The 40731-nt window shown below is 68.9% G+C and carries 38 protein-coding genes and 1 tRNA gene; 15 read left to right on the top strand and 24 right to left on the bottom strand.

Going from position 1 to position 40731, the window contains the following annotated elements; genetic code table 11:
• The 13 genes from AX669_RS05750 to AX669_RS05690 form a co-directional block, all read right to left on the bottom strand.
• Window positions 1–709, bottom strand: a 709-nt coding sequence (locus tag AX669_RS05750; RefSeq protein ID WP_062257155.1) for a hypothetical protein, incomplete at its 3' end; no start/stop codon positions are given.
• A gap of 239 nt (window positions 710–948) precedes the next feature.
• Window positions 949–2400: a peptide chain release factor N(5)-glutamine methyltransferase gene (prmC, locus tag AX669_RS14195; RefSeq protein ID WP_197418857.1), complete on the bottom strand. Its 1452-nt coding sequence runs from the start codon at window positions 2398–2400 to the stop codon at window positions 949–951.
• Window positions 2397–3485 carry a peptide chain release factor 1 gene (gene prfA, locus AX669_RS05740; protein WP_062257153.1) on the bottom strand — a complete coding sequence of 363 codons (1089 nt, stop codon included), beginning with the start codon at window positions 3483–3485 and terminating at the stop codon, window positions 2397–2399. The genes prmC and prfA overlap by 4 nt, the downstream gene beginning before the upstream one ends.
• 111 nt (window positions 3486–3596) lie before the next feature.
• Complete coding sequence (gene rpmE / locus AX669_RS05735; RefSeq protein ID WP_006945964.1) at window positions 3597–3812, bottom strand: 50S ribosomal protein L31; 216 nt, start codon at window positions 3810–3812, stop codon at window positions 3597–3599.
• 229 nt (window positions 3813–4041) lie between these two features.
• A complete protein-coding gene (gene rho / locus AX669_RS05730) occupies window positions 4042–6138 on the bottom strand; it encodes a transcription termination factor Rho (RefSeq protein ID WP_062257151.1) in 2097 nt (698 codons plus the stop codon).
• Between the two features lie 337 nt (window positions 6139–6475).
• Entirely contained in the window at window positions 6476–7369 is an 894-nt protein-coding gene (locus AX669_RS05725; protein WP_062257167.1) for a homoserine kinase, read from the bottom strand.
• A 77-nt stretch (window positions 7370–7446) separates the two neighbouring features.
• The gene (gene thrC / locus AX669_RS05720) at window positions 7447–8550 is read right to left on the bottom strand and encodes a threonine synthase (RefSeq protein ID WP_062257149.1); all 1104 of its coding nucleotides are present in this window, start codon (window positions 8548–8550) and stop codon (window positions 7447–7449) included.
• Window position 8551: 1 nt separating this feature from the next.
• Window positions 8552–9904 (bottom strand): homoserine dehydrogenase, encoded by a 1353-nt coding sequence (locus AX669_RS05715; protein ID WP_062257147.1) that lies wholly within the window; start codon window positions 9902–9904, stop codon window positions 8552–8554.
• Window position 9905: 1 nt separating this feature from the next.
• Window positions 9906–11273 (bottom strand): diaminopimelate decarboxylase, encoded by a 1368-nt coding sequence (gene lysA, locus AX669_RS05710; RefSeq protein WP_062257145.1) that lies wholly within the window; start codon window positions 11271–11273, stop codon window positions 9906–9908.
• Window positions 11274–11406: 133 nt separating this feature from the next.
• Window positions 11407–12135 carry a hypothetical protein gene (locus AX669_RS05705; protein ID WP_136788686.1) on the bottom strand — a complete coding sequence of 243 codons (729 nt, stop codon included), beginning with the start codon at window positions 12133–12135 and terminating at the stop codon, window positions 11407–11409.
• 375 nt (window positions 12136–12510) lie between these two features.
• A tRNA-Arg gene (locus AX669_RS05700) sits at window positions 12511–12582 on the bottom strand.
• A 60-nt stretch (window positions 12583–12642) separates the two neighbouring features.
• The gene (locus tag AX669_RS05695; RefSeq protein WP_006945979.1) at window positions 12643–13749 is read right to left on the bottom strand and encodes a hemolysin family protein; all 1107 of its coding nucleotides are present in this window, start codon (window positions 13747–13749) and stop codon (window positions 12643–12645) included.
• Window positions 13746–15098, bottom strand: coding sequence for a hemolysin family protein (locus AX669_RS05690; RefSeq protein ID WP_006946029.1), 1353 nt, complete (start codon window positions 15096–15098; stop codon window positions 13746–13748). The genes AX669_RS05695 and AX669_RS05690 overlap by 4 nt, the downstream gene beginning before the upstream one ends.
• A gap of 298 nt (window positions 15099–15396) precedes the next feature.
• Here AX669_RS05690 and AX669_RS05685 point away from each other — a divergent pair, with 298 nt between their 5' ends.
• From AX669_RS05685 to AX669_RS05675, 3 genes are all read left to right on the top strand, one after another.
• On the top strand, window positions 15397–19233 hold the full coding sequence (locus AX669_RS05685; RefSeq protein WP_062257141.1) for a multifunctional oxoglutarate decarboxylase/oxoglutarate dehydrogenase thiamine pyrophosphate-binding subunit/dihydrolipoyllysine-residue succinyltransferase subunit: 3837 nt from the start codon (window positions 15397–15399) through the stop codon (window positions 19231–19233).
• 136 nt (window positions 19234–19369) lie between these two features.
• Window positions 19370–19549: a DUF6104 family protein gene (locus AX669_RS05680; RefSeq protein WP_006946035.1), complete on the top strand. Its 180-nt coding sequence runs from the start codon at window positions 19370–19372 to the stop codon at window positions 19547–19549.
• Window positions 19550–19566: 17 nt separating this feature from the next.
• Entirely contained in the window at window positions 19567–20220 is a 654-nt protein-coding gene (locus AX669_RS05675) for a GDSL-type esterase/lipase family protein (protein WP_006945919.1), read from the top strand.
• Between the two features lie 115 nt (window positions 20221–20335).
• Here the strand turns inward: AX669_RS05675 and AX669_RS05670 are convergent, their stop codons facing one another.
• From AX669_RS05670 to rfbB, 3 genes are all read right to left on the bottom strand, one after another.
• Window positions 20336–21808: a sugar transferase gene (locus AX669_RS05670; RefSeq protein WP_082740619.1), complete on the bottom strand. Its 1473-nt coding sequence runs from the start codon at window positions 21806–21808 to the stop codon at window positions 20336–20338.
• A 115-nt stretch (window positions 21809–21923) separates the two neighbouring features.
• On the bottom strand, window positions 21924–22793 hold the full coding sequence (rfbD, locus tag AX669_RS05665) for a dTDP-4-dehydrorhamnose reductase (RefSeq protein WP_062257165.1): 870 nt from the start codon (window positions 22791–22793) through the stop codon (window positions 21924–21926).
• A 2-nt stretch (window positions 22794–22795) separates the two neighbouring features.
• Window positions 22796–23830 (bottom strand): dTDP-glucose 4,6-dehydratase, encoded by a 1035-nt coding sequence (gene rfbB, locus AX669_RS05660; protein ID WP_062257137.1) that lies wholly within the window; start codon window positions 23828–23830, stop codon window positions 22796–22798.
• A gap of 22 nt (window positions 23831–23852) precedes the next feature.
• Between rfbB and rfbA the strand changes: the two genes are divergently transcribed.
• From rfbA to sodN, 7 genes are all read left to right on the top strand, one after another.
• Window positions 23853–24749: a glucose-1-phosphate thymidylyltransferase RfbA gene (rfbA, locus tag AX669_RS05655; RefSeq protein ID WP_006945868.1), complete on the top strand. Its 897-nt coding sequence runs from the start codon at window positions 23853–23855 to the stop codon at window positions 24747–24749.
• Window positions 24749–25351, top strand: coding sequence for a dTDP-4-dehydrorhamnose 3,5-epimerase family protein (locus tag AX669_RS05650; protein ID WP_082740618.1), 603 nt, complete (start codon window positions 24749–24751; stop codon window positions 25349–25351). Before rfbA ends, AX669_RS05650 begins: the two co-directional genes overlap by 1 nt.
• Window positions 25352–25568: 217 nt before the next feature.
• On the top strand, window positions 25569–26495 hold the full coding sequence (locus AX669_RS05645; RefSeq protein WP_062257135.1) for an ABC transporter substrate-binding protein: 927 nt from the start codon (window positions 25569–25571) through the stop codon (window positions 26493–26495).
• An 11-nt stretch (window positions 26496–26506) separates the two neighbouring features.
• Window positions 26507–27436 (top strand): amino acid ABC transporter permease, encoded by a 930-nt coding sequence (locus tag AX669_RS05640; protein ID WP_062257133.1) that lies wholly within the window; start codon window positions 26507–26509, stop codon window positions 27434–27436.
• A gap of 107 nt (window positions 27437–27543) precedes the next feature.
• Complete coding sequence (locus AX669_RS05635; RefSeq protein ID WP_156444936.1) at window positions 27544–28320, top strand: amino acid ABC transporter ATP-binding protein; 777 nt, start codon at window positions 27544–27546, stop codon at window positions 28318–28320.
• Between the two features lie 34 nt (window positions 28321–28354).
• Complete coding sequence (locus AX669_RS05630; RefSeq protein WP_062257129.1) at window positions 28355–28735, top strand: S24/S26 family peptidase; 381 nt, start codon at window positions 28355–28357, stop codon at window positions 28733–28735.
• 54 nt (window positions 28736–28789) lie between these two features.
• Window positions 28790–29194, top strand: coding sequence for a superoxide dismutase, Ni (gene sodN / locus AX669_RS05625; protein ID WP_006945950.1), 405 nt, complete (start codon window positions 28790–28792; stop codon window positions 29192–29194).
• Between the two features lie 160 nt (window positions 29195–29354).
• Here sodN and AX669_RS05620 read toward each other — a convergent pair whose 3' ends face one another.
• Window positions 29355–29735 (bottom strand): DedA family protein, encoded by a 381-nt coding sequence (locus AX669_RS05620; protein ID WP_062257127.1) that lies wholly within the window; start codon window positions 29733–29735, stop codon window positions 29355–29357.
• 4 nt (window positions 29736–29739) lie between these two features.
• Window positions 29740–30411 (bottom strand): heme oxygenase (biliverdin-producing), encoded by a 672-nt coding sequence (locus AX669_RS05615; protein WP_062257125.1) that lies wholly within the window; start codon window positions 30409–30411, stop codon window positions 29740–29742.
• Window positions 30412–30640: 229 nt separating this feature from the next.
• On the opposite strand from AX669_RS05615, the gene AX669_RS14190 reads away from it, so the two are divergent.
• The gene (locus tag AX669_RS14190) at window positions 30641–30715 is read left to right on the top strand and encodes a 50S ribosomal protein bL37 (protein WP_369798754.1); all 75 of its coding nucleotides are present in this window, start codon (window positions 30641–30643) and stop codon (window positions 30713–30715) included.
• A 74-nt stretch (window positions 30716–30789) separates the two neighbouring features.
• Here AX669_RS14190 and rsrA read toward each other — a convergent pair whose 3' ends face one another.
• The 5 genes from rsrA to AX669_RS05590 form a co-directional block, all read right to left on the bottom strand.
• A complete protein-coding gene (rsrA, locus tag AX669_RS05610) occupies window positions 30790–31044 on the bottom strand; it encodes a mycothiol system anti-sigma-R factor (RefSeq protein WP_062257123.1) in 255 nt (84 codons plus the stop codon).
• On the bottom strand, window positions 31041–31859 hold the full coding sequence (locus tag AX669_RS05605; RefSeq protein WP_207623455.1) for a sigma-70 family RNA polymerase sigma factor: 819 nt from the start codon (window positions 31857–31859) through the stop codon (window positions 31041–31043). Before AX669_RS05605 ends, rsrA begins: the two co-directional genes overlap by 4 nt.
• A gap of 104 nt (window positions 31860–31963) precedes the next feature.
• A complete protein-coding gene (locus tag AX669_RS05600; protein WP_062257120.1) occupies window positions 31964–32734 on the bottom strand; it encodes an alpha/beta family hydrolase in 771 nt (256 codons plus the stop codon).
• On the bottom strand, window positions 32731–33576 hold the full coding sequence (locus AX669_RS05595) for an SOS response-associated peptidase (RefSeq protein ID WP_062257118.1): 846 nt from the start codon (window positions 33574–33576) through the stop codon (window positions 32731–32733). The genes AX669_RS05600 and AX669_RS05595 overlap by 4 nt, the downstream gene beginning before the upstream one ends.
• A gap of 160 nt (window positions 33577–33736) precedes the next feature.
• On the bottom strand, window positions 33737–34729 hold the full coding sequence (locus tag AX669_RS05590) for a hypothetical protein (protein ID WP_156444935.1): 993 nt from the start codon (window positions 34727–34729) through the stop codon (window positions 33737–33739).
• Window positions 34730–35171: 442 nt separating this feature from the next.
• Here AX669_RS05590 and AX669_RS05585 point away from each other — a divergent pair, with 442 nt between their 5' ends.
• The 4 genes from AX669_RS05585 (at window position 35172) to hisN (ending at window position 39160) form a co-directional block, all read left to right on the top strand.
• Window positions 35172–35696, top strand: a complete 525-nt coding sequence (locus tag AX669_RS05585; protein WP_062257114.1) for a DoxX family membrane protein — start codon at window positions 35172–35174, stop codon at window positions 35694–35696.
• Window positions 35693–37153, top strand: a complete 1461-nt coding sequence (aroA, locus tag AX669_RS05580) for a 3-phosphoshikimate 1-carboxyvinyltransferase (protein WP_231729431.1) — start codon at window positions 35693–35695, stop codon at window positions 37151–37153. Before AX669_RS05585 ends, aroA begins: the two co-directional genes overlap by 4 nt.
• 1 nt (window position 37154) lies before the next feature.
• Window positions 37155–38234 carry a ribosome small subunit-dependent GTPase A gene (rsgA, locus tag AX669_RS05575; protein ID WP_006945866.1) on the top strand — a complete coding sequence of 360 codons (1080 nt, stop codon included), beginning with the start codon at window positions 37155–37157 and terminating at the stop codon, window positions 38232–38234.
• Between the two features lie 89 nt (window positions 38235–38323).
• Window positions 38324–39160, top strand: a complete 837-nt coding sequence (hisN, locus tag AX669_RS05570; RefSeq protein ID WP_040014769.1) for a histidinol-phosphatase — start codon at window positions 38324–38326, stop codon at window positions 39158–39160.
• A gap of 67 nt (window positions 39161–39227) precedes the next feature.
• On the opposite strand, the gene AX669_RS05565 is transcribed toward hisN, so the two are convergent.
• Window positions 39228–40685, bottom strand: a complete 1458-nt coding sequence (locus tag AX669_RS05565) for an NAD(P)/FAD-dependent oxidoreductase (RefSeq protein WP_062257112.1) — start codon at window positions 40683–40685, stop codon at window positions 39228–39230.
• Between the last annotated feature and the right edge of the window lie 46 nt (window positions 40686–40731).

Genomic DNA, 40731 nt, shown 5'->3' with positions numbered 1-40731 from the left:
CGAACCCGCCGAAGTCGCTGCCCCCGGCGAAGTCCTGGCCGCCGTCGAATCCGCCACCGTCGGCAACGTCGTTTCCGCCGCCGTCGCCCCCACCGTCCTGGTAGCCATCCTGATATGCGTCCTGCATGTCGTGGGAATCGAACTCGTTGCCCCAGTCGTCGAACATCGCATCGGCGATGGCGGTGCCGACGAAGGCGCCGGCGACGCTCGTGAGCAGCATCGAGCCCATGCCGCCCATCCCCATCCCCATGCCGCCACGACCGAAGCCGCCGCCCATGCCGTAACCACCGAACGAGCTCTGGAGGAACCCGGGCTGACGCATCTCGGCCCGAGTCGCAGCCCGCGCCAGCGCCTGCGGGTCTGCGCTCTGCGGAGCATCCTGCGGGCTGTCGGTCGCGAGACGCGTGAGCACCTGCTGACGCTGCTCCGGCGTCAACTTGGCGAACGCCTCGGCGTGCGCCTTCTCGATCTCCTCCGGCGGGGCCGTCTTGAGCATGTACTCGTAGCGGGCGATGGCGCGCTCGTCCTCGCTCATCGACGCGCCCGGCGTCTGTCGAGGCGCGCTCGACGCCTGACGCGGGTAGCCCTGCTGGGCATACCCCTGCTGCTGGTTGCCCTGCGCCGGATACGCGGGCTGCCCGTATCCCTGCTGCTGACCGAAGCCCGGCTGGGCTCCCCCACGACCGAAGAGACGATCGAAGATCCCCATGGTGCGTTCCTCACGTCCGAGGCCGCCCAGCACGCTGCAGGCGGCGCGATTCGGCTCCCACTCTAAGCCCGGGTCCGTGGCGGGCACACGTCCTCGCCGCCGGTCGGCGAGGCCGCACCAGCGCGCTGACGCGGCGTCCTCGGCCAACATCGTGACGGTGGCCGAGACGCAGGGCGGGGCGGTGCGAGACCGACATCAGAAGAGGCGCAGGCCCTGACGCCGACCTCGCGGTGTGTGCCTCAGCGGTGGCCGAGGGCGACGGGGACGGTCGACTCCTCGACGTCGTCGAGTGCGACGGTTTCGTCGGGCTGCAGTTCGTCGACAGACGTGGCGCTACCCGCTGTCGCGTCCGGCGTCGCCCGGGCGCTGACGAGGGCCGCGAGCTCGCGCGGCCACACTCGTTCGCTCGTCGTCTCGAGGTCGCGAACCGACCACCAGCGCCAGCGCTGCATCGTCACCTGCTCCTCGGGCGTGAGTGCCCCCGGGTCGGGCTCGAAGCGTGTCGTGCGCACGGCGTAGAACACGTCGTCCTGACGCACGACCGAATCGGAATACCCGTGGACGACGCGGCGCCGCGCGATCGGCCCGACGAAGGCATCGGCCTCGACCTGCAAACCGGTCTCCTCGAACAACTCACGCACCGCGGCGTCGCGTTCGCTCTCTCCGGGGTCGATGCCGCCACCCGGGGTCGACCACCACGTCGCGGGCGGCGTGAGGCCCTGGTCGGAATCCTCGTAGAGGAGCACGTCGCCGGCGTGGTCGAGCACGAGCAGCCTGACGGTCGCGCGGCGCCTCACCGGGCGTTCTGCGGGGCTTGTGGGCACCTCGAAGCGCGAACCGCCCTCACGGCGGGCCAGCGTCATGCGGGGCTTGCCGGCGAGGTCGGCCTCGTCCCGCGCCCACTCGAAACCACGCCGATCGAGCAGCGCCTCGGGCAGGGATTCGCCCTGGGCGTCTGCATGCTCCATGACGAGCAGACCGCCGGGCTTCAGCAGGTGCGCGGCGCGTTCGGCGATCTCGAGCGGAAAGCGAAGGCCGTCCTCGCTACCGCCGTACAGCGCGATCTCAGGGTCGTGCTCGGCAACCTCGGGGTCGATCGGCACCATGCCGGTGGGCACGTACGGCGGGTTGCTCACGACGACGTCGAAACTACCCTCGAGCTCAGGTAGAGCCTGGCGCGCATCCTCAACGCTCAAGTTGACAGTGAGGCCAATCTGCTTGCAGTTCAACGCTGCCCACGCCGCCGCTTCTTCGGAGAGTTCGACGGCGTAGACCTCGAGGTCGGGACGCTCAGCCTTGATCGCCAGGGCGATGGCGCCCGATCCGGTACACAGATCGACGATGCGCCCCCCGTACGGGGCCGCCTCGAGGGCGGCATCGACGAGCATCTCCGTCTCGGGGCGCGGCACGAACACGCCAGGGCCGACACGCAACTCCAGGCTGCGGAAAGGCGCCCGACCCGTCAGGTGCTGCAGCGGAACACGCCGTGCGCGCTCGTCGACGAGCGCCTCGAAGCGGGCCATGTCCCCGTCGCTGAGCTCGTGGCCGAGCACCTCGCGACGGCGCACCTCGCCCAGCTCGCACCCGAGAACATGGGCGAGCAGCAGCGCCGCATCACGATCCGCGGATTCGATGCCGGCATCCGCGAGCCGCGCCGCAGCACGACGCAGCTTCGCGCGCAACGCCGTCACGCCCCCGACTCCCCCACTGCTGCGAGACGCGCCGCCTCGTCGGCGTCGAGCGCCGACTGGACGACAGCGTCGAGATCGCCGTCGAGCACCGCGTCGAGGTTGTACGACTTGTAGCCCGTGCGGTGATCTGCGATCCGGTTCTCGGGGAAGTTGTACGTGCGGATGCGCTCACTGCGGTCGACCGTGCGCACCTGCGACTTGCGCGCGGCCGAGGCCTCCGCTTCCTTGCGCTCGATCTCCATCTGACGCAGCCGCGCCTTGAGCACGCGCAGCGCGGACTCCTTGTTCTGCAGCTGCGACTTCTCGTTCTGGCAGCTGACGACGACACCCGTCGGCAGGTGGGTGATGCGCACGGCCGAGTCGGTCGTGTTGACACTCTGCCCACCCGGGCCGGAGCTGCGATAGACGTCGATCTTGAGGTCGTTCGGGCCGAACTCGATCTCGTCGTCGTCCTCGTCGAGATCCGGCATGACGAGGACGCCCGCCGCGCTCGTGTGGATGCGGCCCTGACTCTCGGTGACGGGCACGCGCTGCACGCGGTGCACGCCGCCTTCGTACTTGAGGCGCGCCCACGGGGCCTCGCCCGGTTCGGGCAGCCCCTTCGCGCGGACCGTGATGCGGGCGTCCTTGTACCCGCCGAGATCGGCGTCGGTCGCGTCGGCAATCTCGGCCTTCCAACCGCGGCGTTCCGCGTAACGCAGGTACATGCGGACGAGGTCGCCGGCGAACAGCGCCGACTCGGCGCCGCCCTCGCCGGCCTTGACCTCGAGGACGACATCGCGCTCATCGTCCTCGTCGCGCGGCAGCAGGAGCGTGCGCAGTTTGTCGGCGCTCGCCTCCAGATGGGTCTGCAACGCCGGCAGCTCCGCGGCGAACGCGGCGTCCTCGTCGGCCAGCTCTTCTGCCGCACCGAGGTCGTCCTGCGCGATCTTCCAGGCGTGATAAGCGGCGACGGTCGGTGCGAGGGCCGCGTAACGCTTGTTGAGGCGGCGCATCAGCGTCGGGTCCGCATGCGTCGCCGGTTCGGCCAGCTGCTTCTCGAGATCGTCGTACTCGGCGACGATCGTGGCGGCGGAATCAAGCATGACGCTCCTCGCGGACTGAAGTGATGGGGGCGCAGCGCCGGCAGGCGGCGTCCACGGGAATGCAAAACGCCGACCCCGCCCTGATGGGCTGGGGTCGGCGTGGTGCGAAGACTACTTGGCGTCCTTCTTGCCGTAGCGAGCCTGGAAGCGGGCGACACGACCACCCGTGTCCATGAGCTTCTGCTTGCCGGTGTAGAAGGGGTGGCAGTTGGAGCACACTTCGACGTTCATCTTGTCGCTCTTCGACGTGCTGCGCGTCTCGAACGTGTTGCCGCAGGTGCAGGACACCGTCGTGGCGGTGTACTCGGGGTGAAGGTTCTTCTTCACGGGGTTCTCCTAGCTGTTGAGGATGCCGCCGGGTCGTCATCACCGGGATGGTGGACGTGAACCGGAAGCCAACAAACAATCTTGCCAGATCGCCTGACATGGTTCAAAACATCGAGGTGGGACGAATCATTCCCGCCGCCACCCCGCCCGACACGATCGCGCCCGTGACCACTCGCCGCAGGGGCGTCGGGTCTCGGGGGCGTCGTCAGGTGACGTCGTCAGGCGTGGATCAGTTGTCCTCGTCGTCGAGCTTGATGTTCGACGTCTGCTGCACCTGCATGAGGAACTCGACGTTGCTCTTCGTCTTCTTGAGGCGGTCGATGAGCAGTTCGACAGCCTGCTGCTGGTCGAGGGCGGCGAGCACGCGACGCAGCTTCCACATGATCTTGAGCTCTTCGCCCGACAGCAGGATCTCCTCGCGACGCGTCGACGAGTTGTTGACGTCGACGGCCGGGAAGATGCGGCGGTTCGCGAGCTGACGGTCGAGCTTGAGCTCCATGTTGCCGGTGCCCTTGAACTCCTCGAAGATGACCTCGTCCATCTTCGAACCCGTCTCGACGAGAGCCGTCGCGAGGATCGTCAACGAGCCGCCGTTCTCGATGTTGCGCGCCGCACCGAAGAACTTCTTCGGCGGGTACAGCGCGGCCGAGTCGACACCACCGGACAGGATGCGACCGCTCGCCGGCGCGGCGAGGTTGTAGGCACGCCCGAGCTTCGTGATCGAGTCGAGCAGCACGACGACGTCATGGCCCATCTCGACGAGGCGCTTGGCACGCTCGATGGCGAGCTCCGCGACCGTCGTGTGGTCCGTCGCCGGACGGTCGAAGGTGGAGGCGATGACCTCACCCTTGACCGCGCGCTGCATGTCTGTGACCTCTTCGGGACGCTCGTCGACGAGGACGACCATGAGGTGGCACTCGGGGTTGTTCGTCGTGATCGCGTTGGCGATCGACTGCATGACCATCGTCTTGCCCGCCTTCGCCGGGGCGACGATGAGGCCACGCTGGCCCTTGCCGACAGGCGAGACGAGGTCGATCATGCGAGTCGTCAGCACGTTCGGGGTCGTCTCGAGACGCAGGCGCTCCTGCGGGTACAGCGGCGTCAGCTTGCCGAACTCGACACGCTTCTTCGCCTGCTCCACCGTCATGCCGTTGACGGAGTCGAGACGCACGAGCGCGTTGAACTTCTGACGCGCCGGCAACTGCTCACCCTCGCGCAGCGCACGCACCGCGCCGGTGACGGCGTCACCCTTGCGCAGCCCGTTCTTCTTCACGATGTTCATCGGGACGTAGACGTCCGTCGGGCCGGCGAGGTAACCGGTCGTGCGCACGAAGGCGTAGTTGTCGAGGACGTCGACGATGCCCGCGACGGGGATGAGGACGTCGTCCTCGCGCACCTCGGGAGCGTCGTCGTCGTAGTCGCGGTTGCGCCCGCGACGGTTGTTGCCGCGCTCGCCCCGGTCGCGGTCGCGGTCGCGGCCGCGCTGACGGCGACGACGGCCACCGCGCTCGTCGTCATCGTTGTTGTGGTTGCGCTCGTTGTTGCGCTCGCGACGGTTGGAGCCGCCGTTGCCGCTGTTGTTGCCGGAGTCGCGGTTGTCGCGCTTGTCGCGGCCGTTCTCGCCCGAGGCGCTGTCGCTGTTGTCGCGACGCTCGCGGCGAGCGTCGCCGTCGGAGTTCTTGTCACCGGAGGGCTCGTTCGAGCCGTTCTCGCGGCGCTGACGACGCTCGTCGCGTTCGCCGTCACGACGGCCACGGCTCTCGCCGTTCGAGGCGTCGTCCTTGGCGTCGACGTTCTTGCCATCGACGGTCTTGCCATCGACGGTCTTGCCATCGGCGTCGTTCTCGGAGCCGGTGTCCTGCGCGGCACCTTCACGCTGAGCGTCGCCCTGGTCGGAACCTGAGTTCTCGGAGGCGCGCTTGCGCTCCTCGCCACCGCGGCGGCCACGACGGGTGCGCTGCTCGCGCGGCTGCTCCTGTTCGTCGCGCGTGGAACGCTCACCCTCGCGGGAGGCAGCGTCGCCTTCGCGGGCGCCGGCGTCACGAGTGGCGCGGCGGGGCTCGTCATCCTGCGGCGCCGGAGCGTCGCCCTGCTCACGGCGGGGCGCCTCGGTGGCGGACGGCGCAGCCTCGGCCTGCTCGCTCGTGGCGCGACGGGCCGTCGGAGCGGTCGAGGTGACGCCCGCGGCCTTGGCGCGGCTGCCGCCGACACCGTTGGCCTCGGCGCGCGCGGCGCGGATCGCCGTCACGAGGTCGACCTTGCGCATCTTGGAGATGCCGGGAATGCCCATGCTCTGCGCGAGCTGCTTGAGTTCGTCGAGACGCATCGCGGAGAGCGCTCCGCGCGGGCTGCTCTGGGCCGGGGCGGGCGCAGACGGTTGTTCTGACACGAAGGTTCCTTCCCCCTCGTTCGGCCCGCGACGAAGAGCGCGGGCGGGATGAAGTTCAGGGGCCGTTCAGATCAGACCCCTGGTTCCCGCCGTCGGAATGACAGCACAGACGGGAACAGCGCACCTGGAAGCGAATGATGACCTGCAGCGAGGCTGAGGCGAGAACGGTGACCCAGAGGTCACGGGCCTGGCGCGACGACAGCGTCGCGTCGTGTGGCATGGTCGAACTCGAGCACCACCCGGGTGCACCAAAACGGTACACCCCGGCGGCGGATCAGCGCGACATGGGGGTGATTCCGCGCGTCGGAACGCTCAGTTCGAGCACCTCGCCGCCCCCAGCGACATCGTGCACCGCGCTCAGGGCGAAACGTGATGCCAGCGCGAGCACCGTCGGACCCGCGCCCGAGATGACGGCGGGGACGCCGGCGTCACGCAGCGCGTCGACGAGCGCCATCGAATCCGGGTAGGCCGAACGGCGCTGCTCCTGGTGCAGGGCATCGAGCGTCGCGGGCATGAGTAGCGACGGCTCGGTGGTGATCGCGTGAGCCAGCAGCGCTGCGCGCCCCGAATTGCGCGCTGCCACGGCGAGCGGGACGCTCTCGGGCAACGCGGCGCGAGCCGTCGCCGTCGACAGGCGCTGCGCCGGGACGATGACGACGGGCACGACATCGGGGTGCGGGCGCAGGACGGCGGTGTGCCAGTCGCGCGGCGCGTCGGGGCCCTCGAGCACGTCGGCCCAGCTCACCGTCACGCTGCCGTAGACGGAGGCCGACGCGTTGTCGGGGTGGCCCTCGATGCTCGAGGCGACGTCATTGACGAACGCGAGCGTCGCGGCGTCGTCGAGATCATGCCCGGCGAGCGCCGTCGCGAGCGCGACGCCCGCGACGATCGCCGTCGCCGAACTGCCCAGGCCGCGCGAGTGCGGCACGGCGCCTGTGTACCTCAGCTCCAGCCCTGCGGGCGGCGCGACGTCGAGCGCTTCCCATGCCGCCCCCATCGAGCGCACGACAAGGTGCGAGCCGTCGAGCGGCACCTCACCGGCGCCGCTGCCGCGCGCGTCGACGACGAGGCCGCCGTCCGTCACCTCGGCGCGCGCGTCGTCCCAGACGTCGAGGGCCATGCCGATCGAGTCGAAACCCGGCCCGAGGTTCGCCGTGCTCGCGGGCACGCGAACGTGCGCCGTCGACCCGACCTGAGGCGTGCGGCTCGGCCGGAGGCGGGAGGCGCTGAGCGAACGGGCCATCGTCAGGCGTCGAGGCCGAGCGCGCGCGCCACGGAGTAGGCGTCGGCGGAGACGCGCTCGGGCTGGATGTCGTCGCCGTCGGCGCCGCGCAGGGCCCACTGCGGATCCTTCAGGCCGTGCCCGGTGACGGTGCAGACGATGGTCGCGCCCGCGGGCACGCGGCCCGCGTCACTCATCTTGAGCAGCCCGGCGATCGAGGCGGCCGACGCCGGTTCGACGAAGATGCCCTCCTCGCTCGACAGGATGCGGTGCGCGGCGAGGATCTCGTCGTCGCTGACGGCGTCGATGACGCCGCCCGAGTCGTCGCGGGCCTGCTCGGCCTGCCTCCACGATGCGGGGTTGCCGATGCGGATGGCCGTTGCGATCGTCTCCGGCTCGTCGAACGGGTGGCCCGCGACGAGCGGCGCGGCGCCCTCGGCCTGGAAGCCCCACATCGCCGGGGTCTTCGTCGCGACGGCGGCGAGCTCGCGGCCGTCGGCGGTCGTGAACGGCGCCGCGTACTCGCGGTAGCCCTTCCAATAACCCGTGATGTTGCCGGCGTTGCCGACGGGCAGGACATGGATGTCGGGCGCGTCGCCGAGCGCGTCGACGATCTCGAAGCTGGCCGTCTTCTGGCCCTCGATGCGGGCCGGGTTGACGGAGTTGACGAGCTCTACGGGGTAGCTCTCGGCAAGCTTGCGCGCGACGTCGAGGCAGTTGTCGAAGTTGCCGTCGACCTGCAGCAGCTGCGCGCCGTGCGCGATGGCCTGGCTGAGCTTGCCCATCGCGATCTTGCCGTCGGGCACGAGGACGGCGCACGTCATGCCGGCCTTCGTCGCGTAGGCCGCGGCGGAGGCGGACGTGTTGCCCGTCGAGGCACAGATGACGGCCTTCGCGCCGTTCTTCGCGGCCATCGACATCGCCGTCGTCATGCCGCGGTCCTTGAACGAACCGGTCGGGTTGAGGCCCTCGTACTTGACGAACACGCGCGCACCGACCCGCTCGCTCAGCTTCTCCGCCGGGATGAGCGGAGTGCCGCCCTCCCCGAGCGTGACGACGGGAGCACCGTCGAGCATCGGAAGTCGTTCGGCGTACTCGGTGATGACGCCGCGCCACAGGTGAGCCATGTCAGTTTCCTTCTGCGCGAAGCACGGACGAGACGCAGTCGACGTCCGCGAGCTTCTTGATCGAGTCGACCGTGGCCGCGAGCGCGGCCTCCGGTGCCTGGTGGGTCATGAAGGTGAGGGAGGCGAGGCCATCCTCGGAGCGGCGCACGCCCTGGCGCATGCTCTCGATGGAGACGCCGTGCTCGCCGAACGCGCTCGTCACGCGCCCGAGAACGCCCGGTTCGTCGGCGACCTCGACGCGCACGACGTAACGCGTCAGGGATTCGCCGATCGGCAGGATCGGCAGGTCGGCGTAGGCCGATTCCCCCGAACCGCGCCCGCCGGTGACGCGGTGGTGCGCGGCCTGGACGATGTCGCCGAGGACGGCTGACGCCGTCGGGTCGCCGCCCGCCCCGCGGCCGTAGAACATCAGCTCCCCGGCGAGCTTCGTCTCGACGAAGACCGCGTTGAAAGCTTCATGCACGCTCGCGAGCGGGTGCGAGCGCGACAGCAGGACGGGGTGGACGCGGACGTTGACGCCCGCTCCCCCGTCTGCCTCGCCGCGTTCGACCTTCTCGGCGATCGCGAGCAGCTTGATGACGCAGCCCGCGCGGCGTGCGGCGGTGATGTCCTCCGCCGTGATGTTCATGATGCCCTCGACGTGCACGTCACTCGTGCGCACGCGCGTGTGGAACGCGAGGGAGGCGAGGATGGCGGCCTTCGCCTGCGCGTCGTAACCCTCGACGTCGGCCGTCGGGTCGGCCTCGGCGTAACCGAGCTCCTGCGCCTCGGCGAGCACGTCCTGCAGGTCGGCGCCGGTGCGGTGCATCTTGTCGAGGATGAAGTTCGTCGTGCCGTTGACGATGCCGAGCACCTTCGTCACCCCATCGCCCGCGAGCGACTCGCGCAACGGACGGATGAGCGGGATGGCGCCCGCGACGGCGGCCTCGTAGGACAGGTCGACGCCGTGATCCATCGCGAGCTGGTACAGCTCCGGGCCATCGCTGCCGAGCAGGGCCTTGTTGGCCGTGACGACGCTCGAGCCGTTGCTCAGGGCGCGCGTGATGAGGCTCTTGGCGGGCTCGTCACCACCCATGAGCTCGACGACGATGTCGGCACCGTCGACGAGCGCCTGCGCGTCCGTCGTGAAGGCGTCGGCCGGCAGGCCCGTCTCCGAGCGGTCCTTGCGCGTGTTGCGCACCGCGACGCCGACGATCTGCAGCGGCGCACCGATACGGGCCTCGAAATCGGCGGCGTTCTGGGTCAGCTCGCGGGCGACGGACGTGCCGACGACGCCGCTGCCGAGCAGCGCGATCGTGATCGGCTCGCGCGGGGTCGTCGAGTCGGACGGCATGGCGGATGCGGTGGTGGTCATGTCATTCCCCTTCGAGGGCGAGCAGGTCGTCGATCGTCTCGCGGCGCAGCAGCACGCGAGCGTCGCCGTCCGCGACGGCGATGACGGGCGGGCGCGGGACGTGGTTGTACTGCGAGGCCAGCGCACGACAGTAGGCGCCGGTCGCGGCGACGACGACGAGGTCGCCGTCACGGGTGTCGGACGGGAAGTCGATGTCGCGCACGACGACGTCGCCGCTCTCACAGTGCTTGCCGACGACGCGGGTCGGCGTCAGCTCGTCGCTGCCGCCGCGGTTCGCGAGCGCCGCGTGATAGTCGGCCTGGTAGAGCGCGGGGCGCGCGTTGTCGCTCATGCCACCGTCGACGCTGACGTACGTGCGCACGAGGTCGTCGCTCGCCTGAACGAGCTTCACCGTGCCGACGCGGTAGAGCGTCACGCCGCCGGGGCCGACGATGCTGCGGCCCGGCTCGATCGAGACGCGCGGCACCGGGACGTCGGCGTTCTGGCACGCCTCGCGCACGATGTTGGCGAGCTGCGTCGCCATCTCGGCGGGGTCGAGCGGTGCGTCGCTGGGCAGGTAGGCGATGCCGAAACCGCCGCCGAGGTCGAGCTCCGGCAGTTCGACGCCGTGCTCCTTCGCGACCTGCAACTGCAGGGCGATGAGGCGCGTCGCGGCCTCCTTGAAGCCGGCGGACTCGAAGATCTGGCTGCCGATGTGGCTGTGGAAGCCGAGCAGGTGAAGCTCCGGGCGGGCGAGGACGCGGGCGACGGCGTCACCGATCTGGCCGTCGGCGGCGGAGAAACCGAACTTCTGGTCCTCGTGCGCCGTCGCGATGAACTCGTGAGTGTGCGCTTCGACGCCGAGCTTGACGCGGATCATGACAGGCGCCGTGATGTGGTGGCGCGCAGCGGCGTCGGCGACGCGGTCGATCTCCTCGAACGAGTCGACGACGATGCGCCCGACGCCGTACGCGAGGGCGTCGTCGATCTCGGCGACGCCCTTGTTGTTGCCGTGCATGCCGATGTTCTCGCCCGGCACGCCCGCCTTCTTCGCGATCGCGAGCTCACCCCCCGAGCAGACGTCGAGGCGCAGCCCCTCCTCGGTGACCCACTGCGCGACGTGCGACGACAGGAACGCCTTGCCCGCGTAGTACACGTCCGCCTGGGTGCCGATGGCCGCGAACGCACGCGCGAACGCCTCACGGTAGGCACGGGCGCGGCTGCGGACGTCGGCCTCGTCGATGACGTACGCCGGCGTGCCGAAGCGTTCGGCGATCTCGTCGAGGCCGATGCCGGCGATCTCGACGACGCCGTCATCACGGCGGCGCGCGGTGCGCGGCCACACGATCTGCTCGAGGGCGCCCGTGGGGGCGGCCGACCTGACGCTCACGTGGTCTCCTTGCTGCCTTCTCGCGAGGGGGACGGCGCTGCGCCGAAACGGCCCGGCAGCCCCCGCTGCGCGCGGATCGGACCCGCAGCGATCGCACGCCCACCGCCGCCGGCCGCATCGAGGATCGACGCGTTCAGTACGGCACGGGCGCTGCGACGCAGGCAGCGTCCAGGGTTTCTCGCACGATGCTACGGGCCGCGCTCAGCGCGGGCACATCCGTCCGCGTGACGGGCGCAGCCTCGACGTGACGCAGCATCGCCACCGCCAGATCGTCGATCGCGAGCAACGCAGGACGGGTGCGGCCGGTGCGCGCCGCGTCGTGAAACGCCCGGGAGGTGAGGAGAACAGCCACCCGCAACGGTGCGGGGGTGACGTGGTCCCCACCGTCCGGCGAACGAAAGAGAGCGGCAGAACCGCCGACGGCGAGGTCGTCGCGGGCCGGGGTGTCGGCGCCGTCTCCGTAGGCCAGGGGCTCTACGTCGAAGGTGTCGGCGTCAAGGGCGCCGCTGTCGAGCAGTCCGGTCGCGGCCTCGAGCCGTAACATCGCGGCTGCCTGAGCACGGCGGGCACGAGCGAGGGGGTTCGCGTCGCGGCGGCTCGACAGGTCGTCGAGGCGCTGCCCCAACGTCAGCGGTGGCGTCTTGGACGCACTGAGCAGCGACGCCCACACGAGCGCGTCGAGGCCGACGTCCTGTGCGACGGCGTCCCAGGTGAGGCTCTGGCCGAAGGAGCGCAGCGGCGGGCGGACGCGGCGGACGTCTGCGGCCGCGCCGGCGATGATGCCCGTCTCGGCCCCGCAGCGACCGAGCCACCCGTCCGACGACAGGTCGACCTCGACGTTTCCGCCAGAGGGTCGAGCCACAGCCGATAGCCCCAGGTGCGCGGTGATGAGTGCGGCGATCCGCTGAGCCCTGCCCAAGTCATCTCGATCGGTGGCGGAGCGCTCACGCGACGCCGCGACACGCGGCGCAGGGGTGACGACCCGCCCGTCGGCATCCACGGAAAAAAAGACAGACACCCCGACGTCGCGATCCAGCGCTACCCAAGGATCTGCCGACATCACCGGGCCAGGGTATGCCACGCCGGCTTGATCGCAGGCCGCGACAACGCCCCCTGCAGGACCCGCCCTCCTCGCTACGCTCGTCGTCCTCCCGAATCCTTCGAGCTTGATACAAGACGAACGGAGGCCCGATCCGGCCGCGCGAAGCGCGGCCGGATCGGGCCTCCGTTCGTCTTGTGCCCCCTGCAGGATTCGAACCTGCGCTCCCGCCTCCGGAGGGCGGTGCTCTATCCCCTGAGCTAAGGGGGCATGCGCTCCAGGAGCGCGAGACGAAACCTTACCAGCAGTTCCCGGCGACGGCGGGCATCATCACGCGCGCGGGCGCGCCTGGTCAGCCCGGACGACCGACGCCGACTCGGCCCGCGACGCTCCGGCCAACGCGCGCGCGTCGAAGCGCTGCGTCGCGTCCGCGACCTCGCCGACGAGTTCCTCGAGCACGTCCTCGAGGAACACGACACCGCTCGTGCGCCCGTCGTCACCGACGACGCGCGCGAGGTGCGCGCCCGAGTTCTGCATCGTGACGAGCACGTCCTCGACCTCGTCCCCGGGACGCACCGTCGCGAGCAGCCGGATGCGGCGCGGCGGAACAGGCTCGGTGTACGCCTCGTCCTGCGCGTATAGCACGTCCTTGAGGTGGATGTAACCGCGCAGCTCCCCCGACGTCGTCATGACCGGGAAGCGCGAGAACCCGTGCTTGGCGACCATCGCGTCGACATCGGCGGGCGTCGCGCCCAACGAGAGCGTGACGAGCGAGTCGAGCGGCACGGCCACGTCGCTCGCGACCTTGTCGGTGAACTCGAGGGCCTCACGCACGCGGCGCTCCTGCCCCGACTCGAGCAGACCCTCTCGGTGCGACTCCTCGACGATCATCTCGACCTCCTCGGTCGAGAACGTCGAGGCCGCCTCGTCCTGCGGTTCGATGCCCATGCGTCGCACGATGGCCTTGCTGACGTTCTCGAGCACCGTGACGAGCGGGCGGATCGCCTTCGTCACCCACAGCAGTGCGGGCGCGAGCAGCAACGCTGCCCGGTCGGGCCCGGCGATGGCGAGGTTCTTCGGCACCATCTCACCGAGCACGACGTGGAAGTACGCGACGATGAGCAGCGCGAGCAGCAGGCTGACGACGTGCGTCAGCCCGTCCGGCATGCCCGTCGCCTCGAGGGGGCCGGCGATGAGGTGGTGCACCGCGTCCTCGGCGACGGCACCCAGCAGCACCGAGCAGACCGTGATGCCGAGCTGCGCGCAGGCGAGCAGCGAGGCGACGTTCTCGAGGGCCTCCAACGCCGCAGAGGCGCGCTTCGAGCCCTCCGCGGCCATCGGTTCGAGCTGCGAGCGCCGCGCTGCCATGACGGCGAACTCGGCGCCCACGAAGAACGCGTTGCCGAGCAGCAGCAGGAGCGAGATCCAGAGCATCATCGGGCCTCACCGGCCCGGGTTGCGCCGCCGATGACATCGTCCATCGACTGCCCCTGCACCGCCGGGGTGAACCGGACGCGGTTGACGCGCCGGCCGTCCATCGACACGACGCGCAGGCGCCATCCCGGCAGCATGAGTTCGTCCCCGACCTCGGGAATGCGGCCGACCTGTTGCATGACGTAACCACCGAGCGTCTCGTAGGCGCGATCGTCGGGCACGGGCGCGCCGATGCGATCGACGACCTCGTCGGGGCGCCACAGCCCGGGCACCGTCCAGGACCCGTCGGGCAGGTGACGGCTCGCGTCGTGCAGCTTGTCGTGCTCGTCGCTGACCTCACCGACGATCTCTTCGATGACGTCCTCGAGCGACACCAGGCCCGAGGTTCCGGAGTACTCATCGATGACGATGGCGAGCTGCAGCCCCGCGCCACGCAGGAGCACGAGCAGCGGTTCGAGCGTGATCGTCTCGGGCACGAAAGTCGGCTTGACCATGAGAGCGGTGACGGGCACATCGCCGCGGCGTTCGACGGGCACGGCGATGGCCTTCTTGACGTGGACGACACCGTGGACGTCGTCCCAGTCCTCCCCCAGCACCGGGAAGCGCGAGTGGCCCGTCGACCTCGCTAGCCGGACGACGTCATCCGCCGTCGCGTCGCGATCGACGGCCTCGCAGCGCACGCGCGGGCTCATGACGTCGGACGCGGTGCGCTCACCGAAGTTGAGCGAGCGCGTCAGCAGGTGCGCGGTGCCCTCCTCGATCGTGCCGGCCTCGGCGCTGCGACGCACCATGGAGCTCAGCTCCTGCGGCGTGCGGGCGGCGGACAGTTCCTCCTGCGGTTCGATGCCCATGGAGCGCAGCAGCAGGTTCGCCGATCCGTTGAGCACGACGATGAGCGGCTTGAAGAGGGCGGCGAACACCTGTACGGGCCGCGCGACGATCTTGGCGACGCGAAGAGGCGCGGAGATACCAAGGAACTGCGGGACGAGTTCACCGAAGATCATCGAGAAGGCGGAGGCGAGAACCATCGCGAGGACGGTCGAGGTCGCCGAGGCCGCGCCGCCGGTGACGCCGATGGCCGCCAACGGGGTGCGCAGCAACGCACCGACGCTGGGTTCGACGATGAAGCCGAGGATCAGCGTCGTGAGGGTGATGCCGACCTGCGCGGCCGACAGCTGCGTCGACAGCCCGCGCAGCGAGGCGAGGACGGGGCGGGCGCGTTCGTCGCCGTCGTCGATGGCGCGCTGGACGGAGTGACGATCCAGCGCGACGAGAGAGAACTCGGTGGCGACGAACAGTGCCGTTCCGAGCGTGAGGACAACTCCGAGGAGGATCAATATCCACTGCGTCATGACGCAGTGAAATTACCACGGGCGCAGCCGTTCACCGGGCTCGTTCCACCTCCCGGGCTGGCCTCGACCGGCGAGGCCCGCGCAGTCTCGCGCCGGGGTGGGCCACCTCACCACCGACCGCCTCTCGCGGCGGCGGCGCGGGAGCGATAGGGTGGCAACGTATGCCGTGTACCACACGGCAGTGGAGTGGTTCACCTCGCTCCTGCCTGACACGGCCACGCGCCGCGTCATGGCGGGGGCAACGGGACGCCTCCCGCACGTGTACGTGAATCGACGCGAATGAAAGAGGCGCATCTGCGTGTCATCCCAGTCCCCCAGCTCTGAGCACGACGACTTCGGCGCGAACGAGTGGCTCGTCGAGGAACTCTTCGAGCAGTACAGCAAGGACAAGAACTCCGTGGATGCCGCATGGCAGGAGTTCTTCGCGACCTATCAGCCGGGCTCGTCGAACTCCTCGGCGCCGGCCTCCACGTCCACGTCGGGCTCGGGCGCGAAGGCCGCTCCCCGAACCGAGAAGCCGATGGCCGCCGAGGCACCGCGCGACCAGCAGGAGGCGCCTGCACAGCAGGCCGCCGAGCCGACGCGCACCGCCGAGAGCGAGCCGCAGAAGCTCGACCCGAAGCAGGCCGAGGGCCACACACCGCTGCCGACGCCGCGCGACCAGGGCGACGGCGCCCTCGGTGACGTGCCGGCGGCGGACGACAAGGACACCCCGCTCAAGGGCATCGCCGCCAAGATCGTGCAGAACATGGAGGCCTCGATCGAGGTCCCGACCGCGACGTCGGTCCGCGCCGTCCCTGCGAAGGCGCTGATCGACAACCGCATCGTCATCAACTCGAACCTCGCCCGCGGCCGCGGCGGCAAGGTGAGCTTCACCCACATCATCGGCTACGCCATCATCAAGGCGCTGCGCGTCATGCCGGAGATGAACGCTTCCCTCTCGGTCGACGAGAAGGGCAAGCCCGTCCTGCACCAGCCGGGGCACATCAACTTCGGCCTCGCCATCGACCTGCAGAAGCCCGACGGTTCGCGCACGCTCGTCGTGCCGTCGATCAAGGGCGCCGAGGCGATGACGTTCGCGCAGTTCTGGGCCGCGTACGAAGAGATGGTCAAGAAGGCGCGCAACAACAAGCTGACGCTCGAGGACTACGCGGGCACGACGATCTCGCTGACCAACCCCGGGGGCATCGGCACGGTGCACTCGGTGCCGCGTCTGATGAAGGGCGCGGGCGCCATCATCGGTGTCGGCGCGCTCGACTACCCCGCCGAGTGGCAGGGCGCGAGCGAGGAGACGCTCAACCGTAACGCCGTCAGCAAGATCCTGACGATCACCTCGACCTACGACCACCGCATCATCCAAGGTGCGACGTCCGGGGAGTTCCTGCGTCAGATCCACCAGCTGCTGCTCGGTGAGAACAACTTCTACGACGAGATCTTCGAGTCGCTGCGCATCCCCTACGAGCCGGTGCGCTGGGTGCAGGACATCTCCGCCAACCACGACGACGACATCAACAAGGTCGCGCGCGTGCAGGAGCTCATCCACGCCTACCGCGTGCGCGGTCACCTCATGGCCGACACCGACCCGCTCGAGTACAAGCAGCGTCGTCACCCCGACCTCGACGTCACGAGCCACGGCCTGACGCTGTGGGATCTCGACCGCACGTTCGCCACGGGCGGTTTCGGCGGCGCCAACTTCCTCAAGCTGCGCAAGATCCTCGGCATCCTGCGTGACTCGTACTGCCGCACGGTCGGCGTCGAGTACATGCACATCCAGAACCCCGAGGAGCGGGCCTGGATGCAGAACAAGCTGGAGAAGACGTACTCGAAGCCGACGTCGGACGAGCAGGAGCGCATCCTGCGCAAGCTCAACCAGGCCGAGGCGTTCGAGACGTTCCTGCAGACGAAGTTCGTCGGCCAGAAGCGCTTCAGCCTCGAAGGCGGCGAGTCCGTCATCGCGATCCTCGACCGCATCCTGTCGGAGGCCGCGGACGCCGGCCTCGAAGAGGCCGCGATCGGCATGCCGCACCGTGGCCGTCTCAACGTGCTCGCCAACATCGCGGGCAAGTCGTACGGCCAGATCTTCCGCGAGTTCGAGGGCACCGCCGCTCCCAACTCGGTGCAGGGCTCCGGTGACGTCAAGTACCACCTCGGCACCGAGGGCGAGTTCGTCTCCGATGAGGGCAACCACACGAAGGTCTACCTCGCCGCCAACCCGAGCCACCTCGAGGCCGTCGACCCGGTGCTCGAGGGCATCGCCCGTGCCAAGCAGGACCGCATCAACCTCGCCGGCACGGCGTTCACGGTGCTGCCGATCCTGCTCCACGGCGACGCCGCGTTCGCGGGCCAGGGCATCGTCGCCGAGACGTTGAACCTGTCGCAGCTGCGCGGCTACCGAACCGGCGGCACGATCCACGTCGTCATCAACAACCAGGTCGGTTTCACGACCGCGCCGAGCTCGTCGCGTTCATCGACGTACTCGACGGACGTCGCGCGCATGGTGCAGGCGCCGATCTTCCACGTCAACGGTGACGACCCGGAGGCCTGCGTCCGCGTCGCGGAACTCGCGTTCGAGTACCGCCAGACGTTCAACAAGGACGTCGTCATCGACATGGTGTGCTACCGCCGCCGCGGTCACAACGAGGGCGACGACCCGTCGATGACGCAGCCGCTCATGTACAAGCTGATCGAGGCGAAGAAGTCCGTGCGTCGCCTGTACGCCGAGGCCCTCGTCGGCCGCGGCGACATGGACCAGGAGCGTGCCGACGAACTGCTCAAGGACTACCAGCAGCAGCTCGAGCGCGTCTTCGTCGAGACGAAGGAGGCGACGAAGAAGGCCGCTGCCGACAGCGCCGCGCAGAGCGCTTCGTCCGATTCCAGCCAGGGCACCGACGCCGAGGGCCACGGCGGCCTCGAGCGCCCGTCCGCTCAGCTCGAGGACGACGCGAAGAGTGCCTACTCCTCGGGCCGCTCCTCCGCGATCACCGAGGCCGCTCTCGAGCGCATCGGCGCGGTGTGGACGAACCCGCCGGAGGGCTTCACGCTGCACCCGAAGCTCAAGCAGCTGCTCGAGCGTCGCACGGCGATGGTCAAGGACGGCGGCATCGACTGGGCCATGGGCGAGCTCATCGCGTTCGGTTCGCTACTCATGGACGGCACGCCGGTGCGTCTGTCCGGTCAGGACACCCGACGCGGCACGTTCGTGCAGCGTCACGCCGTCCTCATCGACAAGGCGAACGGCAACGAGTGGACGCCGTTGCGTTACCTCACGGATGACCAGGCGTGGCTGTGGATCTACGACTCGCTGCTCAGCGAGTACGCCGCGATGGGCTTCGAGTATGGCTACTCGGTCGAGCGTCCCGACGCGCTCGTGCTGTGGGAGGCGCAGTTCGGTGACTTCGTCGACGGTGCGCAGACCATCATCGACGAATTCATCTCGAGCTCGGAGCAGAAGTGGGCGCAGCGCAGCTCCGTCGTGCTGCTGCTGCCGCACGGCTACGAGGGTCAGGGTCCGGACCACAGCTCGGCGCGCATCGAGCGCTTCCTGCAGCTGTTTGCCGAGGACAACATGACGATCGCTTACCCGTCGACGCCGGCGTCGTACTTCCACCTGCTGCGTCGCCAGGCGTACGCGCGACCGCGCAAGCCGCTCATCGTCTTCACGCCGAAGCAGCTGCTGCGCGTGAAGGCCGCGACGAGCTCGCCGGCCGACTTCACCTCGGGCCAGTTCGAGCCGGTGCTGAAGGACCAGAAGCAGCTCGACGGTTCGAAGGTCGAGCGGGTGCTGCTCGCCTCGAGCCGCGTGGTCTACGACCTCGAGGCGGAGCGTGAGAAGCGCGGCGACGACACGACCGCCATCGTGCGCGTCGAGCAGCTCGCGCCGATCCCGGCCAAGGAGATCGCCGAGGCCCTCTCGGCGTACCCGAACGCCGAGATCGTGTGGGTGCAGGACGAGCCGAAGAACCAGGGCGCCTGGCCGTTCATGTACTTCAACCTGCCCGACCTGCTCGAGAGCCACGGCGAGACGCGACGTCTGCGCGTCGTGTCGCGTCCGGCGTCCGCGTCGCCCGCGACCGGCAACAACAAGCGTCACGCCGCGCAGAACGCGGAGCTCATGGAGCAGGCGTTCGCGCGCTGAGGTTCGCGTGAGCAGCCGCTGATGGCGCGTTCCTGACGAAGCGGTGCCCTCCCCCACGCGGGGTGGGCACCGCTTCGTCGTGGGCGCGCGACGCCTGCGGGGTGGGCACCGAGCTGACGGACGATAAGCTGGGCGTGTGTATTTCACGGATCGGGGTATCGAGGAGCTCGCGGCGCGCCGCGGCGAAGAAGACGTGACGTTCGAGTGGCTCGCGGAGCAGCTGCGTCATTTCGTCGACCTCAACCCGGAGTTCGAGATCCCCGTCGAACGCCTCGCCACGTGGTTGGCGCGGCTCGACGACGACGATGACGAGTGAGTGAAGGCGGTCGTAGCGTGTCCTACCCCACCGAAGGCAGCGAGCCCGAGTTCCGGCCGAGCGCCGATTTCCACGTCGCCGAGGGTGAGCGCCGTGTCGGCCTCGTCTTCGTCGGCGACAGCTTCGTCAACGGCTACGGCGACCCGAAGGCCCTGGGGTGGGTCTCGCGGGTCGTCGCGCGTACGCCGCACGAGGGCGTCAGGCTGACGACGTACAACCTCGGCGTGCGCGGCGACAGTTCCTCGGACGTCCTCGCGCGCTGGCGGGGTGAGGCGGCGCTGCGGTGGAAGAACTGCAACGAGCGCCGACTCGTCATCGGCTTCGGCACGAACGACGCCGCGCAGGGTCTGACGACGGCACGTTCGCGCCTCAACCTCGCGAACATCCTCGACGATGCGTCGACGAACGGCATCGCGACGTTCGTCGTCGGCCCGCCGCCCACGAGCGACCCGGAGATGAACGCGAAGCTCGAGGTGCTCGTCGACGCGCACGCAGACGTCTGCGCGCGTCGTGGCGTGACGTATGTCGACTGCTTCCGCCCGCTGCTCGGGCACGATCAGTGGCAGTCGGATCTTGCCGCCAGCGACGGCTACCACCCCGGCCAGGCGGGCTACGGCCTCATGGCGTGGCTCGTGCTTCACGCCGGTTGGCAGGACTGGCTCTCCGTCTGACGGCCCTCATCGCACCTTCGAGCGCCTCACGTCGTCGACGTGGGGCGCTCGTCGTCCCGACAACCACGTTCTGACCCCCCTTCGGGGGCCGGCCGGAAGGCGAGACAAGGGAATGTCAGTACGCGCCGTCGCGTGCCAGGACGGCGCGGAGGGTCTTGAACATGATGACGAGGTCGCCGGACAGGGACCAGTTCTCGACGTAGTAGAGATCCTTGCGCACGGATTCTTGCCAGGAGAGGTTCGAGCGTCCGCCGACCTGCCAGGGTCCAGTGATGCCTGGTTTGACGTTGAGGCGGCGGTGGACGTGGTGGTCATAGGCTTCGACCTCGCGGGGCAGTGGGGGGCGTGGTCCGACGAGTGACATGCTGCCGGCGATGACGTCGAACAGTTGCGGCAGTTCGTCGAGGCTGTAGCGGCGGATGAAGGCGCCGACGCGGGTGGTGCGGGGGTCGTCTTTCATCTTGAACAGTAGGCCGGAGCCGTCGTTCTGTCGTTCGAGTCCGGCGAGGCGCGCTTCGGCGTCGACGGCCATCGAGCGGAACTTGGTCATCTTGAACAGCGTTCCGTTGACGCCTACTCGGGTCTGGCGGAAGAAGATGGGCCCGGGGCTGTCGAGGCGGACGGCGATGGCGATGGCGAACAGGATCGGGGCGACGAGGACGACCATCCCGGTGGCGATGACGAGGTCGAAGGCCCGTTTGAGGGAGTACTTGACGCCGCTGTAGCGGGGCATCTCGACGCTCATGAGCGGCAACCCTTCGATGGGGTGCCAATGGATGCGGGGGCCTGCGACGTCCGTCATGCGGCTGGCGAGGGCGAGGCGGATGGTGGTGTCCTCGAGCTGCCAGCCGAGTTCGCGCAGCTGCTTGCGGTTGATGCGGTTATGGCCGGCGACGATGATCGTGCTGGCCTCGTAGCGGTGCACGGCGTCGACGACGTCGGCGATCGCGCCGGCCTGGGGCACGACCACTCCGTTGGCGAGCTCGAACGTCGGAGCATCGGTCGTGTCCGTCGCGACGGCGCGCACGACTAGGCCCGCAGCCGGGTTGCGGGCTATGCCTTCGGCGACGTAGCGCACCTCATGCGGTGAGCCGACGACGACGACGCCGTCGACGAGCATCGCGCGGCGGCGTCGCGCGAGCACCCAGCGGCGGACCAGGAGACGTTCGATGAGAAGCAGGACGAGCCCGAGTGGGAGGGCGACGGCCAGGAAGCCGCGCGCTACCTGCCAGCGCAGCAGGACGAGGACGATCGCGAGCGCGCCGAACGTGAAGAACGTGGCGCGCACGACACGACGATATTCGTCGGTGCCGATCGCGATGATCTCCATGTTGTACGCCTGATTGAGAAGCAGCGAGGCCTGCCATCCGAGGATGAGGGCGGGCACGACGACGAGGTAGAGGTTGCCCTGCGAGCGAACGGTGTCGAGCGACGCCTCCGCCATTGCGAAGCGCGCGAAGAACCCGGCAGCCACGGCGAGTGTGATGACGCCCAGGTCGAGGACGAACAGCAGCAGGAACAGGTTGCGCCGCCAGTCGCCACGCATCCTGGCGAGCAGGTCGCGCCTACCTCTCGCCCCGTCAGTCATGCTCGCCGGCGCCTTTCCCCACAAAACCCTGTTTCCCCTTCGTCGGACGCGTCCGAATTCCCCTCGTTCCCGTTCGGCTGCGTTCCCCGCACCGCGGTCGTCTCGAGCCTGCGCCTCAGGCCCGCGCGCGCTCTGCAGCGCGCTCCTGCTGAACGACGCCGGATGCGGCGAGTCGTGCACGCCAGTCACCGATGCTCGGCCCGCGCGGTGAGCGTGCGAGCACGCTGTAGGCGGGCCTCGGCGCGGGCCGCTGGAACGCCTCCGTCGTCGTCGGGCGCACGCGCTCAGGATCCAGGCCTGCGAGGATGAATGCCTCTCGTGCGAGGTCGAACCATGACCCGCTGCCCGAACTCGTCCCATGGTAGAACCCGCCCGAGCATTCCTGCTCGATCAGCCCGACGATGGTGTCCGCCAGGTCGCCCGCCCACGTCGGCTGTCCGACCTGGTCGGCCACGACGTCGAGGGTGTCACGGTTCTGGGCGAGCTTCAGCATCGTCGCGACGAAGTTGCTTCCGTGCGCTCCGTAGAGCCATGCCGTGCGCACGATGAGCGCGTCGGGGTGCGTGGCACGAACGGCCCATTCTCCGGCCGCCTTGGTGCGTCCGTAGGCCGACTGCGGGGCCTGCGGGTGCTCGACATCGTACGGTTCCTCGGCGCGGCCGTCGAAGACGTAGTCGGTCGAGACGTGGACGAGCTGGGCATCCGCGGCCTGCGCGGTTCGAGCGACGTTGAACGCACCCGTCCCATTGAGTGCGAACGCCGCGGCCTCGTCGCTCTCAGCGGCATCGACGGCCGTGTACGCAGCACAGTTGACGACGACGTCCGGCGCGTGATCGCCGATGACGCGCTGCACCGTCTCCAGCTCGGTGACGTCGCATCCGGCGGAGCCGAGCGAGACGACGCTCTCACCGCGGCTGCGCAGCAGCGCGTCGAGATCCTGACCGAGCATGCCCGTGCCTCCGAGGACGAGCCAGCGACGCGCCATCGTCATGCCCCTTGACCGGTGGCGGTGTCAGCAGGCGCCGCGACGACCTGCTGGCTTGCGTACTTGGCCTCGGTGGCGTCCTTGAACGGACGCCACCACGACTCGTTCTCTCGGTACCAGGCGATCGTGGCGGCGAGGCCGTCGTCGAAGGAGGTGTAGCGCGGACTCCAGCCGAGTTCCTCGCGCAGCTTCGTCGAGTCGATCGCGTAGCGGCGGTCGTGGCCGGGCCGATCGGTGACGTGGTCGAAGTCGTCGGCGTCACGCCCCATCCCGGTGAGGATGGCCTGCACGACGGTCTTGTTGTCGAGCTCACCGTCGGCGCCGATGAGGTAGGTCTCCCCGATGCGCCCGCGCTCGATGATGGCCCAGACGGCCGCGTTGTGGTCGTCGACGTGGATCCAGTCGCGCACGTTGAGCCCGTCACCGTAGAGCTTGGGGCGCACGCCGTCGATGAGGTTAGTGATCTGGCGCGGGATGAACTTCTCGATGTGCTGGCGCGGACCGTAGTTGTTCGAGCAGTTCGAGATCGTCGCCCTGACGCCGAAGCTGCGCACCCAGGCACGCACGAGCATGTCGCTGCCGGCCTTGGTTGAGCTGTACGGGCTCGACGGGTTGTACGCCGTCGCCTCGGTGAAACGCTCCGGGTCATCGAGCTCGAGGTCGCCATACACCTCGTCGGTGGAGATGTGGTGGTACCGGACGTCGTGCTTGCGCGCCGCCTCGAGCAGCGTGTAGGTGCCGACGATGTTGGTCTGGACGAACGGCCACGGCTCGGCGAGGGAGTTGTCGTTGTGCGACTCGGCGGCGAAGTGGACGACGAGGTCGGACGCGGCGACGAGACGGTCGACGAGCGCGGCGTCGGCGATGTCGCCGCGCACCAGCTCGACGTGCTCCCCCAGCCCGTCGAGAGATCCCTCGTTGCCCGCATACGTCATGGCGTCGAGAACGACGATGCGCGCCTCTGGGCGCTCCTTCACCGTCAGGTGGACGAAGTTGCCGCCGATGAAGCCGGCTCCGCCGGTGACCAGGATCTGCACCCTGCCAGCATAAGGTAGGCCTATGAAGGGAATCATTCTCGCGGGGGGATCGGGAACGCGACTTCACCCGATCACACGGGGCATCAGCAAGCAGCTCATGCCGGTGTACGACAAGCCGATGATCTACTACCCGATCTCGACGCTCATGATGGCCGGAGTCCGCGAGATCCTCATCATCACGACGCCGCACGACAGCAAGCAGTTCCAGCGGCTGCTGGGCGAGGGATCCGACTGGGGTGTCGAGATCAGCTACGCCGTGCAGCCCTCGCCCGACGGCCTCGCGCAGGCGTTCATCATCGGCGAGGAGTTCATCGGCGACGACTCGGTCGCCCTCGTCCTCGGCGACAACATCTTCCACGGCGCCGGCATGGGGACGGCGCTGCAGGGCCACGCTGAGCTCACCGGTGGCCACGTCTTCGCTCATCACGTGACGAACCCGAGCGCCTACGGCGTCGTCGAGTTCGACGCGGACGGCAACGTCGTCTCGATCGAGGAGAAGCCGGAGCAGCCGAAGTCGCGTTACGCCGTGCCCGGCCTGTACTTCTACGACAACGACGTCGTCGACATCGCGAAGAACCTCGAGCCCTCCCCGCGTGGCGAGCTGGAGATCACGGGCGTCAACGACGAGTACCTGCGCCGCGGCAACCTCACGGTGACGGTGCTGCCGCGCGGCACCGCGTGGTTCGACACGGGCACCTTCAAGGGCCTCATGGACGCCTCGCAGTTCGTCCACGTCCTCGAGGAGCAGCAGGATCTGAAGGTCGGCTGCGTCGAGGAGATCGCGTGGCGTCAGGGCTGGATCGACGACGCGCAGTTCTCCGCCCTCGCCGACTCCCTCGTCAAGTCCGGTTACGGCGCCTACATGCACCGCGTCCTCGCCGAAGGCCACATCACCCCCGCCGTCCGCAAGGCCCTGTGATGGACATCCAGCCGCTGAAGATCGACGGCGCCTACGTCGTCACGCCCCGCCAGTTCCCCGACGGGCGCGGCGTGTTCATGGAGGGCTTCCGCGGCGACAAGCTCGCCGAGCACCTCGGCCACCGCATGGACGTCGTCCAGTCGAACATCTCGGTCAGCAGCCGCGGCACGGTGCGCGGCATCCACTTCGCCGACGTGCCACCGAGCCAGGCGAAGTACATCACCGTCCTGTCGGGCTCGATCATCGACTTCATCGTCGACATCCGCGTCGGGTCGCCGACGTTCGGGCAGTGGGAATCGGTCGTGCTCGACACGAGCGAACGCAAGGCGGTCTACCTCGCCGAGGGGCTCGGCCACGCGTTCTGCGCCCTCGAGGACGATTCGACGGCGATGTACCTGTGCAGCGCGCCCTACACCCCCTTGCGCGAGCACGGCATCAACCCCCTCGACACGACGGTGGGGCTGACCCTGCCCGACGACATCGAACCGCTGCTGTCCCCCAAGGACGAGGCTGCGCCGTCGCTGGCGCAGGCCGAGGCGTCGGGTCTGCTGCCGCGATACGACGACTGCGTGCGCTTCTACGACTCGTTGCGCTCGGCCTGATCGCAGCGGCCCGCGTCCTGCATGATCACGCGTGACGCACGTCTCACGAGGCGGCTCCAAGGTCGCTGCACGGGCACGGTGTCGCGCGCACGAGGCGGGCCGTAGGTCACGATCCCGCATACTTATGTCGTGTCGCTCGCCTGGGGCGAGGCGCGGTGGCATGCTGTGGCCATCGTCTCCGACGGCTCGCGTCGTCCCCATGCCGAAAGGCCCGCCCATGCGTCGTACCACCGCCCCCGCCCTCGCCGGCCTGAGTGCCACCGCTCTGTTGCTGTCGGGTTGTGGCTCCGACTCCCTCGACGGCTCCAAGAGCTCGGCCTCCTCGGGCGCTGCGGGCGCATCGAGCAAGGCCGCCGAGGTGACGAAGGACGACTCGCTCGCCAAGCTCGTCCCCGCCGCCATCGCCAAGGAGGGCACCCTGACGATCGGTTCGGACGCCTCATACGCCCCGAACGAGTTCACGGCTGCCGACGGCAAGACGATCCAGGGCATGGACATCGACCTGCTCAACGCCGTCGCCGCGAAGCTCGGTCTCAAGATCACCTTCCAGAACGGCGACTTCGGCACCCTCATCGGCGGCGTCAACGCCGGCAAGTACCCGGCGGCGATCAGCTCGTTCACCATCAACGCCGAGCGCCTCAAGACCGCGAACATGGTGCAGTACTACAGCGCGGGCACCGCCTGGGTCACCGCCAAGGGCAACCCGAAGAAGCTCGACCCAGATAACGCGTGCGGCCTGACGATCGGCGTCCAGAAGGACACCGTGCAGCAGACCGACGACCTGCCCGCACGCAACAAGAAGTGCACTGCCGCGGGCAAGAAGCCGATCACGATCGTCAGCGAGGTCGCCCAGTCGAAGGTGACCGCCGACCTCATCGCCGGCAAGGTCGACGGCTTCGCGGCCGACTCCCCCGTCGCCAACTGGGCCGTCGCGAAGAACGACGCGAAGCTCGAGAAGGTCGGCTCGAAGTACGCCTCGGCCCCGTACGGCATCGTCGTCAAGAAGGACAACACGGCGTTCGCCGAGGCCATCTCGAAGGCCCTTGAGGCCCTCGACAAGGACGGCACCTACAAGAAGATCCTCGACGCCTGGAGCAACGGTGACGGCGCCGTCACCTCGTTCCCGGTCAACCCCAAGCCCTGATCGCGACCGACATGACCGACACCACCACCGAGCGGCCGGGCGTCATCGACGCCCGGCCGGTCCGGCATCCCGGCCGATGGGTCGCCCTCGCCGTCATCGCCGTCCTCGTCGCGATGATGATCAGCTCCGTCGTCACCAACAAGGCCTGGGACTGGCCGTTCGTGCTCAAGGTGATGAACTACTCGCCCGTGCTCGACGGACTGCTCAAGGGCACGATCATCGTGACGATCGTGTCGATGATCCTGGGCGTCGTGCTCGGCGTCATCCTCGCGATCATGCGCCTGTCGGACAACCCCGTGCTGCGCGGCGTGGCGTTCGTCTACATCTGGTTCTTCCGGGCCGTGCCGCGCTACGTCCTCATGACGATCCTCGGTCTCGGCGTCCTGACCCTCTACCCGACCCTCGATCTCGGCGTGCCGTTCGGCAAGGACCTCGGGCTGACGTTCTACACCCTCGACGTCAAGACGATCAGCTCCGGAATCACCGTCGGCATCATCGGCCTCGGACTGTCCGAAGCCGCCTACATGGCGGAGATCGCGCGCGCCGGCATCCTGTCCGTCGACAACGGTCAGCGTGAGGCCGCCCAGGCCCTCGGCATGAGCAACGGCAAGGCCATGCGCCGCATCATCCTGCCGCAGGCGATGCGCGTCATCGTGCCGCCGACCGGCAACGAGGCCATCTCGATGGTCAAGGACACGTCGCTGCTGACGGCCGTACCCGTCACCGCCGAACTGTTCAACCAGGCGCAGAACGTCGCCAACAACACGTACAAGGTGATGCCGAGCTACGTCGGCGCCCTCATGTGGTACCTCATCCTCTGCACGCTGCTCATGCTGCTGCAGAGCTGGCTGGAGCGACGCTTCGCGCGCGGCTTCGGGGCGCAGGGCACCACGACCGGCGGGTTCCGCTCACGTCTGTCCTCGATCGGAAGTGACCACTGATGAGCACCGCCGCCGCCGGGGCGAGCAACGCCCAGCCGCGACCGTCCGCCACCACGGCCCCCGTGGCCTCACGCTCCGATGAGCCACTCGTGCACGCCGTCAACGTCATGAAGTCGTTCGGCAAGCACGAGGTGCTCAAGGGCATCGACCTCGACGTCCACCCCGGCGAGGTCGTCGTGCTGCTCGGCCCGTCGGGCTCGGGCAAGACGACGTTCCTGCGCTGCATCAACCAGCTCGAGACGATCGACGGCGGGCGCATCTGGGTCGACGGCGACCTCATGGGTTACGCCGACAAGGGTGGGCAACTGCACCGCCTCACGGACAGGAAGATCGCCGCGCAGCGTCGTGAGATCGGCATGGTCTTCCAGCGCTTCAACCTCTTCCCACACATGACGGCCCTCGAGAACGTCATGGAGGCGCCCGTCCAGGTCAAGGGCGTGGGCAAGGCCGAGGCGAAGGCGGAGGCCGAGCGGCTGCTCGAACGGGTCGGGCTCGGCGACAAGACGAAGCACTACCCCAGCCAGCTCTCGGGCGGCCAGCAGCAGCGCGTCGCCATCGCCCGCGCGCTCGCGATGCAGCCGAAGCTCATGCTGTTCGACGAGCCGACGTCCGCCCTCGACCCCGAACTGGTCGGCGAGGTGCTCGCCGTCATGAAGGAACTGGCCAAGGACGGGATGACGATGGTCGTCGTCACGCACGAGATGAGTTTCGCGCGGGACGTCGCGGACCGTGTCGTGTTCATGGACGCCGGCGTCGTCGTCGAGACCGGCGCGCCGCGCGACGTCATCAACAACCCGCAGCACGAGCGCACCAAGAGCTTCCTGTCGCGCATTCGCAGCGAGCACGAGGCGATCGCCGCCCTCGTCGACGACGAACTGCTCTGACGCTCGCCCAGCTGCACCCCACTACCCTGGTGGGATGCAGCTGGGCTTCGTCGTCGTCAGGGGTCGCTCGATGGAACCGACCTACGTCGACGGCGACGTCGTCCTCGTCGCCTGGGGTGCGTCGCCCCGGGTCGGGCGCTGCCACGTCGTCCGCCTCCCTGACGGCGACGACGGCCCCCGCCCGCTCGCGATCAAACGGGTGACGAGGCGCGAACGCCTCGCCGACGGCGCGTCGGGCTGGTGGGTGGAGCGTGACAACCCCCGTGAGGGGGTCGACTCATGGCTCGTCGGGGCGCTGGGGGACGAGGCGATGCGGGGGCGGGTCGTCAGCCTCGACTCCCCAGTGATGACGCAGATTCTGCGACGTTGTCGCACCTGCGTCAGCACCTTTCGCCGGGGCCGTGTCGCGCGATAGGTTGAGAGCAGTGCTGCCGCTCGGCAGCTGATCACCAGCAGCAAGGAGTCCCTCATGCTGAAGCGTTTCTTCACCCCCACCGTCGAGGTCTCGGCTCACTGCGACCTGCCCTGCGGCGTCTACGACCCTGCCCAGGCCCGCATCGAGGCCGAGTCGGTCAAGGCCATCATCGCCAAGGTCGCCGACAAGCCCGGCGACGAAGACTTCAAGATGCGCGCCACGATCATCAAGGAGCAGCGCAGCCAGCTCGTCAAGGAGCACCTGTGGGTGCTGTGGACGGACTACTTCAAGCCCCCGCACTTCGAGAAGTACCCGCAGCTTCACACCCTCGTCAACGAGGCAACGAAGCTCGCCGGTGCAAGCGGCACCAAGGGCGAGTGGGACATCGCCAAGGCTGACGAGTTGCTCGGCAAGATCGACGAGATCGCTCGCATCTTCGCGGAGACGAAGCAGGCCTGAGCCTCCCTCCCGCAACGAGAACGGCCCGGCATCCCCCTTGGATGCCGGGCCGTTCTCGCTGCCTCACCTGCGGTTCTCGTTCACCGTCGCGAATCCCGTCCCCTCCTGCGATTTCCGTCCACATCGGCGATTCTCGTCCACCTTCATGACGTCAGGTGCGTCAGTGCACGAGGCGGAGGATGACGTCGAGCAACGCCACCCCGGCGACGGTGTACACGCCGGCCCAGATGAGGCTGCCGACGGCGACGGCCGGCAGGTAGCGCACGAGCGGCATCCGGCCGGCCCCGGCCATGAGGTTGACGGCCGTCTGCACGCCGACCGTCAGGAACGACAGCGGGACGGCGAGCGGGCCGAAGCGGTGCACCATGCCCTCGGCGCGCTTGACGGAGCGCGCGTCGAGGTGGTGGGCGTACTTCGGGTGCCGACGCCAGCCGCCGATCGCGCCGCGGCCGATCCAGTATGTCGCGTTGGCTCGCGCCATGACGATGCAGAACAGGATGCCGAACGCGAGCGCCACGGGCATCTCACGGATCGATTCCATGCGTTCAGACGGCCTCGGCCCGAGCGTTCGCACCCGCGGGGTAGCAGGCGTCCAGCGCGTCGAAGACTGCGGCGTTGAGGGCGAAGGCGCGACCGGCGGCGTCGAGGGCCTCGTCCTGCTCCTGCGTCGTGAGGGCCAACTCATCGAGGCGGGCGCGGTAGGCGTCCTTGTACGTCTTCGGCTTGGCGATGTCGAAGCGGTAGAAGGTGAGGACATCGTGAGGCGCGTCGTAGTGGCGGCGCATGAGCGTCGCGATGATCTGCCCGCCGGACAGATCCCCGAGGTAGCGCGTGTAGTGGTGGCCGATGAGCGTGGCCGGCGAGGCGGCGCAGGCGACGAGGTCGTCGACGTAGCGCTGCGTGGCGGGCAGGATCGCCGTGGCGTCCGCATAGCCGAGGCGTTCCAGCGCGGCGAGGTCGTGACGCAGCGATGCGGCGCGCTCGAGTGCCGGGTCCAGCAGCGGCGCGAGGCGGGGGTCATCGCGGTGCGTCGCGCACGCCGACTCGAGGTGGTCGTACACCGGCAGCAGCTGACGCTGCAGCCCCTGGTGCGCGCCGATGCTGCTCTCGCCGCCCATGAGGCGGGTCATGAAGCCGCGGTTCTCGGCGTGCTCGTGCGCGGCACGGGTGTGGTCGCGCAGCGCGGCCGACAGGGGCGGGGTGAGGGCCGTCGTCATGGATCCGAGCCTTTCTGATGAGGAAGGCTCACCTTAATAAAGGTCCACCTCCGCTCGGATCAATCGAACGGTTGATCCGAGACTCCACCTCCCCACCACGCCAGGCCGACGAGAGCGAGCCGCCTCTCGCTGCGCGGATGCCCGCAGGGGGCACGAGCGCGATGTGACAGAATGGGGAGGTTGGCCCCCGACGTACCGGGGGGAAGACCCCGAACCAGGGAGCAAGACCATGAGCAAGCGCGCACGCAAGCGTCGCAGCCGCAAGGGCAAGGGCGCGAACCACGGCAAGAAGCCCAACGCCTGAGCATCTGCCGCAGACGCGAACGAAGGCCGACCACCCTCACGGGATGGTCGGCCTTCGTCATGCTCGGTTCGGCGTCAGGCCTCGTAGCCCACCTCGGTGCGCTCGTAGGTGATGCGCGTGAGGATCGACGAGCGCAGTTGCTCCGGCGCCTGCTCACAGGCGCAAGCGCGCTTGATGAGCTTCTTGAGCAGCATGTCGCGCTCGTACTCCGTCAAACACGGGGGGCAGTCGAGCAGGTGAGCCTTGATCTCCTCGTACTGCTCGGCCGTCAGCTCACCGTCGATGTAGGCGTAGAGACGATCGACGTACTCGGGGCACTTGTCGCTCATTTCTTCGCCCCCTTCGCGGTGTCCGCCTCACCCTTGAGGAAGCCGCGCCCACGCGCGTAGTCCTCGAGTTGTTCACGCAGCAGCTTGCGTCCGCGGTGCAGGCGCGACATCACGGTGCCGATCGGCGTGTCCATGATCTTGGCGATCTCCTTGTAGGGGAAACCCTCGACGTCGGCGTAGTACACCGCGAGACGGAAGTCCTCCGGCAAGGCCTGCAGCGCCTTCTTGATGTCGCTGTCGGGCAGGTGATCGAGCGCTTCGTTCTCGGCCGACTTCAACCCCGTCGACGAGTGCGCCTCGGCCCGCGCGAGCTGGTAGTCCTCCACCTCGGCGGCGTCGGACTCGAGCGGCTGACGCTGCTTCTTGCGGTAAGAGTTGATGTACGTGTTCGTCTGGATGCGGTACAGCCACGCCTTGAGGTTCGTGCCCGGCTTGTACTGGTGGAAGGCTGCGAACGCCTTCGCGAACGTCTCCTGCACGAGATCCTCGGCGTCGCTCGGGTTGCGCGTCGTGCGCAGGGCGGCGCTGTAGAGCTGATCGAGGTACGGCATCGCGTCACGCTCGAAGCGCGCGGCCCGCTCGGCCGGGGTCTCGGTACTCGGGTCGAAATCCTTGGAATCGGTGACGCTGCGTGGCGCCGCGCCGCCGTCTGGCTGCGGCGCGCCGAGGGCGTCGACCGTCGTGTTGTCTGTCATCGCGCTCAACCCTAGCGCGGGGTGCGGCGCGACACGAGACGCGCGCGTGCCCGCGCCACCGAAACCGGTGGTGAGGCTCAGCGCGGACGGTTCGACCGGAACCACGGGTGCTACCAGCATCGTGCTCACTTTCGACGTTCGAATGGCCCTCGTGGGCTTTCTGATTCGCCGTCGTCAACACGATGAGTGGGCTGCGCTATTCCCCGCCCCGCACTCGATATGAGTCAGGACGCGGCGGCCAGCCACCTGCGCACGGCGTCGACGACATCCTGCGGCTGCTTGCTGAATCCGTGCGGGCCCGCGACGGCGGCGACGTCGGCGCCGGGCAGCGCGGCGCGGATCGCGTCGGGGCCGCCGAAGGTGTCCGTGGCGCCTTGCACGACGAGCAGGGGAACGACCGCATCGAGCACGGCTTGCGCCTCGTCCGTGCGCCATTTCGACGGGTCGTCCGCCTTGCCCGGCGGCGCGAGCGGAAAAGCCAGCGCGACGACGGCGTCAGCGCCCGTCTCGACGGCGGTGCGGCACGCGACGCGGGCACCGGCCGAACGACCACCCTGCACGAAGCGGCCCGTGATCTCGCCCGCCTCGCGCAAGTGACTCACGACGGCGCGCCAACCCTCGTCGAGGGTCTTCGGGGGCGTGGCGATCTTGCGGCCCGCGAGCACCCAGGGCTGGTCGACGAGGACGACACGCCACCCGTCATCGGCGAGGTGGAGCAAGCCCCACAGGTCGGGCGTGTTCGTGCCCTTGCCGGCGCCGTGTCCGAGGACGAGTGTTCCGACGGGCTGGTGTTTGCCGGTCGTCGTGACCGCCGCAGTCTCAGCGTTCGCAGACTCGGTACTCGAGGACTCGGAGTTCTTCACCTCCGTGTTCGCGCGACCACCGACGGGATCGATGACGTAGGCGCGTGCCGACCCGGCGTCCGTCTCGATGTCAAGAACGCGGTGCGCTCGTTCCGGCGCGACAGACCGGGAGGGACGTGGTTCGGCGGTCACTTCTCGGCCCCGATGATCTCGCCGGTCGCGGGGTCGACGACGCCCACGAGGTCGGATTCGGGCGCGGGTTCGATGAGGCCTGGGCCGTTCGTCCGGTTCGAACTCACCGCGCGTGAGACGGGGTAGGCCTCGAAGGGGCTCGAATCGCCGGGCGTGAGGAACGTCGCGACGTCGGCGTCGTCGGTCAGCGTCGGGTCGAGCCACTCGGCCCATTGCTCGCGTTCGAGCGCGAGGGGCTGGCGATCGTGGATGCGGTCGAGGCCCTGCCCCGCGCTCGTCGTGATGATGGCGAACGTCGTCAGCCACGCGGCCGGGTCGCCGTCGGGCAGCGAACGATCGCACCAAAACTCGTAGAGGCCGGCGAATGCGACGTCCGTGCCGTCGACGCGGCGCATGTAGAACGGCTGCTTGCGCGGTTTGCCCTTGGCGTCGAGCGCCGTCGGTGACAGCTGCCACTCGTACCAACCCGACGCGGGCACGAGGCAGCGACGCACGCGGGCGGCCTTCGCGAACGACGGTTTCTCGAGCAACGTCTCAGCGCGCGCGTTGATCATGCGCACGCCACCCTTGGTGTCCTTCGACCACGAGGGCACGAGCCCCCACGTGAGGTGACGCAGCTGACGCTTCGCCTCGCCGCGCGAGCCGTCGTCGAGCCGCTCGGGACGGGTCAGGACGACGGGCGCCTGCTTCGTCGGCGCCATGTTGTAGTCGGGCTCACCGACAGGCGGGTTCTGCGGCGACGCGAGCAGCGACCGCGTCTGCTCGCCCGTCGCGTCGACGTCGACCTCGAACTCCTCGACCAACTCACCCGTGCTCGCACTGGCTGCGTATCTGCCGCACATGGGCCAAGCCTAAGAGGAGAGGTCGTCGTCTCACCCAGTCTTGCCCGGCTCCGGTGAAGAAAGCGACCATTCGCCGCCCGTCGTGCCTCCATCACTTCACCGAGCGCAACCGGCTTTCGGGCCCCCGGCGCTGCCCCTGCCCGTCTGGCACGCCCGGGTCTCAGGCGCGCCCGCTGCGCCACGACTGCAGGTCACGCTTTTGCTGGAGGTATTCGTCTGCACCGTCCGTCTCGAGCAGAAATCGATCAAGACCACGCAGAGCAGCGACCTTGCCGCCCTCGTCGATCTGGCCGGTCAGACGCAGCAGCGTGAATGCTCTCGCCACCACCCAGGTCGCTTCGTCAACTGCATCGAGGGGCGACGTGCCGATCGCGGCGGCCGACTCCCGCCATTCTTCGTCCGTGTCGTACATCTCTCGCAAGCGCGTGGAGGACGTCAGCTCGTCCCGACGGCTCTCCCACTCCGCAAGCACACCGGCGGCCCCGTCACTGCCGAACGGAGACCATTCATCTGCGGGGTCGTCGTAGATGGGGTGCGTGAAATGCGCCGCGAAGCGCGGGTGCGCTGGGTTCATCGCCCGGACCGCATCATTGACGCGCGCTGCACCCCCCACGAGCGTGGCGCCGCTGCGGTCATGCGCATCGCACCGACGTGAAGCGGCTCGGCTCACGTGATTCGTCAAGAAGAAAGCATCCGGAATCACACAACGCCTCCCCGCAGTGTCGAAAGACGGTGCCGGCTTGAACTTCCCCCTCACTTCGAACGACGGACCTGAATCGTCGACGTAGATGGAGCGTGCGATCCCCATGGCGATGGTGGGGGAAGCCTCGTCATGAGGAACGACGTAGAGGGAACGGCCATTCGCGTGACTCACGGCCAGGGTGTATCCCACTCCGCTATCCACGACGATGGTATGAATCAGCTTTGCCTCGCGGATCGCCCGGCTCTTCCTGACGGGGAGCTCCCTACGGAAGGAACGTTGATCGACTCCCGCGAGAATCCTTTCGAACTCCGTCGTGTCCTCGAAGGCCATCCCCTTGATGGCGTCGATCATCTGGCTCAAGTAGGACGGGGCCGATGGCTCGGTCGACAGGGTCATGTCACTCAGCCCGGCCTTCATCGCCCGATCAGAACCCGTCAGGTCGGCAGCCATGTACGCCCTCCGGCCGGTGAGAGGAGTGGCAAGCGCGCCCAAGGCCTTCGTGACGTGACCGGCCGCGACATAAGCGGTTCGGAGAGACTCTTCTGTCAGGTCCCATTCTCCGAAGGGGTCCCTGTCATCGATGGTGACGGTTCGAAGTCTTGCCATCGTGTGCATCTCCCTGCCCCTGGATGCGAGGACGGTCGCGTCCACGACGAGACATCATGTTAGTCGGCCCCCACGCGGCTCTGCGGGGGCCGATCGGGCAACTCCATCTGCGAGTTCGCCCACGGATCGGCCAGGATGGACCGCGCCCACTGCCCCACAGCGTTGGAGTGAGTCCGCAGCCGGGCGGCCGGTGGCAGTACAGGGCTCGCATGTTGTCGGTGGCGCCGACTAACGTGGGAGGCCAAGGCGTCGACGATCGACGCCGACCTTCACAGGAGGAGGAACCATGATCCGTCGCATCGCGCGTACCGCGCTCGCCAGCTACTTCCTCAACGAGGCGGCCAAGGCGTTCACCAACACGAAGTCGCAGGCCGCCGAGGCCGCGCCGTTCGTCGAGTTCGTCAGCCGCGAGAGCGGCAGCAAGGTGCCGAACGACCCCGAGATGATCGTCAAGGGCCAGGGCGCGCTCATGGGTGCCGCCGGCACCGCCCTCGCGCTCGGCAAGTTCCCGCGCCTGTCCGCGGCTCTGCTCGCACCGACGGTCGGCGCGAACGCCTACATGCACGAGGCGTTCTGGGCCGAGAAGGACCCGGAGGTGAAGGCACGCAAGCAGTCCAACTTCTTCCGCACTGCTGCCATCGTCGGTGGCGTGCTGCTCGCCGCCGCCGACACCGCGGGCAAGCCGGGCCTCGCCTGGCGTACCTCGCACGGCGTCGACGTCACGCGCCGTGAGGCCAAGCGCGCCGCGAAGACGGCTCGTCGCGAGGCCAAGCTCATGGCCGCCGTCGCCGGGAGCAAGCTGCCCTCATGACCTCCGGCAGTACGAGCGCTCGCGCAGCGGGCCTCGACATGAAGAACTCCGACATGACGACCACCGCCGCGACGAGCGCCGCTTCCGCGAACCCGACGAGCGACTGGCCCGCACCTCGCGCGGACCGGCCGGTCGTCGGCGCGTTCAGCGTCCCCGGCTCGAAGTCCCTGACGAACCGCTACCTCGTCCTCGCCGCCCTCGCCGACGACGACTCTCTCCTGCGGGCGCCGTTGCGCTCGCGCGACACCCTCCTCATGGCGCAAGCACTGCGCGCGATGGGCGTCCAGGTCGAGGACGTGCCCGGAGACTCCCCCGAGGGCGACGACTGGCACGTCACTCCTGCACCCTTTCGGGGCCCCGCACAGGTCGACTGCGGCCTCGCCGGCACCGTCATGCGCTTCCTCCCGCCGGTCGCCGCCCTCGCGGACGGGCCGGTCGCCTTCGACGGCGACGAGCACGCCCGCAATCGCCCCATGGGTCCTGTCCTGCAGGCCCTCGCCGACCTCGGCGTCCGCATCGACGACGACAGCCGCCGCGCACTGCCGTTCACCGTCCACGGCACCGGAGCCGTCACGGGCGGGCGCGTCGAGGTCAACGCCTCGACGAGTTCGCAGTTCGTCTCCGCACTGCTGCTCTCCGGCGCGCGCTTCGACGAGGGCGTGACGATCGTCCACACCGGCGCAACGCTGCCGAGCATCCCCCACATCGACATGACGGTCGAGGTGCTGCGTGACGCGGGCGTCGTCATCGAGGTCGGTGACGACGTCGACGCCGACGGGCGCGGCAGCTACGCGTGGAGCGTCGAACCCAGCGACATCCGCGCGCTCGACGTCATGGTCGAGCCCGACCTGTCGAACGCTGCCCCCTTCCTCGCGGCGGCCGCCGTCACGGGTGGCGAGGTGTTCATGGCCGACTGGCCGACGTTCACGACGCAGCCGGGCGATCACATCCGTGGCGTTCTCGAGCGCATGGGCTGCAAGGTGACGCTCGATCGTGACGGTCTGCGTGTGCGCGGCCCCGAAAGCGGTCGTCTGCGGGGCATCGACGTCGACCTCACCGAAGCGTCCGAGCTGACGCCCGTCGTCGTCGCCCTGTGCGCGCTCGCCGACGGTGGCAGCCGCATCCGCGGCGTCGCCCACATCCGCGGCCACGAGACCGATCGACTCGCGGCGCTCTCGCGCGAGTTCACGGCGATCGGGGCGCAGGTGCACGAGACCGAGGACGGTCTTGTCATCACCCCGGTGCCGCGAGAAGTGCTGCACGGCGGGCTGTTCCACACGTACGACGATCACCGCATGGCGATGGCGGCTGCGGTCGTCGGGCTCGTCGTTGACGGCATCGTCGTCGAGAACGTCGGCACGACCGCCAAGACGCTGCCGCACTTCGACCGGCGGTGGGAGGCGCTGCTCGACGGCACGAGTGCGGCGCACGAGCCGGCGCTGCAGCGGACGGTCTGAGATGGCGAGTCGCAACTGGAGTGAGTCCGACGTGCGCGTGCGCCCCAACCGCAAGGGATCTCGGCCCCGCACGAAGGATCGCCCCAAGCACGCCGACGCCGTCATCGGCATGGTGACGGGTGTCGACCGCGGCCGCTGGTCGGTCCTGCTCGACGGACGGCAGATCACGGCGATGCGCGCCCGCGAGCTGACGCGCACGCCCATCGTCGTCGGTGACCGTGTTGCGCTCGTCGGCGACACGAGCGGTCACGAGGGCTCGCTCGCGCGCATCGTGCGCGTCGAGGAACGCTCGAGCGTGCTGCGCCGCACCGCCGACGACACCGACCCGTACGAGCGCGTCATCGTCGCGAACGCCGACCAGCTCGTCATGGTGACGGCGGTCGCGAACCCCGAGCCGCGGACCGGCCTCATCGACCGCTGCCTCGTCGCCGCCTACGACGCGGGGCTCGACCCGCTGCTCGCGCTGACGAAGGCCGACCTTGGCGACCCGGCGCCGTTCCTCGCGAACTACGCCGACCTCGACGTGCCGCACAGCGTCACGTCGGCGCACGAGCTGAGCGACGCCCAACGGGACGAGCTGATCGCGTCCGGTGGTCGTGTCGCCCGTGACCTCGACGGTCTCGACGACCTGCGCGCCCGCCTCGCCGGGCGTGTCAGCGTCCTCGTCGGGCACTCCGGCGTCGGCAAGTCGACACTCGTCAACGCCCTCGTTCCGGATGCCGCGCGCACGACCGGCCACGTCAACGACGTGACGGGACGCGGGCGCCACACCTCGACGTCGGCGATCGCCCTCGAACTTCCCGGGCCGGAGGGCGGCTGGATCATCGACACCCCCGGCATTCGTTCGTTCGGCCTCGCACACATCGACCCGACGACGATCGTCGACCACTTCCCTGAGCTCGCCCCCGGCACTGCCGAATGCCCACGCGGCTGCTCGCACGACGAGGCAGACTGCGCGCTCGACGCCTACGTCGCCGCGGGTCACGCCGGCACGACGGGCCCGGCGCGCCTGGCGTCGTTGCGTCGTCTGCTGCGCTCGCGCCACGTGCCCGACAAGGACGAGCACCTCGAGCGACGCTGAACCCGACCGCGGGGTAGACGAGTGAGCACTCACTCGCCTACCCCGCCACCGCGTGCTCGCGGTGCCGGCGAGCCGGTAGCGTGGGCGCAATGAGCGACACCCTGCGCGACCCCAGCCCGTACCACGACGACCTGCGCCTGGCCCACGTCCTCGCCGACTCGGTCGAAGAGATCACGATGTCGCGCTTCGGCGCCGCCGACCTGCAGGTCGAGTCGAAACCCGACCTCACCCCCGTGACGGAGGCCGACCGCGAGGCCGAACGCGTCATCCGCGAGAACCTCAAGCGCGCGCGCCCGCGCGACGCCATCAAGGGTGAGGAATTCGGCACGAGCGGCGACGCCGATCGGCTGTGGATCATCGACCCCATCGACGGGACGAAGAACTACGTGCGCGGTGTGCCCGTCTGGGCGACCCTCATCGCCCTCGTCGACGCGGGCACGCCCGTCGTCGGTCTCGTCGCCGCACCCGCACTGCACCGCCGCTGGTGGGCCGCGCAGGGCACCGGCGCGTGGACCGGACGCAGCCTCACGAGCGCGACGTCGATCAGCGTCTCGAAGGTCGACAGGCTGGCGGACGCCTCTCTCAGCTATTCCTCGTTCAACGGCTGGGCCGAACGTGGCAAGGACATGGACCTGTTCCGCCTGTCGAAGGAATGCTGGCGTTCACGCGCCTACGGCGACTTCTTCTCGCACATGCTCGTCGCGCAGGGAAGCGTCGACATCGCGCCCGAACCGGAGCTCGAGGACTACGACATGGCGGCGCTCGTGCCCATCGTCACCGAGGCGGGCGGCCGCTTCACCGGCCTCGACGGACGCCCCGGCTGCTGGAGCGGCAACGGCGTCTCGACGAACGGCCTGCTCCACGACGAGGTGCTCGCTCGTCTCGGCGACGACTCCCCCGCGCCGTCCCTCATCCCGGGCGAGTGACGACGACGGCGCCCCGCTCGCGTGAGCGGGGCGCCGTCGCGCATCGCACGGATTCGTGCGACCGGAATCAGGCCTTCGGCGTCTCAGACTGCTTCTCGAGCGCCGGCGCGTCCGCACCGTCAGCGGCTTCGAGCTGCGCGCTGCCCTTCGACAGCTCGAGCAGGCCGGGCACCTCGACGCTCGGGTGGTACTTCTCCCCGAGTTCGGCGATCGCGAGACGCGCGTGGACCTGCTGCTCCGTGGTGGTGCGCTCGTCGCGGCTGTCGCTCGCGAACGCGACGGCCCAGCTCAGCATCGTCGACAGGCGCGACTTGAAGCCGATGATGTAGACGAGGTGAACGCCGAGCCACATGAGCCACGCGATGAACCCCTCCGTCTCGAGGCGGCCCACCTTCGTCACGGCCGAAAAACGGGAGATCGTCGCCATCGAGCCCTTGTCGAAGTACTTGAACTTCGCCGGGGCCGGCTCACCCTTGACGCCCGCGAGGATCGACTTGGCCGCGAACTTTCCGCCCTGGATCGCCACCTGCGCGACGCCGGGCAGCTTGTCGAGGCTCATCATGTCGCCGACGACGAAGATCTCCGGGTGGCCGGGCAGCGTCAGGTCGGGCTGCACGGCGACGCGCCCGGCGCGGTCGACCTCGGCGCCCGTCTTGTCACCGAGCAGCTTGCCGAGCGGGCTCGCGGCGACGCCTGCGGCCCACACCTTGCACGCGGAGTCGATGCGGGTGACGGTGCCGTCCTGCGTCTTCATCTCGATGCCCGTGGCGTCGACATTCGTCACCATCTGCCCGAGCAGCACCTCGACGCCCATGCTCTCGAGCTGCTTCTTCGCCTTCTCGCCGAGGTTCTTGCCGAACGGCGGCAACACCTGCGGCGCCGCATCGACGAGGACGATGCGCGCGTCCTTGGGGTTGATGTGGCGGAAGTCCTCGGCGAGGGTGCGGTTGGCGAGTTCGCTGATCTGCCCGGCCATCTCGACGCCCGTCGGGCCGGCCCCGACGACGACGAACGTCAGCAGCGTGCGCACGTCGTCCCACTCACCGGCGGCCGCGGCCAGTTCCGCTGTCTCGAAGGCACCGAAGATGCGACCTCGCAGCTCGAGCGCGTCGTCGATGCTCTTCATGCCGGGCGCGAACTCGGCGAAGTGGTCGTTGCCGAAGTACGACTGCCCCGCGCCGGCCGCGACGATGAGCGAGTCGTAGTCGTACGTCTGGGTCGAGTCGAGCAGTTGCGCGAAGACGCGCTTGTTCTCGACGTCGATGTCGCTGACCGTGCCCAGGAAGACCTCGACGTTCTTGACCTTCTTGAGCACCTCGCGCGTGCTCGGGGCGATGACGCCCTCGCTGAGGATGCCGGTCGCAACCTGGTACAGCAGCGGCTGGAACAGGTGATGCGTCGTCGAGGAGATGAGGACGACGTCGACGTCCTCGTCCTTGAACTGGGTCGCGGCGAACAGACCGCCGAAGCCGGAGCCGATGATGACGACGCGGTGGCGCGTGGCGCTCTTGTGTGCAATACCCATGGATTCCTCGCAGATCTCGCGTGCGTGTCGCCTGGCCCGATCACGC

Origin of the sequence: Dermacoccus sp. CCH2-D9, from assembly GCF_001556795.1 — a bacterium.
Taxonomy (GTDB): Bacteria; Actinomycetota; Actinomycetes; order Actinomycetales; family Dermatophilaceae; genus Dermacoccus; species Dermacoccus nishinomiyaensis.
This window is presented reverse-complemented; position numbering and strand designations above follow the sequence as displayed.

Excerpts from the sequence above, each read along its gene's own strand:
- prfA (WP_062257153.1), bottom strand. The coding sequence starts at position 3,485 with ATGCTTGATTCCGCCGCCACGATCGTCGCCGAGTACGACGATCTCGAG.
- rho (WP_062257151.1), bottom strand. The coding sequence starts at position 6,138 with ATGCGTCTCGACGAACTCAAGCAGCTCGCGCAGAGCATGGGCATTCCC.
- thrC (WP_062257149.1), bottom strand. The coding sequence starts at position 8,550 with ATGGCTCACCTGTGGCGCGGCGTCATCACCGAGTACGCCGAACGACTT.
- AX669_RS05715 (WP_062257147.1), bottom strand. The coding sequence starts at position 9,904 with ATGACCACCACCGCATCCGCCATGCCGTCCGACTCGACGACCCCGCGC.
- AX669_RS05695 (WP_006945979.1), bottom strand. The coding sequence starts at position 13,749 with ATGATGCTCTGGATCTCGCTCCTGCTGCTGCTCGGCAACGCGTTCTTC.
- AX669_RS05690 (WP_006946029.1), bottom strand. The coding sequence starts at position 15,098 with ATGACGCAGTGGATATTGATCCTCCTCGGAGTTGTCCTCACGCTCGGA.
- AX669_RS05670 (WP_082740619.1), bottom strand. The coding sequence starts at position 21,808 with ATGACTGACGGGGCGAGAGGTAGGCGCGACCTGCTCGCCAGGATGCGT.
- rfbD (WP_062257165.1), bottom strand. The coding sequence starts at position 22,793 with ATGGCGCGTCGCTGGCTCGTCCTCGGAGGCACGGGCATGCTCGGTCAG.
- rfbA (WP_006945868.1), top strand. The coding sequence starts at position 23,853 with ATGAAGGGAATCATTCTCGCGGGGGGATCGGGAACGCGACTTCACCCG.
- AX669_RS05650 (WP_082740618.1), top strand. The coding sequence starts at position 24,749 with ATGGACATCCAGCCGCTGAAGATCGACGGCGCCTACGTCGTCACGCCC.
- AX669_RS05645 (WP_062257135.1), top strand. The coding sequence starts at position 25,569 with ATGCGTCGTACCACCGCCCCCGCCCTCGCCGGCCTGAGTGCCACCGCT.
- AX669_RS05640 (WP_062257133.1), top strand. The coding sequence starts at position 26,507 with ATGACCGACACCACCACCGAGCGGCCGGGCGTCATCGACGCCCGGCCG.
- AX669_RS05635 (WP_156444936.1), top strand. The coding sequence starts at position 27,544 with ATGAAGTCGTTCGGCAAGCACGAGGTGCTCAAGGGCATCGACCTCGAC.
- AX669_RS05630 (WP_062257129.1), top strand. The coding sequence starts at position 28,355 with ATGCAGCTGGGCTTCGTCGTCGTCAGGGGTCGCTCGATGGAACCGACC.
- sodN (WP_006945950.1), top strand. The coding sequence starts at position 28,790 with ATGCTGAAGCGTTTCTTCACCCCCACCGTCGAGGTCTCGGCTCACTGC.
- AX669_RS05620 (WP_062257127.1), bottom strand. The coding sequence starts at position 29,735 with ATGGAATCGATCCGTGAGATGCCCGTGGCGCTCGCGTTCGGCATCCTG.
- AX669_RS05615 (WP_062257125.1), bottom strand. The coding sequence starts at position 30,411 with ATGACGACGGCCCTCACCCCGCCCCTGTCGGCCGCGCTGCGCGACCAC.
- rsrA (WP_062257123.1), bottom strand. The coding sequence starts at position 31,044 with ATGAGCGACAAGTGCCCCGAGTACGTCGATCGTCTCTACGCCTACATC.
- AX669_RS05605 (WP_207623455.1), bottom strand. The coding sequence starts at position 31,859 with ATGCTGGTAGCACCCGTGGTTCCGGTCGAACCGTCCGCGCTGAGCCTC.
- AX669_RS05595 (WP_062257118.1), bottom strand. The coding sequence starts at position 33,576 with ATGTGCGGCAGATACGCAGCCAGTGCGAGCACGGGTGAGTTGGTCGAG.
- AX669_RS05590 (WP_156444935.1), bottom strand. The coding sequence starts at position 34,729 with ATGGCTGCCGACCTGACGGGTTCTGATCGGGCGATGAAGGCCGGGCTG.
- AX669_RS05585 (WP_062257114.1), top strand. The coding sequence starts at position 35,172 with ATGATCCGTCGCATCGCGCGTACCGCGCTCGCCAGCTACTTCCTCAAC.
- aroA (WP_231729431.1), top strand. The coding sequence starts at position 35,693 with ATGACCTCCGGCAGTACGAGCGCTCGCGCAGCGGGCCTCGACATGAAG.
- rsgA (WP_006945866.1), top strand. The coding sequence starts at position 37,155 with ATGGCGAGTCGCAACTGGAGTGAGTCCGACGTGCGCGTGCGCCCCAAC.
- hisN (WP_040014769.1), top strand. The coding sequence starts at position 38,324 with ATGAGCGACACCCTGCGCGACCCCAGCCCGTACCACGACGACCTGCGC.
- AX669_RS05565 (WP_062257112.1), bottom strand. The coding sequence starts at position 40,685 with ATGGGTATTGCACACAAGAGCGCCACGCGCCACCGCGTCGTCATCATC.